The organism is Sphingomonas sp. AOB5 (assembly GCF_029433115.1).
GTDB lineage: Bacteria > Pseudomonadota > Alphaproteobacteria > Sphingomonadales > Sphingomonadaceae > Sphingomonas.
In genome coordinates this window covers 115,020-160,040 of record NZ_JARNTV010000003.1, presented here as the reverse complement: position 1 = coordinate 160,040, position 45,021 = coordinate 115,020, and the positions used below count along the sequence as shown (strand labels likewise).

Sequence of the window (45,021 nt, the reverse complement as noted above, 5' to 3'; positions counted from 1 at the left end):
CAGGGCGGCATGGCCGGCCACGCCCGCGAGCGCGAGCCGGGCTGGGGTGAGCGGCTCGCCCGCTTCGATCAGCGTGTCGCCTTCGGTAAAATCGAGACCGCGGCGGCGGATGTTGCGACCCTGATGGGGCGGTCCTTCGCCGGTAAGGTGGAGCGCGCCGCCGTAGCGGGTGGCTTCCTCCTGGACGAGGACGGTGTCCGCGCCCGCGGGGACATGGGCGCCGGTGAAGATGCGGACGGCCTGTCCGCGCGCAACCCGCCCCGCGAAGCTGCGTCCGGCGGCACTCTCACCGATCACCTGCCACGGCCCGGGCATGTCGGCGAAGCGGATCGCATAGCCGTCCATCGCCGAGAGATCGGCGGCAGGCTGGGTGCGCAGCGCGGCGATGGGGTCAGCGGCGTAGCGGTTTGCGGCTCGCGCCAGCGGCACGGTTTCGACCGGCAGTGGTTCGGTGAGCGCGAGCAGGCGCGACTGGGCTTCGGCTACGGGGAGGAGGGTGGCCATCGCGAAAGCGGTGGCACAGATCAGGTGGGTTGGAACAGGGGAATATTCGGCGACGCGGACCTAGAGATCCCGCGCTGCGATCCGGTCCAGTTCGTGCTGGCGCAGGGGGATGCGGAATTCGGCGAGGTAGCGGCCCTGATCGGCCTCGATCACCGTGCCGGGCCAGCCGGTGGTGCCGGGCAGGGTGATCCACAGCGCGGCGCCCTTTTCGATGGAGGCATCGGCTTCGAACTCGACCAGCCCCGAGGTGAGGCTGCGGACGCGGACATTCCACCAGCGGGCGCCTTCGCGGACGCTGCCGGGGGCATCGAGATGGAGCGCGGCCTTGTCCGCCTTCAGGCCGAAGCCCTTTTCCTCCTCATGGATGCCGAGATTGCGGATCGCGTGGATGCGCGACGGGCGGCCCTGGACCTGACGCAGCCATGGCATGAGGATCTGCCAGCCAAGCTCGCTTTCGAATGCGATGCCGGCGTGGCGGCCCTGCGACCAGCGGACCTGACCCTCGATCGGGCGGAGGCCGTCAAAGGCGATCTGGACGTCCTCGTCCGTTTCCAGCGCGAATTCGATATCGATGCCGACGCCCGCCTGAGAGACGTCGCGGGTACGGGCGAACTGGACCTTGTTGCCACGGCGGATCGAGACGGTCTGGTGCAACTCGACGCGGGGCACGCGGCGGCGTTCGGCGGGCAGATGGGCGAGGTTGCGAGCGAGCGCGCCGACCACGTCGATCGGCGTGTCGAACAGGAAACCGGCTTCGTCCTCGTCGGTCCAGCTGATCTCGCCTTCGATCGCTTGGCCATTGTCGAGCAGCAGGGTGAACCGGCTGCCCTCCTCGATCGGGGCGAGCGTGCGCAGCGTGGCGCCGGCGGCGCTGAGCTTGCGGACATGGCAGGCCTCGCGGCTGGTTTCGCCGACAAGCGTTGCGGGATCGAACTGATCGGCCGTTGCGGATGATGGAATCGATGCCGGAAGATCTGCGCTCAAGCAGAAAATCGTCGCAGACCTAAGCCCCTGCGTCATACACAAACCCCACCGAATCCCGCGGCGAGGGTGGGTCTCCGGGCCTGAAGAAAGTCTTAATCCTACAGCCCGTTAACCTCCTAATTTCGGTTAATCCCTAGTGGGTGCCCCAAGGGGGAAATAGTGGTGGTACGGGCGTCCGCCATCGACTGCGCGGGCGAAGGAGGGACGGGCGAGCAGGCGCGCGCGATAGGCCTTGAGATGGACGTGCGAGGCCGGGATCTCATAGGCCCAGTCGGCATAGAAGAGCGACGGCGCGGCGGCGCAATCGGCCAGGCCGAAGCTGTCGCCCGCGGCCCATTCTCGCCCGGCCATATGGGTGTCGAGCCAAGCATAGGCGCGGTCGAGCGCGCGGTGGACATAGGTTGCGATATGCGGATCGCGATGCTCCGTGGGGCGGAGCATGTTGTTCACCAGCGGCTGCATCGCATCCATAATGTAATTGTCGAACACGCGATCGAAGATGCGGGCGTCGAGCGCGGCATCGGGATCGGCGGGGATCAGCGCGACCGGGCCGGGATGGTGAATCGCGAGATATTCGATGATACCGGTCGATTCGATGATCGTGCGGCCGCGATCGAGCAGCACCGGGAATTTGCCCATCGGCGCAAGTGCTGCGAACTCGCGGCAATTGGCTTCCTCTTGCGGCTCGATCAGGCGGAAATCGAAGTCCACCGCATTCTCGTAAAGGGCGATCAGCGCCTTTTGTGTGTAGGAGGAGAAGGGGTGACCGAAGAGCTGGAGCTTCATGGGACGACTCATATTAGTTAGCCTAAGAGCTAAGTAATACGCTTTCCGATGGTGCGCAAGCGCGGTAGGTCATTGCGGGACGTGGATCGCATCATGGGAGGTTCTGAGTGACGGTTCGGTGCGCATGGGCTGAAGGCGATCCGGTGATGGCGGCCTATCACGACGCGGAATGGGGCGTGCCGGTTCGCGACGGGCGGATGCTGTGGGAAATGCTGATGCTCGAAGGCTTTCAGGCGGGGCTTTCGTGGCGGACGATCCTGTACCGGCGTGAAGGTTTCCGGCGCGCGTTCGCGGGGTTCGATCCGGCGAAGGTCGCGGCGTTCGATGACGCCGATGTCGAGCGGCTGATGGCGGACGAGGGCATCATCCGCGCGCGGGCGAAGATCGAGGCGACGATCGCTGCGGCGAAGATTTACCAGCAGATGCAGTCGGATGGCGAGAATTTCTCGGACTGGGTCTGGGGTCTGGCCGGGGGCGAGACGGTGATCCATGACGGGCTGCACATCCTGGCGAAGACTCCGGAATCCGAAGCAATGTCCAAGGCGCTGAAGGCCCGCGGGTTCAAGTTTGTGGGGCCGGTGATCGTCTATGCATGGATGCAGGCGGTGGGGATGGTGAACGACCATGCACCGGATTGCTTCCGGCGGAACGCGGTGTGACTTACCAGCGGTAGCAGGCCTCGATATTGTTGCCGTCGGGATCGAGGACGAACGCGCCATAATAGTTCCCGGCGCCTTCGCGAGGCCCCGGCGGGCCATTGTCCTCGCCGCCGGCCTCCAGCGCAGCCTTGTGGAAGGCATCGACCGCTGCCTTGCTGGCGGCCGAGAAGGCGAAGTGCATCTGGTTGATCCCTGCGCGCGACCCTTCGACCCAGTAGGACGGGCGGAGGATGCCGATCCACAGATAGGGATATTCCTCCGGGCCGCGGCCGAGCAGGAAGGCGCTGTCGCCATTGTCGACGGTGGCCAAGCCAAGCGGCCGGGCAATCGCGTCGTAGAAGGCGCGGGCCTTGGCGAGGTCGGTGACGACGAATCCGCTGTGATCGAGCATGGGGATTCAACCCGCCCGGGCTGGATCGGTTTCACCGTCCGGCAACGCGATGCGGCGTTCGACCGCAATTGCTTCGAGGAACGCGGTATCGTGGCTGACCACCAGCAGCGCCCCGTCATAGGCGATCAGGCCGGCCTCCACCGCTTCGATCGACTCGATATCGAGATGGTTGGTCGGTTCGTCGAGGATCAGGAGCCAGGGCGGGGTTTCGCCCCCCAGCGTGCAGGCGAGCGCGGCGCGGAGGCGCTGGCCGCCGGATAATGTGCCCGCGATCTGCAGCGCGGCGTCGGCGCGGAAGGCGAAGCGGGCGAGGGCGGCGCGGCAGGCATTTTCGGTCGCGCCGGGATTGAGACGGGTGAAATTGTCGCGGATCGACGCGGACGGATCGAGGATGTTTGCGTGCTGGTCGAGCATCGCCACGCGATCGGTGACGCGCACCGTACCGGACCATGGCTGGAGGCGGCCGGTGATCAGGGCCAGCAGCGTCGATTTGCCGCTGCCGTTCGGGCCGGTTACCGCGACGCGCTCCGGGCCGGTCAGGTCAAGCGAGAAGCCGGAGAGGATGGCGCGATCATAGCCGGTGGTGGCGTCACGGATTTCGAGCACGTTGCGGTTCGCGGGAAGGCCGCTGGGCGGCAGTGAGACGGTCAGCGGTTGCAGGATTTCGATCTTTTCGCGAGCGGTGCTGGCGGCATCGCGGGCTTCGCTGCGCTGACGTTCGGCGAGGCGAGCCGCTTCACCGCTACTGTTCTCGGCGCGGTTCTTCATCATGCCGAGGACGATCTTGGGGATGTCGCCCTTTGCGGCCTTGCGCTTGCCCGCGCCATCCTTGCGCGCCTTGCGTTCGGCCTGTTGCTGCGCGGTGCGCGCCGCTTCGGCCACCCGGCGTTCGGCATCGGCGAGATCGTGGCGGGCGGCGGCGAGTTCGAGCGCCTTGCGTTCGCGATAGGCCGACCAGTTGCCGCCATAGCGCGTTGCGCCGAGGCTGTTGAGCTCGACGATGGCGTCCATCGTATCGAGCAGTTCGCGGTCGTGGCTGACCACGATCGCGCCGGCACGCCAGCCGGCGAGCAGCGACAGCACCGCATCGCGGCCGTCACGGTCGAGATTGTTGGTCGGTTCGTCGAGCAGCAGGAAATCGGGATCGGCGAAGATCGCAGCGGCTAGCGCGGCGCGGGTACGCTGGCCGCCGGACAATGAAGCGAGCGGCGTATCGAGTGGCGTGTCGAGGCGAAGCTGGGCGAGCGCGGATTCGATGCGCGATTCGAGCGTCCAGTCCGCCTCGGCGAGTTCGTCCATTGTGGCTTCGCCGGATTCGGCACGGCGGAGCAGCGCGAGCGCATCCGCGACGCCGAACAGCGTCGCGACGGTCTCGCCCGATTGCGGGGCGAGCGACTGGCGCAGGGTTGCGATGGTGCCGGCGACGGTGACGCTGCCCGATTGCGGCTGAAGGTCGCCGGAAAGCAGGCGCAGCAGGCTGGTCTTGCCGGCGCCGTTGCGGCCGACAAGTCCGGTGCGCTCGGCAGCGAAGCCGAGGTTCAGATCGGAAAGAACCGGGACGCCATCGGGCGTGGACCAGCTGAGATTGGAAAGGGTGACGGCAGACAAGAGATTCCTCCCCGAGAGGCAAAGCGGCTGGGCGATGCTGTCGGGACGGGGATCACATTGTCGGTCGGGTCCAATCGGAACGAGGTGCGCTGCAGATAGGCGCGGGGGCCGTCGCGATCAAGTTCAGCTCAGGCACCCATCTGGCTGATATAGCCGAGCTTGCCCCAGAAGGAGCCGGGGCGGCGTAGTTTGGATGGCAGGCCGATGATCTCTTCGGCCTCGTCCTGTGTCGCTTCGTGCAAGGCGTCGAGCGGTGCGGACATCGTCAGTTCGTCGGTATAATGATCAACATAATCAAACATTTAAGTCACCAGAAAGCGTGTTAACCTTTTGTGACTGTTGCGATGACGAAACGGCGAAAGCAAGTCGCCGCTTTACCCGAAATGGCGAGTTCAGACGAAGGGTGCCGGGTCGGGACGGCCGCGGACATAGGCGCTTGCGGGATCGCCGAACGGGAAGCTGCGGCCCTGCAGCACGTTCAGGATACGGCGGATATTGCCATAGCTGGTGCGGCTGATCGCGACCGCGGCGGGGGTGTTCAGCCAGTCCTTGTCGACCAGCAGGCCGCCGCGCACGCGCCGCACCGATCCATATTGCAGCAGCGTGGCGACATGGCGCCGCAAGGTGCTGTCGGGCAGGCCCAGCGTGCGCGCGACGACACTGGCGCGGACCGCGCTGCGGATCGAATCGGGCGGCACCTGGGTCTGGTCGGAATAGCGCATCGCGAGGACCGGATCGTCCGAATAGGGGCGGGCATTGGCGCACAGGATCGTGGAGAAGATTACCAGATTGAGCCACTCGCGATGCGCCTGCATGTTCGAATCGACCACCGCGAGCATCATGTCCGCCGCGGCCTGAAGCCCGAATGCGGGGTCGTAGGGTGTGGCAGTGACGCGCGGCTCGGGAAGCTCGATGCCGAAGCGGGCCATCTCCTCGATCAGCCGGACCAGGCTGTCATGCGCGACGACCAGCAGTTCGCGGATATCGGTGCGGTCGAGTGCGCCTTCGGTGAGGACCACGCCGCCGGTGACGCGGCGGCACAATCCGGCCTCGATCAGCGCCTGCACATGGCGGCGCACCGTCTCGAACGGGCGGGAGAGCGAAGCGGCGAGCGAATGGGCGGAGATTGCGCCGGCGACCGCGGTGCCGCTTTCCCACTCCAGCGTGCCCTGGCGGACGATCAGCGTGTAGATGACGAACCGGTCGAGATCGCCCTTGAACGCCCGAATCCCGGCGGCCACGATCGATGTCTGCATTTCGGCGAGGCAGCGGGTCATCAGGCGGATCGGCGGGTGCGCTTCGGCACGAGCGTCGGTCATCGGCGGGCCTTGGTGGTTGGGGAGCGACCCTAGCAGTACCCCAAAGGGGGGGCGACTGCGGGCGGCGAAAAAATCGCCATTTTGGGTAATCGGCGAGATATTGAGGGGAGGCTCGGGCTGAGATACGACAGGGTCATGACCCGGAATCTCGCTATCTGGATGATCTGCGGCGGCTTTGCCGGCGGGTTCGTGGGCAAGGCGCTGGCCAACGGGCTGGATTCGCCGGGCGATGTGTTAGACGGCGTCTGCATGGGGCTGGCGATTGCCGCCGGAATGGCGATTGCAGCGGGGCTGCGCAGCCAACGGGTTCGACGCGGACGGGGCTAGACCCTAAGCCTTCCAGTCGCCCGACTTGCCGCCAGTCTTCGAGATCAGGCGGATCTCGCCGATGGTCATGCCCTTATCGATCGCTTTGGCCATGTCGTAGATGGTGAGCAGGGCGGTGCTGACTGCGGTCAGCGCTTCCATTTCGACGCCGGTCTTGCCGTCAGTCGCGGCGGTGGCGGTGGCGGTGACGCCGGTGGCGTCGGGGGCCAGATCGATCAAGACTTTGGTGAGCGGCAGCGGGTGGCACAGCGGGATCAGATCGCTGGTTTTCTTCGCGGCCATGATCCCGGCGATACGGGCGACGGCAAGGACGTCGCCTTTCTTGACCAGGCCCTGCGCGATTGCGGTGGCGGCCTCGGCAGACATGGTGATGCGGCCGGTGGCCACGGCTTCGCGGGCGGTGATAGCCTTACCGCCGACATCGACCATGCGCGCGGCACCGGTCTCGTCGAGGTGGGTGAGCTCGGTCACCCGATCAGTTCCCGCGTGGCGGCTTCGACGTCGCCTTGGCGCATCAGCGCTTCGCCGATCAGGAAGCAGCGCACGCCATGTTCGGCCATCGCGTCGAGATCGGCGCGGGTGGTGAGGCCCGATTCGGCGACGAAGGTACAGCCTTCGGGTGCGCGGCCGACCAGTTCGTAGGTGCGATCAAAAGAGACGGTGAAGTCTTTGAGATTACGGTTATTCACGCCGATCAGCCGCGACTTGAGCGCCAGCGCGCGATCCAGTTCGGACTCGTCATGGACCTCGACCAGCACGTCCATGCCCAGCTCGAACGCGGTCGCTTCGATCTCGGCCATCTGGCCGTCCTCGAGCGCGGCGACGATGATCAGGATCGCGTCGGCGCCGATGCTGCGCGCTTCGATCACTTGCCATGGATCGACCATGAAATCCTTGCGGATCACCGGGATCGATACGGCGGCGCGGGCGGCGATGAGGTAATCCTCATGCCCCTGAAAATAGGGCCCGTCGGTCAGGACCGAGAGGCAGGCGGCGCCGCCAGCTTCATAGGCGCGGGCATGGGCGGGCGGATCGAAATCGGCGCGGATCAGACCCTTGGACGGGCTGGCCTTCTTGACCTCGGCGATCAGGCCGTAACCCGTTGCCGCTTTCGCATCGAGCGCAGCGCGGAAGCCGCGTGGGGGCGTCTGGGCCAGCGCCAGCGCGCCGAGCTGGGCGACGGTGGTCGCGCGCTTGCGGGCGGCGACTTCCTCGCGCTTGGTGTCCAGAATCTTGTCGAGCATGTCGGCCATCAGAAGGCGATCCAGCAGTCGAGCAGCGTATTGGCAAGCCCGTTGTCAAGAAACTCGGCTGCTTCCTCGGCGCCTTCGCGTAGGTCATCGGCGCGGCCGGCGACCATAAGCGCGGCCGCTGCGTTGAGGATCACCGCATCGCGATAGGCGGATTTCTCGCCTTGCAGCAGGCGGCGTAGCGCCAGCGCGTTCTCCATCGGATCGCCGCCGCGGATCGCGCTGAGCGGATGGCGGGGCAGGCCGGCGTCCTCGGGCACGATGCGCGTGGGCAGGCTGGCGGTGCCGACATTGACCGCGACGCTGGCGCCTTCGGTGGAGAGTTCGTCCAGCCCTTCGTCGCCGGAGATCACTGCGGCGCTGTGCGTGCCGAGCTGGGCGAGTGCCTCGGCATAGACCGGGGCATAGTCGGGGCGGGCGATGCCGATCAGCTGGCGGGTGACATGGGCGGGGTTCGCCAGCGGACCCATCAGGTTGAAGATGGTGCGGCGGCCGATGCGGCGGCGGATCGGGCCGATCCGCGCCATCGCCGGGTGGTGATGCTGGGCGAAGAGGAAGGCGATGCCGAGATCGTGGAGCGATTCCTCGGCACGCGCGGCGGCGCGATCAAGGTTCAGGCCCAGCGCTTCGAGCGTGTCGGCGGCGCCCGCCTTGGACGAGGCGGCGCGGTTGCCATGCTTGGCGACCGGCACGCCGGCAGCCGCCACGACCAGGCTGACGGCGGTGGAGACGTTGAGTGTGTGATGCCCGTCGCCACCGGTGCCGCAGACGTCGATGGCGCCTTCGGGGGCGGTGATCGGGATCAGCCGGGCGCGCATGGCGCGGGCAGCCTCGGCGATTTCGATGCTGGTCTCGCCACGGTCGCTGAGGGCGATCAGGAACGCCTCGATCTCGGCTTCGGCGACGCCGCCATCGAGCAGATCGGCAAAGGCCTGCGCCGCGGTTTCGCGGGCGAGCGGCGAGGATGGATCGGGAAGGATCGAGAAACGGGTCACGCGGCCTCTATCCCGTTCCCGGCGGGATGAGTCGAGAAAGGATTGCTTGGCCGTTCGGGTCGCTCCGGTTCCAAAGGCGGAGCGACCCGGCGGGGCGATCAGTTCGTGTTCGAGACCGGCGCGGCCGCGGGGGCCGGTGCCGGAGCAGCAGGTGCCGGAGCGGCGGGCGCCGGCTGAGCTTCAGGCGGCGGCGCGCCGCGGCCCCAGTCGTCCGGTCCGCCATGGCCATGGCGATGACCACCCGGTCCGCGGCGCGGCGCCGCCGGGATCTCACCGACCACCAGCTTGCCATCCTTGTTCGCGTCGAGCGCGTCGAAGCGCGTGCCGGCAGTCTGGAGCCATTCGGCGCGGGTGATCAGACCGTCATTATCGGCATCGATACCGCGGAACGGGCCAAGGCCCTTGTCCATGCTGACAGAGGCGATGCAGCCCACCACAAGGGTGACGACGACGCCACCCAGCGCGGCGCCTGCCAGCTTCAGTTTCGGATTCATTGCAATCTCCACAGGGCGCCCGGGATCGGGCGATGGGAGACGAATGGGCGTCGAACGTCGCCGGGGGATTGCAACGAACCGGCAATATTGTCGCAAAATGTGCGAAATCACCCATGTGGGCGATGGCGCGCGGCAGGCGGGCTGCGTTAGCCAGCGGGCATCACAAGGGAGTGAATGCAATGAAGCTGGGTGAGGCAGTGCCGGTGGTGTTCGTCAATGTTGCCGAGCGTGAGCGGGCTTTGACTTTCTATCGCGACGTGCTGGGCTTTCCGCTCAAGAGCAGCGATGCCTATGGCGACTTCCTCGACATGGGGAGCGCGCTGATCCGCATGACGGCGCTGCCTGACTATACCGCGCGGCCGCACCCGATGCTGGGATGGAACGTCCCGGACATGGGCGAGGCTGTGAAGGCATTGGTCGCGAAGGGCGTCACCTTCACCATCTATGAGGGTCTGGGTCAGGGCGCGGACGGGGTGTGGACCTCGCCCGATGGGACCAAGGTGGCCTTTTTCGCCGATCCGGACGGCAATGTGCTGAGTCTCGCGCAGACCGCTTGACCGGGGCAAGGCGGTCGCGGACGATGTGCCGATGACGATACTGACGCTCTTTACTGCCCTGCTTGCTGTGCAGACCCCGCCGCCGATGCTGAAACCCGCTGGTTCATGGGAGCTGGAGGAGCATGAGGCGGGATGCCGGGCAGTGCGCCGCGATGCGGGCGGCACCGCCGTCACGGTCGGGTTCGAGACATGGCTCACCGGCAGCAACACGACGATGTTCGTGACCGCGCCGAAGGCATTGCTGCCCGATGGGCGCGGCAAGATCGCCCTGCGCTGGTCTCCGGCGGGCAGCGCCGAGACGGGTTATGGCGCGTTCGAGGTTGCGGACCCGAAGTTGCGGCTGGTGAAGCTGTTTCCGACGCGGGAGCTGATCTGGAATCTGGCGTCGGCGGAAACGGTGAAGATCGGTCCGTCGCTCGACCTGTCGACCGAGGGCTTCGGTGCGGCGCAGACTGCGCTGGAGGGGTGCACGAGCGATCTGCTGACGGGCTGGGGCGCAGACCCTGCATTGTGGCGCGATGGCAAGCTGGCCGGACTGGCGGGATCGCCGCAGAACTGGTTCCGGCCCGAGGACGGGCGCGCGATCCTGCCGCGTGGGGTGGCCAGCGGGAAGGCGGTGCTGCTCGTCACGACCACACCGGAGGGTGCGCCGGGCACCTGCAAGGCAGTGAACACGACCGATCCGCGGATCGGCGATCCGGCCTGTGCGATCGCGATGAAGCGCGCGACATTCCGGGCGCCGCTGGGCGCGGACGGCAAGCCGATGGCGAGCTATGCGGTGGTGCCGGTCAGCCTGACCCGCTGACCGGATCAGGCCAGCGTCTTCGCCTCGATCCCAGCAACGCGCATGAAGTTCGCCAGCATGGCATGACCATGTTCGGTGGCGATGCTTTCCGGGTGGAACTGGACGCCGTGGATCGGCAGTTCGCGGTGGCGGAACCCCATCACCGATGCGTCGCTGGCGGTGGCGTTGACCACCAGGTCCTCGGGGATGTCGGTGACGATCAGCGAGTGATAGCGGGTCGCGGTGAAGGGCGAGGGGAGGCCGGCGAACAGGCCGGTGCCGTCATGCTCGACCGGGCAGGTCTTGCCGTGCATCAGCCCGCCGCGGACCACGTTGCCGCCGAAATGCTGGCCGATCGACTGATGGCCGAGACAGACGCCGAGCAACGGCTTCTTCAGTTCGGCGCAGGCGGCGACCAGATCGAGGCTGATCCCGGCTTCGTTGGGCGTGCAGGGGCCGGGCGAGATCAGGAAGGCCTGCGCATTGCTGGCGATCGCATCCTGCGCCGTGAGCGCGTCGTTGCGCACCACCTTCACCTCGGCGCCCAGCTCCATCAGGTAATGGACCAGGTTCCAGGTGAAGCTGTCGTAATTGTCGATGACGAGGATCATGGGCGATGCCCTTAGCTTGTGCGTCATCCCAGCGAAAGCTGGGATCTCGTGCCCCGGAACGCGCGCTTGCCGCCTGAGACCCCAGCTTTCGCTGGGGTGACGATGGGGGTCAGGGGTTGGTCGCCAGAAGCTCGGCCAGTTCGGCCTTCCAGAACTTCGCCCAGGTGTGGGTGCCGTGGCCCTTGGTCTCGGCGCTGGCGGGGATCAGGATGAAGCGGGCGCGGGGCATGCGCTTCACTTCGCGTTCGGCGATGCCGAGTTCGGGCGGGTTGATGAAATCGTCCGCCGAGTTGATCCACAGCACCGGGACGGTGATCCGCTCGAGGCCGGGCGAGGGATCGTAGGTGCGCGAGGCGTCGTAATAATAGAGGGCATTGTTGGCATCGACGCCCGCGCCGCGGCTGGCGAATGCGGCGGCGAGCGCTTCCTCGGCCTTGGCGCGGGTCGGGAAATTGGCTTGCAGCGCGACCGGATTGCCGCCTGCGATCACCGACAGATAGGCAGCGGTGCGCAGGCCGTTCGGCGGCTGGGCAGTGTAATTGCCGCCGTTCCACACGGGATCTGCCTGGATCGCGTCGAGGATCATCTTGCGCCACATGCGGTTGCGGCCAGCGATCTCGACCGGCTGGCAGGCGAAGGGGGCGAGCCGCTTTGCGAAGCCGGGATGCTCGGTGCCCCACATGAAGGCGTGCATGCAGCCCATCGAGGTGCCGAGGATCAGCTGGAGGCTGTCCACTCCCAGCCCGTCGACGAGGAGGCGGCGCTGGGCCTCGACCATGTCGTCATAGTCGTATTTCGGGAAGCCCATGCGCAGGCCATCACTCGGCCGGGACGACATGCCGTGGCCGATATTGTCGGGCAGGATGACGTAGTATTTGGTGATGTCGAGCGGCGCGCCGGGGCCATAGAGTTCGTCGGCGAATTGCGGGACGAGGAACTGCTTTCCGGTGCCGCCGGTGCCGTGAAGCACCATCACCGCATTGTCGATCTTGCCATCCTTGCCCCGATGCGGTGTGCCGAGCGTGGTGTAGTGGATGCGCAGCTCGGGCAGGGTCTCGCCGGTGCGGAAGCGGAAATCGCGGATGACGAAATCGCCTTCCTTCGTGGGCCAGGGCTGGGCCGCGGCGGGCAGGGCGGCGAACAGGAGGGCGAGCAGCGCGAGGAGGCGGGTCATGCCGCCAGCCTATTTCCTTTGCAGCGCTACCACAATCGGGCCGATCTCCGGCCCGCCGTCCTTGCGCTGCGCTACGGGATCCCACAGTCGCGAGACCGCGCCGTCGAGATAGAGCGCGTCGGGCGCCTTCAGCCTATCGCGGAACAGGCGGGCGAAGCGGCCGAACGAGACCGGCTCGTCGCTGATCGCGAACCATGCGCTGCCGTCCGCGGACACGCCGACGCCGTTGCGGATCTGGAGCGAAACGCCATTTTCCGAAATCTGCGGATGGAGCTTGCCGCCGATCAGCAGCATCGGGCCGGACTGGGTGGCGAAGCGGACATGATCGGGCTTGCCCGCGGCGAACTGTTCGGTGGTGGCAACGTGCCAGCCGCTCGCATCGCCATAGAAGACGCCATTGGGTTTCAGGTGGAAATTGCCGGGGCCTTCGCGGCGATTGAGCGGGGCCTGTTCGGCGCCATCCTCGACATAATAGCCGATCGGGTGGCCCTTGGGATCATACATGCCGGCATTCATCGCGAAGGCGACGCGCGCGAAGCGGTCGCCCAGCCGCTTGTCGAGCGAATCGAAGTTGCGCATCGGCTTGCCGTTCTCGCCATTGTTGACGAGCAGCAGGTCGTGCTTGCCGGGCTGGGCATGACAGACGGTGAACTCGCTGCTTTCGAATTCGATCTTCTCGCACGCCGCATCGATGCCGTTCCGGCTGGTCGGTGCACCGCAGGCGGCGAGGGTAAGAAGGGCGGCGGCAAGGGCCAGCCGGGCGAACATCGTCATCCGCCCGACTTAATCAGTGTGATCCCCGAAACAAGCCGCATTGCGGCCATAGTACCACGGCAACCGTGCCGGCGCAGGGGCGTTGTTACGGGGCCGGTACTGGAGGTTACATGTTCGCCAAGTTTCTTTTCGCCGCCCCGCTGATCCTGATCGCGATGCCCGCAATGGCGCAGGATGCGCAGGAGGGGCCGCCCAAGCGCGTCCGCAGCGTCATCACCTTCGGGGACGAGAAATGCCCGCCCGCGACCGATCCGGACGAGATCGTGGTGTGCGCGAGCGGCGGCGATTCGCCCTATCGCATCCCCAAGCGTTTCCGGAACCAGCCGGCCGAGGGCCCGGCGGCGCAGAGCTGGTCGCGGCGCATGGAAGTGGTCGAGGAAGTCAATCGCGCTGGCCTGCCCAACAGCTGCTCGCCGATCGGAACGGGCGGCCAGAGCGGCTGTACCCGCCAGATGATCCGCGCCTGGTATCAGGACCGGCTGGAAGCAGAGACCAAGCGCAATCGCGAGATGGCGCCCGAGAATTGATGTTCTAGCTACCGCTTCCGTTTCAGCAACTTCCCTTCCCCAGCGAAGGCTGGGGCCCAGTTGCGAGACGTTGGTTGGAGAGCGTTGCCCTTCGTTGCAACTACCTGTGCAACTGGACCCCAGCCTTCGCTGGGGAGGGCAATATTATTGAGTGAAAGGCGGCTACTGCCCGAACCCGGCTTCGCTTGCCCGCGCGACGGCTTCGCGCGCGGCGGCGAAGAGGGCGCCGGCCTTGGCTTCGCATTCGCGCTGTTCATAGGCCGGGTCCGAATCCGCGACGATGCCCGCGCCTGCCTGCACATGCATCACGGCGTCCTTCACCAGCGCAGTGCGCAGGACGATGCACGAATCCATCGATCCGTCGGGCGAGAAATAGCCGACGCCGCCCGCATAGGGGCCGCGCGTTTCGGATTCGAGCTCGGCAATGATCTCGCACGCGCGGACCTTGGGTGCGCCGCTGACGGTGCCCGCGGGGAAGCCCGCGAACAGCGCATCGATGGCGTCTTTGCCCGGTGCGAGCTGGCCGACCACGTTCGACACGATGTGCATGACGTGGCTGTAGAATTCGACGGTGTAGCTGTCGGTCACCCGCACGCTGCCCGCCTCGGCCACGCGGCCGACATCGTTGCGGCCGAGATCGAGCAGCATCAGATGCTCGGCGCACTCCTTGGGATCGGCGAGCAGGCTGGCGCGATTGGCTTCGTCCTCGGCGGCGGTCTTGCCGCGTGGGCGGGTGCCGGCGATCGGGCGGATCGTGACTTCGCCGTCGCGCGCACGGACCAGGATTTCGGGCGAGGAGCCGGTCAGCGAAAAGCCGGGCAGATCGAGATGGTAGAGGAAGGGCGACGGATTGATCCGGCGCAGCGAGCGGTAGAGCTCGAACGGCGGCAGCGCGAAGGGCGTGGTGAAGCGCTGCGCCAGCACCACCTGAAAGATGTCGCCCGCCGCGATGTAATCCTTTGCCGCGTCGACCATTGCGCCATAGCGGCCCTCGGGCAGCACCGGCGTGAGCGCGACCTCGCCGGGATCGGCGCGGACCGGAGCCGGTAGCGGCGCGGTGGCGAGGCGGGCGGCGGTGGCGTCGATCCGTTCGGCAGCGGTGGTCAGCGCGGCTTCGCTGTTGTCGCCGGGCCAGACCGGGGCGACGAGGAACAGCGTATCGGCCAGCCGGTCGAAGATCAGGATCACGGTAGGGCGCACGAAGATCATGTCCGGTACGCCGACCGGATTCGCGGGCGGGCGCGGCAGTTTCTCGACCAGCCCGATCGTCTCGTAGCTGAAATAGCCGACGAGGCAGGCGAGCGCGCGCGGCAGTTCCGCGGGCACGTCCATGCGGCAGCCTGCGACCAGATCGCGCAGCGCATCGATCGTCGGCGCGGCGCTGGGCGCGAAGGCTTCGCGGTCGGTCAGCCAGTGCGGGTTGATCGCGGCTTCGTTGCCGGTGGCGCGGAAGACGAGATCGGGGGCGAGGCCGATCAGGCTGTGGCGTCCGCGGACCGATCCACCCTCGACCGATTCGAGCAGGAAATCGCCGCGGCCCGGCTCGATCAGCTTGAGCGCGGCGGCAACCGGCGTCTCGGTATCGGCGACCATGCGCCGCCAGAGCAGGGCTGGCCGCCCGGCACCGAGTGCGGCCCGGGCGGCTTCGATCCCTTCGGTCACCGGCTTACTGGCCCGACGTGCCCTGGCCCGAGAGCTGGGCGCGGAAACGGGTGATCGCGGCTTCGTCGCGGGTCACCTTCACATGCTTCTGCATCGCCTGGATGAACTGCATCGCCTGTTCGCCATAGCTGGACTGGCCCAGTTCGGTGCGGCGGCCGTTCATCAGCGCGGCATTGCCCGACGCGTCATGCTGCTCGACCGAGCTGACATAGACGACGAAGAAGCCATTGCCCTCCGGGCTTTCGATCAGGCGTGCGGACTTGGGCGCGATCGAGAAGGCCAGACGCACCTGACGCGGCGTATCCTTGTTCAGATCGGCATAGGCCAGGTTGAAGTCGCGCGGCGGCAGGGCCTTGATCCCGGCCTTGCGGATCGCCTCGGGCATCGGCGTGCCCTTCTTCAGCTCGGCGATCAGCTTCTGCGCCGCGTTGCGGGCCTGCTTCATCGCCACATCGTGCTGATAGTCGCGGCGGACATCGTCGCGGATGCTGGCGAAGGGACGCGGGGTCGGCTGGGTCACCTTGCCGACGACCAGCACGGCGAAGCTGCCTTCCTGATCCAGCGGAACCAGTTGCGGCTCCTGGCTGTCGGCATCGGCGGCGAAACCGGCCTGCACGATCGGCAGGAGCGCGGCATCGGGCTTCGAATTGGCGTCGTCGGGATTGATGCCGGCGATGGTGAGCGCAGGGGTGGACTGAGCCTGTACCTTCGCCTTGGCGGCCATTTCGTCGAACGTGTCTTCGTTGCCGATCGAATCCTCAATCGCCTGACGCTGGGCGACCAGCGCGGCCACGGTCTTGCGCGCCTCGATCTCCTTGGCGAGATCCGGGCGGGCCTGCTCCAGCGTCTTGGCCGGGATCACGTCGACCTTCTCGACCTTGAGCACCGCCCAGCCGAACGGCGAGCGGACCGGGCCGACCACGGCGCCCTGTGCCGCGCCGAAGGCGGCGTTGGCGACGGCGGCATTGCTCTGGGTGGTGAGCGCGGTCTTTTCGATGGCGTCGAACTTGGTCGGCTGAAGGCCGCGAGCGGCGGCGATGTCGGCAATCGTCTTGCCGGCCTTCACTTCGGCGGCGACGGCGTTCGCGGTCGCCTGATCGGTCAGCACGATCTGGCTGATCGTGCGCTTCTCGGTCGCGGCGAAGCGCGGGCCGGACTTGGCGAAGGCATCGGCGATCTCGGCATCGGTCGCTGCGGCGCTGGCCTTGAACTGATCCGGGCGGACGATCGCGTAACGGATCACGCGGCGTTCCGGCACCATATAGCTGGCGCGATGCTGGTTGTAGAAGGCGGTGAGCGTCTTCTCGTCCGGCGCGGGGCCGACGTCCATGTCAACGAGGCGGATCAGCGTGGCCTGGCCTTGACGGCGCTCGAGACCGCGCGATGCATAGGGCGCCACGATGCCGTTGGGCACATAGGACGGGCGGCCCGGACGATCGAGCAGCCAGCGGCCATAGGTGTTCTGCGAAATCTCGGCATGGAGGCGGGCCGGCGACATGCGGCGCTGGCTCAGCAGCGCTTCGTACTTCTGCTGATCGAAGCGGCCGTCGATGCCGTGGAAGGCGGGATCGTTGGCGATTTCAGAATCGATCGTCTTGCGATCGACGAACATGCCGGCATCGATGCCATATTCCTGAACGGCACGGGCCACGATCATCTCGTTGAGAATGGCGTTGACGCCATCGCGCGCGAGGAAATCCTCCATCGTGATCACGGCGCCGCGATTGCGCTGCTCGGTCATCCAGCGATCGATCGTCTCACGCAGATCGGCTTCGGTGATCGTCTGCTTGCCGACCTTGACCAGCACGGCGTTGGGACCGCCGGCCGAGCGCAGGCCGGTGACGTCGCCCAGCGCGAAGGCGACGGCGATGACGCCGAGCACCAGGAACACGACAATGATGCCGACGCGCGACTTGGTGAAGTTACGAAAGAAACTGAGCATTGGGGGCCGATCGTTCGATAGTGTTGGGGGTGCTTTAGGGGTGTGTGGCGCGCCCTTCAAGCTTGCGTGCGCGCGCTTGCTCGCTATCGGATTGTCCGAACTGGACAGACATCGGAATCTGGGGAGACGAGAATGCGCCGCAAGCTGGTAGCCGGCAACTGGAAGATGCACGGGATGAAGGGCGATCTGCCCCAGGTTGCGGAGATCGCCGCGGCGGCGCGGGCGAATCCGGACGTTGATGTGGCGCTGTGCGTGCCGTTCACGCTGATCGAGGCTGCGGCGGGCGTCGGCGCCGGGCTGCCGATCGGCGCGCAGGACCTGCACGAGAACGACAAGGGCGCGCATACCGGCTGTATCTCGGCGGCGATGCTGACCGAGATCGGCGCGACGCTGACCATTGTCGGCCATAGCGAGCGGCGCGGCGACCAGCATGAGACCAGCCATGACGCCTGGGCCAAATCGGCGGCGGCGCATCGTGGTGGGCTGAAGGTGATCCTGTGCTGCGGCGAGACCGATGCCGAACGTGATGCGGGCCGCGCCGAGCGGATCGTGCAGTCGCAGATTGAGAAGTCGCTGCCCGATGGCGCCTCGGGCGACTGGCTGACCATCGCCTATGAACCGCGCTGGGCAATCGGTACGGGCAAGACCCCGACGCTGGAGGATATCGCGGCGATCCACGCAATCGCGCGGGCCAAGCTGCGCCAGATGGTCGGCGATGCGGCCGACGGGATCCGTATCCTCTATGGCGGATCGGTGACCGGCGCGAATGCGGCTGCGATCCTGGCGGTGGACAATGTCGATGGCGCGCTGGTCGGCGGCGCGAGCCTGACCGCCGAGAAGTTCGTGCCGATCATCGAGGCGGCGGCTTCACTTCGCCAAGGGTGAGGAACGCCGCTGCGCCGGACAAGGCGGCGAGCGTGGCACCGACCAATGCGGCGGCGTGGAACGCAGCGATCAGCGCTGCGCCCGCCGCCGCGATCACTGCGCCTGCGATGGCCGTGGCGATCAGCCCGCCGGTGCGCGCCACCGCGCTGTTGAAGCCCGAGGCGGTACCGGTGTGGCGATCGTCGACCGAGGCCAGCACTGCGGTGGTGAGCGGTGCAGCGACGCACGACATGCCGATGGCGATCACCAGCGTGCCGGGGAACACCGCCGCCCAGTAATTCGCATCCGCCTCGACCAGCATCAGCAGCGCGAAGCCCGCCGCGACGATCAGCGAGCCGAAACCGAGCGGCAGGCGCGGGCCGAGCCGGGTGGTGAGGCCGCCGGTGATGCGCGAGGCGATGGCCATGCCGAGCGGCAAGGGCAGCAGGGCGAGGCCGGCGTCGAGCGCCGAATAGCCGCTTGCCTCGATCAGCACATAGGGCAGGAGGAGGAGTACCCCGCCCAGCGCACCGTAGAGCAGGAAGGTGAGGATCGTCAGCCCGGCAAAGGCGCGCGATCCGAACAGTTCGAGCGGCATCATCGCCCGGTCGCCGCGCCGATGCTCGATCCGGACGAACAGCAAAGCGAGCAGCAGGCCGATGGCGATGGCGGCGATGCTTTCCATGTCGGCGGTGCCATGGCTCGACCAGATCGTCAGGCCCCAGGTGACGGCGCCCAGCGATACGGTGGCGGTGGCCGCGCCGGGCCAGTCGAGCGGCAGTTCGCCCGCGATGCTTTCCTCGGCATAGCGCCACGCGATCCCCATCGCGAGCAGGGCGACGGGAATGTTGACGAAGAAGATCGAGCGCCAGCCGACACTGTCGACCAGCCAGCCGCCGAGCGGCGGGCCGACTGCGCCTGCCACGGCACCGGCCGCTGCCCAGGTGCCGATGGCTTTGCCGCGGGCTTCACCGGTGAAGGCGTGGCCGAGGGTCGCGAGGCTGTTCGGCAGCAGGATCGCTGCGCCGATCCCTTGCAAGGCGCGGGCAGCGAGCAGCAGGGTCAGGTCCGAGGCGATGGCGCACAGCACCGATGCGAGTGCGAACAGGCCGATCCCGGCGATCAGCAGCCTGCGCCGCCCGAAATGATCCCCCGCCGCGCCGCCGAGCAGCAGCAGGGCGGAGAGCGGGAGCAGATAGGCGTTGATCGTCCATTGCAGTTCGGCAGGCGTCGCGCCGAGATCCTTGCCGATCGCGGGCAGGGCGACGTTGGTCACCGATCCATCGATGAACGCCAGGCTGGAAGCGAGGATACAGGCGATCAGCGTGAGGGTGGGGTGCTTCGCGCCGGACATGGACCCTCTACGCGCGGCGGCGGCCATAGGTCCCGAGGCGCCACAGCCATTCCATCGGTCCCTGATCGAACCGCTTGAGCCATAGGGTCGAGAACAGGATCTGGAACGCGAAGATGGCGACCGCGATCAGATAGATCGCCCATGGCTCGAACTTGCCGACCAGCCCGAAGCCGAAGCCGAAGAAGATCAGCGATCCGAGCAGCGAGTGCATCAGATAGTTGGTCAGCGCCATCCGTCCCGGTGCGGCGAAGATGCGGAGCCATGGTGCGCGGGGCCAGAGCAGCACGAAGCCCACGGCATAAGCGAAGCCCAGCGGCGCGGTACCGAGTACCGGAAGCGGGTTGTCCTGGCCGGTATGCGCAATCGCATAGGCCAGGCTGAAGGGCAGGCCGATGGCGAGGCCCCAGATCAGCACGCGGCGCATCAGTTCGCGGTCCTCGATCAATCGCCCCTCGACGAGGCGCCGGCCGAGCATCGCGCCGATCATCATGATCCCCAGCACCTTGGGCAGCCGCCAGCTTTCGAGCAGATAGCCGATACGGAAATGCACACCGGTCTCGCACCAGATCAGCCGCGATTGCCAGTCGGTGCGCAGCAGCCAGTCGACCTCGCCGCCCATTGCCAGCCCGCCCCGCGTCGCGGCATCGATGCCTCGGCCGTAGAACCAATCATGCGGCGCGAAGCCGATCGCCTTGAACAATGGCACGCCGATCAGCGGGGACAGGAGCAGCAGCACCGCGACGATCAGCGTCCGCCGTTCGCTCCAGTGGCGCACGAATGGCAGCAGCAGGCCGAGCAGTGCGTAGAGCGTCAGGATATCGCCGTCCCAGATCAGGCAGAGATGGACCAGACCGATCGCCAGCAGCACCAGCAGTCGGCGGCGGAAGATGCGGATGCCGTCCGCCCCGCGCGCCTCGAGCCGCGAGAGCTGGAGCGCGAAGCCGAGACCGAACAGCAGCGAGAAGATCGTGTAGAACTTGCCGTCGATCAGCGTCATGTGAAGCAGATGCTCGATATCGACCTGTGCCTTCCCGGCCAGCGCGATCCGCCGGGCCTCGTCGAGGAAGCTCCAGCCCGACCAGTATCCGATATTGGCGAGCAATATGCCGAACAGCGCGAACCCACGCAGTGCGTCCAGCAGGACCACACGTTCCCCGGCAGCGGCAGGCGCCGCTTCAGTCCCCTTTTGCCCCATCTGCACTGCATTGCATGAAAGGCGAGGGCGCGCCAGCGCATGCCGGGGGGCGAGGCATCGCGCCGCGCCGCGCGGCTATCGATCAAGATTCTGGCGAAACGCGACATGAAACCGTTACGATACGGGGCGAGGCGATTTCGCGTGAATTGGAGGGAGAAGTTCGGATGGCGAGCAAGACAGCGACGTGCCGGTGCGGCGCGGTGAGCGTCACATGCGAAGGCGAGCCGGTTCGTGTGTCGGTTTGCCATTGCCTCAACTGCCAGCGGCGCAGCGGCAGCGCTTTCGCGGCGCAGGCGCGCTTTCCGGTGGAGCGCGTGAAGACCAGCGGCGAGACGCGCGTCTGGACCATCAGCGGCGACAGCGGCGGGCGATCGTTCCACCATTTCTGCCCTGAATGCGGATCGACCGGCTGGTTCGTCAACGAACCCTATCCGGAGACGATCGCGGTGCCGCTGGGCAATTTCGCCGAGCCGGGATGCTATACGCCGACCTTCTCGGTGTATGAGAGCCGCAAGCATCCGTGGGTCGAAATCACCGGCGACGGGGTGGAGCACGACTAGCGGTAAAGCTGATATTCCGCGTTGGTCCAATCGGCGACGCGGATGGCTGCGTCTGCAAGCCAGCGGCGCGGCCTCGCGGCGAGATCGGCGTGGATCGCAGCCTGCAAGATGTCGCTTTCGGCATGGATGCCGGCCAGATCGGCGCCCATCGCGTGGATCAGCCGCTTGCGCAGCGTCACGCCGACATCGGTGAAGTTCAGCTTGCGGCTGTTGGGCGCGAGGCGGCGCAGGACATAGGTGTCGTGATAATGGAAGGCCGGATCGGGCGAGCGGAAGCGGCCGGCGACGATGCGGGCGGCAAGCCCTTCCTCGCGCCCGTCGATCCAGCAGGAGGGCAGCACGCCTTTGACCTCGATCGCCAGCGGACCGCCGCGATGCTCGCACGACGCGACATAGCGCGGGCGGCCCAGGCTGCCGGCCCCGGCTTCGCGCGCGGCGATATGGGGGATCAGGCCGGGTTCGGGGAGGGCATCGATCAGCGCCTGACGATAGGGTTCGGGGACGTGGCGCGCGGGTTTCGCCGTCTCGATTTCGGTCCAGAATTCGGCGCGCTGGACGTCGCTGGCGGCGAAGGCGTCACGCAGCCAGAGATGGTCGCGCTCAAGCACGAACGGGCGTGGTGCGGCCAATGCTTCGGCATATCCGGCGAGGATGGCATCGGCCACGGCACGCGGGCCGGGTTTCGGCACGGCGAGAATGACGCTGGCGCACAGCCGCACCAGATCGAGGCACCAGGGCAGCCGCGCAGCTTCGTCGAAATCGTTGACGCCCCACACGAGCCGCGCCCCGGCATCGCGCCACAGCCCGAAATTGCCGGCATGCGCATCGCCCACCGATGGCGCGACGGGCGCATCCATCAGTTCGGGGCAAAGCGAAGGCGCGGCTTCGGCCCAGCGCCAGCAGGTCGCGCGCAGGAACAGGAAGGGATGCGACCGCATCCGCTCATGCTTGCGCTTCAGCTCTTTCGCGACGAGCGTGTCGCCCAGTTGCTCGCGCATCCAGGCTTCATAGGCCGCGATCGATGCCGCGAACCCGGGCAGCCCGGATGCGACGCGGGTCACCCGGCGTAGCGGTCCTTCAGCACCTTCCACACCGCGCGCAGGCCCGCCGCATCGGCGCCCTTGGGACGGCCCGGCTTGGGCGAACCCTGCCAGCAGAAGATGTCGAGATGCGCCCATTCGGCCTTGTCCGGCACGAACTCTTTCAGGAACAACGCCGCGGTCAGCGCGCCGCCCCAGGGAGCCTCGGCGGCGTTGACCATGTCGGCCACGTCGGACTTCAGCATGTCCTTGTACGGATCATAGAGCGGCAGGCGCCAGATCGGATCGGCTTCGGTCTCGCCCGCCGCGAGGATCTCGCTGGCCAGCGTGTCGTTGTTCGAGAACAGGGCCTGCAGATCGGTGCCCAGCGCTACACGCGCAGCACCTGTCAGCGTGGCGAAGTTGATCATCAGCTCGGGGCTGTTCTCGCCCGCCTTGGTGAAGGCGTCGCCCAGGATCAGGCGGCCCTCGGCGTCGGTGTTGCTGTTCTCGACCGTAGTGCCCTTGCGCGAGCGCATCACGTCGCCGGGACGCGTCGCCTCGCCGTTGATCGAATTCTCGACCGCGGGAACCAGCATGTGCAGGCGGATCGGCAGGCGCGCGCTCATCACCAGCTCGGCAATGGCGAGCGCGTGCGCCGCGCCGCCCATATCCTTTTTCATCAGGCGCATGCCCGAGGCCGGTTTGATGTCGAGGCCGCCCGAATCGAAGCACACGCCCTTGCCGACAATGGCTACGCGCGGGTGATCGGGATTACCCCATTCGATTTCGATCAGGCGCGGGTCGCGGCCCTTGCCGGCAGCCTTGCCGACCGCCCAGATCATCCCATAGCCCTTCTCGATCTCCGCACCCTTGGTGACGGTGAGCGTGGCGCCATAGGTCTTGGCGATCTCGGCCGCGGCGGCTTCGACATCGGCGGGGCCGAAATCGTTCGCGCCGGTGTTGATCCAGTCGCGCAGCTTGTAGGTGACCTTGGCGAGGCGCACCGCTTCGTCGATCCGCGCGGGATCGCCGGTCAGCAGCACGCGCGGACCCTGAGCCTTGTCGTCCTTCTTCTTGTAGCGGTCGAACTTGTACTGGGCGCACAGCCAGCCATAGAGCGCCGGGCCGGGCTCGCCGCCTTCGACGCGGTAGCTGCCCTCGGGCAGCGTTTCCGAAAGGCGGGCGAGGCACCAGGGCGACAGCTTGTCGACATTGGCGACCACCGAGACGACCGACCAGTCCTCCGGACCATCGCCGGGCAGGGTAGCGCTGGTATAGGGGGTGGGCGCAAGCTTCTGCGCGGCAACCGCGGTGCGCACGCGCGGCGGCTGGGCATTGAGCCAAGCGTCCCAGCCCTTTGCGTCGATAAGGTGGATGGTGCGCGCGGCTTGGCCGCGATCGGGCTGGATCAGCGAGTTGAGATCGGACATTGAGGTGATTTAGGAGCGCAGGCGGCCCGCGCCTAGCCCCTCAATCGGGAAAGGCGCAGGTTTGAGCGACGCACTGGAACGCCGGAAGACGCTGGACCCCGATATCGAGATCGGTCCGCTCGCGATCTGGGTGGGCAGCGGCAAGGGGCATAGCTGGCCGTGGATCGATCTCGCGATACGGGTGGGCACCGGCTACGAGAAGCTGCTCGACGCCAATGGCCCGATGGTGAAGCGGCCCGACCTGATCGCCTTCTTCCGCGCGTTTCGCGATTTCGTGCGCAAGCTGCGGCACGATGTTGTGCTTTCGTCGAGCGGCAGCAGCATGCGGCTGACGCTGCAACGATCGGACGAAGGATCGCTGCGCGGGGAATTGTGGTTCGAACGCTGGCGGGTGAACCAGACGCTCAGTTTCGCGCTGTGGGATGGCGCGTTCGAGCACGCGATTGCGCAGGTCGACGCGGTGCATGCCCGGTTGCTCGATGCCGAGCGAAGCTGGGTACCGCAGCCGGCACGGCTGGATATCCGGGACAGCGCCATTCCCGACGAGGTGCAACCTGCGCGGAAGTGGGAGCCGTGGGACTCCGGGCTTGGCGACGGCCAGCCGGTGCGGCTGCGCTACGAGATCGACGGCTATGGCTGGTACGGCATCACCGTGTGGGTCGGCGAGAAGCAGGGCGAGTTCGGCGGCGGTTACATGACCGATCCGATGGGCGACCTGCTGCGTTGTGCGCTGTTGCTGGTGGCGGGTCAGCGCAAGGCCGAGATGTTCTGCAATGCCGAACCGGACCTGACCTTTGTCGAGTTCGAGGAGATCGTGGTCCGGATGGACGTGGATGCGGCGGGTGATCCGGTCCACCATCATGGCTGCGCGATCCGCATCCGCCCTGACGACCATCGCGGCGAACCGATGGACCCCGAGTTCGAGGGCGTCGCGACGTCGCCCCGCGCGGTGGCCGAGGCGATCTACCTGATGGCGCTGGAGCATTTCCGCGACGGCGCCGGGCCATGGTCGCGGCCGATGGCAGCGCTGGAAGGCGCGCTGGCTACCGTGCCGCGCTGAACGAAGCTGCCGGGCGGATCGCACAGCCGCGTTTGCACGCGGCTGGCCCGTTGATAGGATCGCCCTGCGTCAGGGGCGGCGCAAAGGGGCGATACAATGCGGCAAACGATCCTGATTTTGATGATGATGCTCATCGGGTTGAGCGCCTGCTCCAAGGAAGACTGGATCGAGAAGCTGAGCACGCCGGAGGAGCGCGCATTGTCCCTCCGCAGCCTGAAGGCCCTTCAATCCGGTAATTTCGGTGCTGTAGACGCGATGTCGCGGTCCGAGTTGCGTGAGGAAGTGACCCCTGAGATATACGATCAGGTGCGTGGCATGATTCCGCCGGGTGAACCGCGGTTGCAAACTGTCGCCGCCAATTCTCACACCGCTGATGGTGTTACCACGACGCTCAAGAGCTTCAATTACGAGATGGGCAGTGGTGATCGCTGGGCGATCGTGCAGATCACCCTGCAGACGTCACCGGGCCGGACGACCGTCGCGGGGTTCCGCGCCTATCCGATGGAGCAGTCGCCCATCGCCGCGCAGAGTTTCAGTTTCGAGGGGAAGGGCGCGCTGCATTATTTCTGGCTGCTGACGATGGTGGCGGCGGTCGTAACGACGATCGCGGGAATCGTGATGGTGATCCGCACCCCGGACGTTCGCCGGAAATGGCTGTGGGTGATCGGGTGCCTGTTTTCGTTCGTGACGTTCTCGCTCAACTGGAACACCGGCGAGATGGGCGTGGCACCCTTCTATTTCCTGATCTTCGGCGCGGGCGGCGGGCAGGCGGGGCCGCTCTCGCCATGGATTTTCCAGTTCGCGATCCCTGTCGTGGCGATCACGTTCCTGATCCGCAAGGCGATGGGCGTCTATCGCATCGACCTTGAGAAGGTGGTCGAGCCTTTCTAACCGACCGGAGCCGGCCGGCCTCACGGGCGATAGTTTACGGCGCGGACAAATTTCTCCTGCTCGTAAATTGCACTGGTGCTGGCTGCCCCGCTTTCCTCAAAGGAAATGCCTGGACCATCCAGTTTTCCATTCTTGTACCTGCCTTTGAAGAATTCGTTCCCAATGGAGTTGTAGCACGATCCATTCGCCAGATTGTTCTGGCGAAGACAGTGGAATTTGTTGCCGTCCCTTGAATAGACAATGCCGTACCCGGAGAATTTATCGTCGACGATATTTCCTTCGTATCGCTCTCCGTCCGGAAACGTAATGGTGGCGTATCCGTCGATCTTGCCGTCTTTGAACGTTCCCCTCACGACCTCTCCCTTGGTCCAGGTTCGTACGCCATAGCCGTTCAGTTTTCCGTTCGTCATGCGGCCATATTCTTCATATTTCGAATTATCGGTGGTCGATCCGGCTTGGTGGCCATATCCCGCCTGACCTGCCTTCGCTCGTGTCGCCGCCTGATCGGCTTGCTCGGCTGCCAGCCGTCCTTCGGCGGCTGCGGCAATGCTCTTCGTTTTCGTTTCATCCGCTTCACGGATCATTTGCAGCAGGCTGGTCTCATCGGCTGTTCTTGGGGCGCCATCATCCCCGGCCTTCTGCACGGCCGTGTCGTTGCCGGTGGAGGGTGCGCCGGACGGGAGGCACCCCCGCAAGGTGGCGACGAGAACGAATATCACGAGGAAGCCAACCACGACCTGCATCAGGCACGACATCGGCTTGTCGGGTTCCGGCGCCGCTTTCGCCGGAGTGGGATTATCCTTGGCAGGGGCAGGGGCAGGAGGCGAGGGGGGTGGCCAGATCGCTTCGCAGGCGGGTGTAATCGCCTTTCCGCTCGCACCAGCCTTAGCCCGAGGACGCGATGATCCGCCCGGGGACAAATCGGGGGCAGCGATCGGCTGTGCCGGCTTGGTCAGTATCTTGCTGACCGGGGCTGGCCGGGTATCGGGAACGGTCTTCAGCGGCACCGGCTGTTTGACCGAGTTCGGGTACCATCTGGCGCGCAGTTCCGCCAAGTGCTCGTCCCGCTCAGCAGCGGCTTTCGCCTTTGCGGCCGCCTCGGCTTCCGCGCGTAGCTTTGCCGCCGCTTCCGTCTTGGCTTTCTCGGCAGCTGCCAAGCGCGCTTTCGTTTCGGCTAGCGCCTTGGCCTCCGCTTCTGCGCGCGCCTTCGCTTCTGCGGCGGCACGAGCCTTGGCCTCCTCGGCCGCCTTTGCCCTGGCTTCTGCCTTTGCGCGCGCCTTTGCTTCTTCTTCGGCGAGAGCCTTGGCCCTGGCGCGTTCCCGCGCAGCTTCGGCCGCCTTCGCTTCTGCTGCCAGACGCACCTTTTCCTGAGCTTCGGCTTTCGCCTTGGCCTCGGTTTTCAGGCGTTCGAGTTCGCGCGCGACGGTCTCGGCGCGCTTGCGGTTCGCCTCCTTGCGGTCGCGTTCGGCGACTTCCTCCGGGGGCGGCACCCTCACTTGCAACAGCTTGCAGATGCTCTCCGCGAATTCGAAGATGGAGAGCCGGACCTGCTCGCCGTCGTCCGGCTTGAAACGAAGCCGGGTGAAATCCATCCACTGCACCCGGCCCAGTTCAGCGGCAATTCTGGGGTCGAACGCATCGATCTGGTCGACGCTGACGTAGAGGATCGGGAAGATCCGCCGTCGCCCATTCAGTTCGGGATATTGCGCGTTCAGCCGGGCCTCGCGCTCAAGGAAGAGCGCGACCTCCTCGCAGCAATGTTCGCTTTCGAGGAAGGACGGCGTGAGAATCGGGATCAGGAAAGTGGCGTTTTCCAGCGCTGCGACGATCTGCTGTTTCCAGTCGTCTCCGGCTGAGATCGCGGCAAGATCCTGGAAAACATTGACTTTCTGGCGGCCATATTGCTGCTGCAGCTCGTACATGACGAGCGAGCGCAAGTGGTTCAGCTTGCTACCCCAGGCTTCATCGGCCTGACGCGCATAGCTCCAGAATCCGATCGGTGGCAGTTTGACCGACAGTGCGCTTCCCCCTCAGCGCGGGAAACTGTCTCCGCTGTGCGGGCAGGTCAATCCTGCTTGCCCCGGAAGACTTCGCTATTTTGGCGCTATCGGCGTGATCGCGGGCGCACACAGCGCCATCGCGCGGTCGATCATCGTCGTCAGGCGGTTGCGCTGATCCTCCAGCGCGGCCGGCGTCAGCCCGCTGTCGAGGGTCTCGAAGTTGAGATAGTGCAGCCCGTGCAGCGCGGCATAGTTTGAGGCCGAGCGATCGGTGACCACCACACGTTCCTGCACCACGTTGAAGTCGTTCCGGGTCAGCGCCCAGCAGAATGCCTGTGCCGGATCGCGGCCGGTCAGGTGGGTGACGAAGGCGACGCTGTCGTCATCGTCGAAGGGGAAGGTCTTCGTGGTCGAGGGATGCGGCGTGTAGAAATCGTCGCAATAGCGGATCGAGATGATGCCGTTGCCCGGCGGATCGGACTTGTTGCAGTTCGATTCCGCGGTGTTGAACCCCTTCTGGTTGGTGTGCAGCGCGATGATCGGGAAATCCGCTGGGCGGTGCGATGCCAGGATGATCCGGGCATAGCCGGGCAGGGCGCTGTCGAAATTGCGGTTGGGATCGACCGGGCGGCCATAATCCACCGCATAGTTGAACCGCTGGCCGTCATGATCGGCATGTACCCCGGCATCGACCGCGACGATGGTGCCGCCATAGCGTTTCACCGCGACCAAAGCCGCCTCGAACCCGCCATTCTCGTTATCGTGCGGCACGAACCAGAGCGGCCCGCGCGGGCGGGCGGTGTTGGTGATCCGCCACAACCGCCACTGGGCGCGCTCCTCGCGAAATTCGATCCGCTCGACCTTCAGGCCCTTCCACTCCGCGGGATCGCGGTGCCGCGCGAAATCGTCGTCCTGAACGGTCAGCGGATCGACGGGGGTCACGACCGTTGCCGGATCGGCAGCGGCGGAAAGCGACAGGAAAGCGGCTGCGAGAAGCAGGGTGCGACGGATCATGCGACCTCCGTTGTTCGGGGGCAGCATAGGGAGGTGAGGCGCGGAGGGGCTATACCGAACCGATGGCGACCTAGGCCTCGGGGTTATGCGATTGTTTCCGCCGCTGCCGTGTGCGGGTCGCGCTTTCGGTTTCGCGATAGTCTTTCGCGAGCGTGAATTTCGTCTTGCGGTCATAGAGGCGATCCGATCGGAGCGCGCTCGCTTTGACCATCCGAATTCCCCGCCAGCCGACAAAGCCAAACCAGAAAATTACCCACGGCAGGATTGCCCATGCGAGCCATAGCGGTGGGTCACCCAGCAGGGCGAGTGGTACTATCGGGGCAATGGCCGGAAGTAGCGTCGTGGTGCTGCGATTTCCTCGCGCCGAAAATTGGGCATCCACCCATCGTTCGGCCGAGCGCCAACGAGGTATCCCTGCTTTCAGAGCGGCACGCCGTACAGGTCGTGATCGTCGGCATCCTCGATCTCGACCTTCACGATATCGCCCTGCTTGAGATGGCCGGCATCGCGCAGGAACACTTCGCCGTCGATCTCAGGTGCATCGGACTGGGAACGCCCTGTGGCGCCCTCATCGCCGACTTCGTCGATGATGACTTCCAGCGTGCGGCCGATCTTGGCCTGCAGCTTGGCGGCGGAGATCGCTGCGGTCTTCTCCATCACCCGGGCGTAGCGCTCTTCCTTGACCTCTTCCGGCACGGCGCCGGGCAGGTCATTGGCGGCGGCACCTTCGACCGGTTCGAACCGGAACGCGCCGACACGGTCGAGCTGGGCTTCATCCAGCCAGTCGAGCAGATACTGGAAATCCTCCTCGGTCTCGCCGGGGAAGCCGACGACGAACGAGCTGCGGATGGTGATATCCGGACAGATCTCGCGCCAGTTCTTCAGCCGTTCCAGAACCTTCGCCTCGTTGGCGGGGCGGCGCATCGTGCGCAGGACCTTGGGCGAGGCATGCTGGAACGGGATGTCGAGATAGGGGAGCATCAGCCCTTCGGCCATCAGCGGGATGACCTGATCGACATGGGGGTAAGGGTAGACATAGTGGAGCCGCACCCACGGCGCGATCTTGCCGAGTTCGCGGGCGAGATCGGTCATGTGAGGGACGACTTCATGCCCCTTCCACATGCGCGGTTCCTTGCGGATATCCACGCCATAAGCCGAGGTGTCCTGGCTGATGACCAGCAGTTCCTTGGTGCCGCTTTCCACCAGCTTCTCGGCTTCGCGCAGGATCGCGTCGGGGCGGCGGGACACGAGGTCGCCGCGGATCGACGGGATGATGCAGAAGGCGCAGCGATGGTTGCAGCCCTCCGAGATCTTCAGATAGCTGTAATGGCGCGGGGTGAGCTTCAGCCCGCTTTCCGGAACCAGGTTCAGAAAGGCGTTGGGCGGCATCGGCGAATGCTCGCGCACCGCATCGACCACCTGCTCATACTGATGCGCGCCGGTGACGGCTAGGACATTGGGGAAGCGGGCGCGGATCACTTCCGCTTCCTGCCCCATGCACCCCGTCACGATGACGCGGCCATTCTCGGAGATCGCCTCGCCGATCGCCTCGAGCGACTCTTCCTTTGCGCTGTCGAGAAAGCCGCAGGTATTGACCAGCACCACGTCCGCGCCGGCATAGTCGGCGGACATGGCATAGCCGTCCGAACGGAGTTTGGTCAGGATACGCTCGCTGTCGACCAGATTCTTGGGACAGCCGAGCGACACCATGCCCACCTTGGGGGCTTCGGGAAGTCGCGTTGCCATGATTGGCCGCGCACATAGGCCTTTTTCGGGAAAAAGCTAGCTGAGGGGATTCTGCAGGCCTATCGTGCCGCCATCGTAACAACAGGAGGGGTGTTGTCATGCATCAGGCAATCAACTGGCTGGCGGTGTTCGTCGCCGGGTTCGCGGGCTTTGCGGTGGGCGGCGTGTGGTACGGGCCGCTGTTCGCCAAGGCGTGGATGAAGGAGCGCGGCATCACCATGGATGCCGCGAAGAAGGTCAACATGCCACTGATCTACGGCACCGCCTTCGTGCTGAACCTCGTCATGGCGCTGATGCTCGATCATTTGTTCAGCGCGTTCAAGCTGCCCGACGTGACCCATGCGGTGATCGCTGCAGTGGTGATCGCGCTGGGCTTCGTCGTGCCGGCGATGGGCGTGAACTATCTGTTCAGCGGCCTGTCGCGGAAATTGTTCGCGATCGATGCGGGTTACTGGATCGTCAATTTCGCCGCCATGGGCCTGATCCTGGGCCTGCTGCGCTGACCGGTCAGGCCGGCGAGCGGAAGATGAACCACGCGCCGGCCGCGATCAGGGTGAAGCCGATGATGTGATTATAGGTGATCTTCTGGCCCAGATAGAGGACCGAGAAGATCGCGAAGACGCTCAGCGTAATGACCTCCTGGATCGCCTTGAGCTGGGCCACCGTATAGGTGGCGCTGCCGATGCGATTGGCGGGTACCGCGAGCATATATTCGGGCAGCGCGATCAGCCAGCTGACCAGGATCGCCCAGAACAGCGGGGTCTGCTTGTCCTTCAAATGGCCGTACCAGGCGAAGGTCATGAAGACGTTCGAGGCGACCAGCATGGCGACCGGAACGATGCGGGCGGTGATGGGAGTCAGCATGGCGCGACCATCGCCAGCCGGTGCGCCGCGTCAATCGCCTATTTGTCGAGTATCTCGACGATCGTATCCCCGGCCTTGAGCGCCGCTGCTTCGGGCGACTTGCGGTCGTAATGTTCGCCGCCGCGATAGACGCGCAGGCCTAGGCCTGTAGCGATACCAGACAGCGGTTTACCGATCTCCTCGGGAAAGACCGGCCGCTCGGCGAGCTGGACGTCGCCATGGATCGAGGCGAGATCGGTGAGATAGTCCGCCAGATGCGGTCCAGTGCACGAACTGGCGAGCAACAGACCCGCGAAGCTCACCGGATTGACCACGGTGGTCGCCCCGGCAGCGCGGGCGGGCAGTTCATTGTCTTCGTTCTTCACGATCACGCTGATCGGCAGATGCGGCGCGAGGTGGCGGGCAGTCAGGATGATCAGGATCGAAGTATCGTCGCGCCCCGCGGCGATGATCAGCGATTGCGCCTGCGCGATCCGCGCATCCTCCAGCACCCGATCGCGGGTGGCGTCGGCATGCATCACGATGCAGCCGCATGCTTCGGCGATCTCCAGCGCTTCGGGATCCTGATCGATCACGACGAAGCGGCTGGTCTTCTCGCCGCGGGCGATCAGTTCGTCGATCGCTTCGGAGCCGGTCTTGCCATAGCCGGCAACGACGATGTGGCCGGAGAGGTTTTGCTGGATCAGCGCCATGCGCCACTTCTCCCAGGTTCGCTTGAGGACGAAATTATAGGCGGTGCCGAGAAAGAGCAGCACCACGAAGATGCGGATCGGCGTGACGATCAGCGCATCGAACATCCGTGCGCTGTCGCTGACCGGAACGATGTCGCCATAGCCGGTGGTGGTGATCGAGATCGACGTGAAATAGATGATGTCGAGGAACGACACATGGCCGTCCGAATTGTCACGCAGCCCCTCGCGCTCGATCCAGTGGACCCCGATCGCCAGCGCAAGCAGTGCCAGCACGGCGAGCACGCGCCAGCCGATCGAGACCCATACGGGCAGGCTCGACTTGCGCTTCAGCGTGCCGGGAGGACGCATCAGCGGCGGGTGGGGAGGCGCGGAACGGGATCGACCGGCGTGCGGCCCTGACGGATCTCGAAATGGAGTTCGGGGCGGTCGGCATGGCCCGAATTGCCGGAGAGCGCGATCATCTGCCCCTTCTTCACCGATTGGCCGCGCTGGACAAGTAGCTGGCCGGCATGGCCGTATACCGTGGTCCAGGCATCGCCATGGCGCAGGATGACGAGACCGCCGAGCGCGGGAATGTCGCTGCCGACATAGGCCACCACGCCATCCGCCGCGGCGACGATGGGCGTGTCGAGCGGCACCGCGATCTTGATGCCGTCATTGCGCTCGCCGCTCTGGCCGGGGCCGAAGCGCTTGACGATCGATCCGCCATTGACCGGCCATTGGAAGGCGGTGGTCAGCCGTTCGGGGGCCGTCACCGGCGTGGTCGAGGGCAGGACGCGGGCGGAGGACGCGGTGGGGCGGGCGGGCTTGGCCTTGTCGGCCAGCGCAGGCTGTCCGCCCGTCACGATATCGTCGATATTGATGCGGAAGCGCGAGGCGCGCTCCTCCAGCGTCTCCGGGCCGGTTGCGGGGATCAGGATGCGCATACCGGTGCGCAGGATATAGGGTTCCTGCAGGTCGTTGACGGTGACGATCCGGCTCCAGCTGACGCCATAGGCCTGGGCGATGGCGATGCCGGTCTCGCCGTCGCGCACCGTGTGATAGCGGCCCGCCGGGATCGTCAGGCGCTGGCCCGGCTGGATCGTATAGGGCGGGGCTAGGTTGTTCGCCCGGGCGATGGCTTCGGAGCCGGCGCCGGTCTTCACCGCGATCAGGCGCAGCGAATCTCCGCTGCGTACGGTGTAGGTGCTGGCCACGACGTCGCGCGCATCGGCGGTGACGGGGCGCATCTGCCAAGCGGGTGGCGGGGCGGGGAGGCTCTCCACATCGGGATCGACCCGCGGGGCATCCTGACGGGGTGGCGGATCATATTGCTGCTGGCGTCGCGGCGGTGCCGCCTCGCCATAGCCTGGCGCGGGCGGCACGAGCGGGCCGCACGCGGCGACCAGCGCGAACGCGACCAGCGCCAGCCCCTGCTTCCACATAAACGTCCCTCCCAGAGTTCGCGACTATAGCGCGAACATCCCCCGATCAGGAAGATGCGGCGGGTTCGAGCCGGTTGAGACCGCGCAGATAGGGCTGGAGCACCTCCGGCACCGCGACCGAGCCGTCTTCCTGCTGGTAGTTTTCAACCACCGCGACGAGCGTGCGGCCGACCGCGAGACCCGATCCGTTGAGGGTGTGGACGAAGCGGGTATTCTTCTCGCCTTCGGGCCGATAGCGCGCGTTCATGCGGCGTGCCTGGAAGTCGGTGCAGGTCGAAACGCTGCTGATCTCGCGATAGCGCGCCTGGCCGGGCAGCCACACTTCGAGATCGTAGGTGCGTGCGGCGGAGAAGCCCATGTCGCCGGTGCACAGTTTCATCCGGCGGAAGGGCAGGTCGAGCTTCGTCAGGATATCCTCGGCACAGGCAGTCATCCGCTCATGCTCTTCGTCCGAAGTCTCGGGCGTGACGATCGAGACCATCTCGACCTTCTCGAACTGGTGCTGGCGGATATAGCCGCGGGTGTCGCGGCCCGCCGAACCGGCCTCGGAGCGGAAGCAGGGCGTCAGTGCGGTGAAGCGCAGCGGCAGGGCATGCTCGGGCAGGATCTGCTCGCGGATCGCGTTGGTGAGGCTCACTTCGCTGGTCGGGATCAGCCAGCGGCCATCGGTGGTCTGGAAGCTGTCCTCGGCGAACTTGGGCAGCTGGCCGGTGCCGAACATCACTTCGTCGCGGACCATCAGCGGCACCACGCATTCCTCGAAGCCATGCTCGCGGGTCAGCGTATCCAGCATGAACTGGCCGAGCGCGCGGTGCAGCTTCGCGGCGGAACCGCGTAGGAAGGTGAAGCGCGATCCGGCGAGCAGCGCGCCGGTCTCGAAATCGAGGCCGAGCGCCGGGCCGATCGAGTCATGCTCCTTCGCGTCGAAGGAAAATTCGGTGCGCGCGCCGCGTTCGTGCATCAGCGCATTGTCGTCCTCGCCGCCGCCCACCGGTACGTCGGCCAGCGGCAGATTGGGGATTGCGGCCAGGCGCGCGGTCAGGTCGTCGCCCAGCGTCTTCTCGTCGATTTCCAGCGCGGGCAAGCGCTCCTTCAGCGTCGCGACTTCGGCCATCAGCGATGCGGCGGTGGCTTCGTCCTTCTGCGCCTTGGCTGCGCCGATCGCCTTCGACGCTTCGTTGCGGCGGGCCTGGCCGAGCTGGATCTCGTGGATCAGCGCACGGCGCTTTTCGTCGAGCGCGACCAGGTCCCCGGCCATCGGTTCGAGACCGCGGCGGGCGAGGCCAGCGTCGAAATCTGCGGGTTTTTCCCGAATTGAGCGAATGTCATGCATCGGCTTGGCGTATTAGCGGGGGCGGCGGTGGGCGCAACCCGGCTTTGCGGTCGGTAGATGCGCGGCGGTATGGGGTAGCCTGGGGGAGCCGCAACCGTCGTCGTCCCCACCCGTTATAGTGGCAGAACCGAATAGGAGATCTGTCATGCGGGTACCCCATAACGCCTTTGTCGTCGTCGCCGATGGCCGGAAGATGCTGTTCTTCCGCAACGAAGGCGATGCCGAATATCCCAATCTTCAGATCGAGAAGAAGCGGGTCGATCAGAACCCGTCGCATTCCGAACAGGCGACCGATCTGGCCGGCGGGGCGATGGGTACGCGCACCTCGGGCGGCGCATGGGGCGGCGGCAATATGGAGGAGGTCGATTTCCACCAGCTGGAGGAAGACCGCTTCGCCGCCGAGACCGCGGAACTGCTGAAGGAGCGCGCGCTGCGCAACGATTTCGAATCGCTGATCATCGTTGCACCGCCCAAGACGCTGGGCGAGCTGCGCAAGCATTATCACAAGGAAGTGAGCGACCGGATCGCGGGCGAGATCGACAAGGACCTGACCAAGCATCCGGTCTCCGAGATCGAAGCGGCGCTGGCGAAGGCCGGCTGACCAACGAAAGACCCCATCCGTGCCCAGGGCGCGGATGGGGTTTTCGCTTGGCCTCGAGGCGGGCTTATTCGCCGTCGGTCTTTTCGGCCTTCTTCTTCGCCAGGCGCTTGCGGGCGACCAGCGCCGCGGCAGCGCCGCCGAAGAGCAGGATCATCGGCGGTGCGGGCACCGGCGAGGGACCGCCCGAGGAACCACCCGACGAACCGCCGCGGCTCGACGAGCCATGGCCGTTGCTGCTCCAGCCGCTCGAACCGTGCCAGCCCGAGGAATTGCTCCAGCCGCTCGAACCCTTGCTGCTCGATCCGTAGCTCGACGAGCCGTTGGACGAGCTGGAGGTCGAAGACGAGTTGGACGAGCTGGTCGAACCCGAAGTCGAGGAGGAGTTGGACGAGGAAGTCGAAACGCCGCTCGAGTTGGACGACGAGGTCGACACGCCCGACGAGGTCGAGGTGGATGAGCCGCCGGTCGACGAGCTGTTGGACGAGCTGGACCCGCCCGTGGACGTCGAAGTCGACGAACCGCCGGTGGAGGTGCTGGTCGAGGAACCGCCGGTCGAGGTGGACGAACCACCGGTCGACGAGGTGCTGCTGACGCTGCCGCTCGACGTGGACGACGAAACGCCGCTCGAGGTCGAGACGTTACCCGACGAGGTCGAGACACCCGACGAAGTGGAAACGCCGCCGGTCGAGGTCGAGACGCCACCGGTCGAAGTCGACACCTGGCCGCTCGACGTGCTGGTCGATGAAATATCGATGTTGATGCCGCTGCTGCCCGAACCGGACGAGCCGCTGCCGCCCGAGCTGCCGAAGAAGCCGCCGGCGAAGAACCCGCCGATGAAGCCGCCGCCGCTCGAACCGCCGACCACACCCGACGAGCTGCTGGAGCCGCTCGAGCTGGACGACACGATCGGGATCTCGCCGCTCGAACCGTACAAGGGCGGGGGCAGCGGAATCGGCGCGCCCTGGCTGGTGACGGTCACGACTGCGGGTGGGCACTGCGCCTGGGTCTGCGTAACGGTACGACGAACGACGCGCTTGACCGGGCGACGGACGACGGTGCGGCGCACGGTCGTCTTCTTCTTCGCACCGGTGGTCTGCTGCGTGTACACGCGCTGCGTCCGGGAGGTTTCGGCGACATGCACCGCGCCGCCGCCCACCAGGGCGCCGCCGCAAGCGCAAGCGCAGAGTTTTGCCAAGGCCATGCGAACCGACATGATGTCCCACTCTTCCCGTTGCCAGCGTGCAGGTTTCGACGATACCGCCAGCAGCTTGCACGCCGCTCATGCAGCAAAAGTGCAGAACAAAATATTAAGTGCAACTCGATTAACCGCCGTTTACCATCAACTTGACAGAAATTGACGGGCCGGAAACCAGAACCAGTGGTTAATGTCCGAGTTCGGTACAAATCTCGCCGCTATTCATTAGCGATTTATTAACAGGGCTGGTTAATTTCTTCAGCGAAACATGGCCGGCCATGGTTCAGCAACGCGTAATTTCCCCCGAGATATGGGACGTTTGCGCATGATTTTAGGTGATTCCACGCCTTGTGGATGGCTTCGCGCGTAAGTATAGGGCCTGCGGGCAGAAGGCGGTCTCCAGCGGCGTGCCACTGGGGAACCGGTGTTGGAGAGTTAGGGGTATGGCTTCGGTTTTGGAACGGTCCGAAGATCCTGAGAAAGGTCCGCCTCCGGCGGCAAATGACGGCGACGGTTATCGTCCGAGCGCCGACGAACCTTTCATGAATCCTAGGCAGCTTGAATATTTCCGCGACAAGCTTCTCGGCTGGAAGGACGCGATCCATCGCGAATCCGCCGGCACGCTGTCGCAGCTTCAGAGCGAGCCGCTGCGCGAGGCGGATCTGACCGACCGCGCATCGAGCGAGACCGACTGGTCGATCGAACTGCGCACCCGCGATCGCCAGCGCAAGCTGATCTCGAAGATCGACGCAGCGCTGCGCCGGATCGAGGATGGCGAGTACGGCTATTGCGAAGTCACCGGCGAGCCGATCTCGCTGGGGCGTCTCGAAGCCCGTCCGATCGCGACGATGACCGTCGAGGCGCAGGAGCGTCACGAGCGCAACGAGAAGGTCTCGCGCGAGGAATAGCCGCTGGGGAGACGGGCCGATGCTTGCGGTTTCCGGCCTGTCGATCCTTCTGGCGATTTCGTCCGTCACGGCACGTCCTGCGGACGATATCATCTTCGCATGCGATGTCGGTGCGAACCGCGTCGAAGTGATCCGCGAAGGGCGTGAGCTGGTCTATCGCTTCGGCGCGCCCGGTGGGCCGGCGCTGCGCGTAGTCGGTGATCCTGCCGCGGGCACGCTTTCCAACGCTTCGATGCCCATGCCCATTGGCGAGGCGCGGATCCTGCGCTTTCGTGCGGGCGTGCGCAGCTACATCGTCTATCATGTCTTCGATCTCGAACCGGGCGGCGATGCTCGTATGCGGCTGGACCAAGGCGGCGTGCTGGTGCTTGAGGGTGACCGCGAGGTCGAACGGCTGGCGTGCCGGATGGGCGACTGGCGCAATCTCGATGACGATCCGCTGGACGGGCAGTTCAGCGATGTCACCATGCTGGAGACATTCCCGCGCGATCCGCAGCCGCTTTATGAGCGGGTGTTGCGGGTTGCAGCTTCGGGCGGAAAGTAGGGCGTCTGGCGCCGTATCGACCAAAACCGCTCCAAATCTGTGTCTTTACGGAGGCGGATTAACGCTTTGGAGAAGGATTGCTGCTCTATTCCTGCGCGATGGTAACCCGCGATCGAGCAGTCTGAATGGACCAGTTTTCGTTTGATCCCCAGAATGCAGTCCCGTCCGACGATGTCACGGGGCAGCGGAATGGTGCGCGCGACAGCCTGATGCTGACCGCGCAGTTCCGCATCCCCGGCAAGCCGGACGCGACGGTGCGCGTGCGCAATCTTTCCTCGGGCGGCATGATGGCGGAATATGCCGAGCCGATTGCCGGCGGCACGCCGATCGAGGTCGAGGTTCGCGGTGTGGGCTGGCTGACCGGCCGGATCGCCTGGGCGGCCGAGGGCCGGGTGGGCGTGGCGTTCGATCGCGAGATCGATCCGATGGCTGCGCGTAAGCCGGTGGGCAAGGGCGGCCATACGCCGAGCTATATCAAGCCGATCCTACCGCGCCGCTGAGGCGGACACTTCATTCGTCTGTGGAAATGATGCCGGGCCTTAACCCGGCATTTTTCGTTTGCTGGTCCGGTTTTACCGGGTTTGAGCGATCACGGGCCCCGGCGCGAGGCCGGGGTCTGCGATCTTCGCACAGGAAAAAGCCGCGCTTTGTTTAGCGGCCCATTTCTTCCTTCACGCGCAGCTTCTGGCGCTTCAGTTCGCGCAGCAGGACATCATCCGGCCTGGGGCGTTGCGACTCGGCGGTAATTCGCTGGTCGAGCACTGCATGCTTGGCGTTGAGTGCCGAGAGATGCGCGGTGTGCATGGATGCGTCCTCCTTCATGTTTTCAAGGCCGGAGAATCAGTAGAACACCTTTCCGAAGGCTTGTCTCGCATGGTTTCCGCAAGTTTCGCCGAATCGGCGAAAACGCGAGACGGGCCGTTGCGGAGCAGGGTGGCTTTCGGGCAGGAAGAGGGGATGGATGAAAGCGAGATTCTGCGCCGGCTCGAGCCATTGAAGTCGGAGCATCGCGATCTCGATGCCGCGATCAACGCGCTGCTGACGATGAGCGGCGACCAGCTCCAGATCGCCCGGATGAAGAAGCGCAAGCTGATGCTGAAGGACGAGATCGCCCAGCTCGAAGACCAGCTGATCCCCGACATCATCGCGTGATTTTCTCGGCTTACGCCGAGCGCGGCGCCGGCCCGCGCCCCCACCCGGCCGCCCATAGAATGTACTTCCGTTGGGCGGCCGGGTGGGCGCGCGGACCGGCGCCGCGACAAAAACAAAGCACGGTGCCGTAACGGGACGGAAACACCGCGATATTAATCATTCAGTTACCATGAGCCCTGTGGCAGCAAGACTCCCATGACGGGGGAAATCGCAACTTCACGGATTCACCGGCGGCTTGCCGACTCGCTTTATGTCGAGGCGATGCTGCTGGCGGATGAGGCACGCGCCTATTTCGACGAGATCGGGCGGCAGGATCGCGATTCGATGGAAGCGGTCAGCCGCGTCGCATTTTCGTGCGAGTCGCTGAAGGTGACGACCCGGCTGATGCACATCATCGCCTGGCTGCTGACCCAGCGCGCGGTGGATTCGGGCGAACTGGCCCCGCGTGAGGCCTTGTCGCCCTCGCGCCGGCTGGGAACCGCGCCGGAGACCGAGGATGCAGTGCTGCATATGATGCCCGAACAGGCGCAGGAGATCATGCTGACCAGCATCGACCTATATCGCCGCGTGGCGCGACTCGATTCGGCGCTGGACGACGAACCGGTGGTGGTGACCAGCCCGGCCAAGTCGATGATGGACCGGCTGGCACTGGCGTTCTGACAGAGCTGTGCTCCGGCGAAGGCAGGAGCGCTGGCCGCACAGACAGCCCACAAGCCTCCAACGCTCCGGCCTTCGCCGGAGCACAGGAAGGTTAGGCTAGCGCTGCCTTCGCCGCCTCATATTCCGCCTTCAGCCGCTCGATCAGCACTGCGGCCGGTTCGACGCTGTTGATCGCGCCGATGCCCTGGCCCGAACCCCAGATTTCCTTCCACGCCTTCGCGCCGCCGAAGTTCATCGTGCTCAGGTCGCCTTCGGGCAGATTGTCGGGATCCATACCCGCCGCGACGATCGAACTGCGCAGATAATTGCCGTGCACCCCGGTGAAGAGGTTCGAATAGACGATATCGGCCGCCCGCCCGTCGCAGATGCCCTGCTTGTAGGGATCGACTGCATTGGCTTCCTTCGTGGCGATGAAGGCCGAGCCGATATAGGCGAGATCGGCGCCCAGCACCTGCGAGGCGAGGATCGAACGGCCGGTCGAGATCGCACCGGACAGGATCACCGGCCCGTCGAACCATTCGCGAACTTCCTGGACGAACGGGAAGGGGTTGAGCCGGCCTGCATGGCCGCCGGCGCCCGTGGCGACCAGGATCAGACCGTCGGCGCCCTTCTCGATCGCCTTGTGCGCGAACTTGTCGTCGATCACGTCGTGCAGGGTGATGCCGCCCCAGCTGTGCACCGCGTCGTTCAGTTCGGGCCGTGCGCCGAGCGAGGTGATGACGATCGGTACCTTCCACTTGGCACAGGTGGCGACGTCTTCCTCGAGCCGGACGTTCGACTTGTGGACGATCTGGTTGACCGCATAGGGCGCGGCGGGCGTGTCGGGATTGGCGGCGTCCCACGCTGCCAGCTCTTCGGTGATCTGGTGCAGCCATTCGTCGAGCTGGCTTTGCGGCCGTGCGTTCAGCGCGGGAAAGGATCCGACGATCCCCGCCTTGCACTGGGCGATGACCAGCTCGGGCACCGAGATGATGAAAAGCGGCGAGCCGATGACGGGAAGCCGCAGGTTGTCGAAGATCGCGGGAAGAGCCATGCCGGTTTCATAGCGCAACCGGAATGGCTGTCCAGTTGACGTAAGGGAAGGCAATCCGCGTGTCTCGATGGCACAGCGGATATGGGATTTCCCCTAGGTGCCCGGACGGATTATGTCTGATTTGTTTCAGTCAGAACATAATCCGGGGGGATCTGATGCGGGCGATTCGAACATTCTCGAACGAAGCGGCAATCATGTGCGCCAGCGCGTTCGTGCTGCTGCTGGCGACGGCAATCTCGAACTTCGTGCGAGTCGATGTGGATACGGGGGACGCGACCTTCGGCCAGTATCTTGGCCAGTTCACGCTTCCGGCGATGCCGCTTGTACTCGTGCTCGTGCTGGTCGCGCTGCGCAGCCGGGTTGCGACGACGATCGTCGCGGCGTTCTCGACGCTCTACTATCTCGCCGATTGGGTGATGCTGACGCTATAGGGCCGTCAGTCGACGCGCTTCAGGCCCTTGGCGAACTCTTCCGCTTTGTGGACATAGCTTGCGGCCGAGACCTTCAGGAACGCCTTGGTCGTATCGTCCAGCGGGCGGATCGCCTTGGCCGGGCTGCCGACGATCAGATAGCCGGCGGGGAATTCCTTGCCTTCGGTCACCAGCGCGCCTGCGCCGACGATGCAATCCGCGCCGATCACCGCGCGATTGAGGATCGTCGCGCCCATACCGATCAGCGTGCGGTCGCCCACGGTGCAGCCGTGCAGGATCGCATGGTGACCCACGGTCACGTCGTCGCCAACGGTACAGGGCGTGCCGGGATCCGAGTGGAGCATTGCCCCTTCCTGGATATTGCTGCGCGCGCCGACCTTGATCGCGGTATTGTCCGCGCGGATCACGGCTCCGAACCAGACGCTTGCCTGGTCGGCCAGATGGACGTCGCCGATCAGGTCCGCGCTGGGGGCTGCCCAGGCGGTGTCGGCCATGGTCGGGCGTTGCCCGGCGATTTCGTAAAGCGGCATAATGCCGGGTTTTAGAGCAGCGCCTCGAAATTGCCGAGAGGGATCTGCATCCCCATCGCAATCGCCAGCGCGACTCCGCCCAGCAGCACCGCCAATGTCGATGAAAGCGAGAAAAGGCCCCATCCGGCCATGGTCAGCATCTGCGACGAAGGCCGCTGCAGCTTCTGGTTGCGACGCATCGTCATGACGACAAACATCGCCAGCACGCCGTAAATAAACACAAAGAACTCGGTCATTTGACCCACCCCGGCAAATTCCGAGGCAAGAATAGGATCGAATGGTTAATGCTTTCAATGCCGCGCCGCACCATTGGCCGCGCGGCGGGCGCCGCTCGTCGCGTCAGTGGTCGCCGGGGGGCTTGGGCGCGGTCGCGCCGTCGGCCTTGGGCGTGTGCTTGGTGATGTAGCCGCCTGCCAGCTTGTCGAGCTTGCCCGCGCTCTCCTTCACCTTCGCGCGCAGTTCGAGCAGATGCTCCAGCTCGGCGCGATACTGGCGCAGCAGATAGGTCTCGCGCTGGGTGTCGATATCCGATCCGGCATAGCTGGTGTCGGCATAGAAATGATCGATCGCTTCGCTCAGCGACCGCACCGCGCCGGCCCAGCTGCCGAACGCGCTGCTGATCTCGGGCTCGCCGAAGCCGGTGACGGGCACGTTCGCCATGCGCGCCAGATAGGCCATCGGCTCGCTCATCTCGTTGCGCAGGTTGCGCAGCAGCGCGCGGAGCGACTCCAGGCTGGCGGGCGCGGTGCTGACCTTGGCCAGCACGCGTTCGTCGATCCGCCGCGAATGTTCCTTCACGTCGCCGCGCAGCGCCTTGATGAAGGCGAGTTCCTGCTTGCCCGGCCCCTGGGTCAGGAACGCCTTGAGCCGGATCGCCAGCACCACCGCCGCAATCGACAGGAAGAAGGCGGCCATCGCCGAGAACAACCCGGTCACGCCCGCCACGCCGATCCATACCGGCAGGGCAGGAGCGGGAGCCACGGCGTTGCCCGCCGCATTCGCCAGCAGAGTGGTGATGACCGTCATACTGCCCGCGAATCGCCCCCTTCTTCGCAATGGTTAACAGAGTTGGCGACGCGTCCAATCCCCACGCTTTGGGGAGGCTATCGTGCAGCGCGTTTTCACCATGCCGCGCGCGATTGTCCCCAAGCCATTCATTAGCGTAAGGATTGGCCCGAAGAGTTTGGAAGGGACAGCGCGTGGCGGATATCGAGGACGAGGAAGGCGAGGGCGGTCGCCGCTATCGCGCGCCGGCGCTGGAAAAGGGCATCGACATCCTCGAATTGCTGGCGGCGGAGAGTGAGCCGGTGACGCTGACCGGCATCGTCACGCGGCTGGGTCGCTCGCATGGTGAGCTGTTCCGCATGGTCCAGGTGCTCGAATTCCGCGGCTATATCGAGCAGGAGGCGGGCAGCGACGGCTATCGGCTGACCGACCGGCTCTTTTCGCTGGGCATGCAGCAGCCGCGGACGCGCAACCTGATCGAAGTGGCGCTGCCGGTGATGCGCCAGCTGACCCTGACGGTCGGTCAGGCATGCCATCTGGCGCTGCACACGCTGGGCGAGATGGTGGTGGTGGCGCGGATGGAATCGAGCGAGCAACTCGGCTTCTCGGTCCGCGTCGGATATCGCCGCCCGCTGTATCAGGCGGCATCGGGCATCGTACTCTATGCCTTTCAGCCCGCCGATGTGCGCCAGCGCTGGGAAGCGATGTTCGATCCGCCGCTGTCCGACAAGGAACTGGCCGAATTCCGCGCCCATGCCGACGAAGTGCGCGAGCGCAGCGTGGAGCTGACCCCGAGCCGCTTCGTCGCGGGGGTGACCGATATATCGGCCCCGGTGATGCGTGGCGGTGCGGCGGCGGCGGCGCTGACCGTGCCCTATCTGAAGAAGCTCCAGCCTTCGGTTTCGCGCAGCGATACGGCGAAGGAAGTCCAGGCCGCGGCCGAGCGGATCGCCGCACAGCTGGTCGAGGGGGACAGCAGGCTCTAGGTCGTCCAGCCGCCGTCGACGATGTGGATCTGGCCGGTGGTGAAGCTGGATTCGTCCGAGGCGAGATAGAGGGCGAGCGCGGCGATCTCGTCCGCCTTGCCCAATCGCCCCATCGGCTGTCGCGCGTTGAAATCGGCGCGGGCCTTTTCATAGTCGCCGGTATCGCGCAACCGTTGTTGCAGCGACGGCGTATCGACCGTGCCCGGGCAGATCGCGTTGCAGCGTATGCCCTGCGCGACGAAATCGACCGCGACATGCTTGGTCAGCCCGATCACCGCCGCCTTGGACGCGCCATAGGCGAAGCGATTGGGCACGCCGGTGACCGAACTGGATACCGAAGCCATGTTGACGATCGATCCGCTGCCCCTGGCGAGCATCGCGGGCAGCGCCGCACGGATCGTGTGGAACATCGCGGTGACGTTGATGTCGAAACTGCGCGACCAGTCGGCCTCGCTGCAATCGAGGATCGTGCCGCCCGCGACGATCCCGGCGCAGTTGAACAGCACGTTCAGCGGCCCTGCTTCGGCGAAGACGGCCTCGATCTGTGCGGGATCGGTGACATCGAGCTGGCGCGAGATGCAGCCGGGCAGATCGATCGCCTCGCGGTCGGTGGCCCAGACGGTCGCGCCTTCGCGGGCGAACAGTTCGGTGGCGGCGCGGCCGATGCCTTGCCCGGCGCCGGTCACCAACGCGGTCTTGCCCGCCAGCCTCACGCTGCCACTGCCTGCGGGATGGGTGCATGGGGATGGAGCAGGCCCTGGGCCTTGAGGTCCTCCCACAAGGCGGGCGGGATCGGCGTCGAATAGCGGGTCACGGTTTCCTGGACTTCCTTGGGGCTGGCGAGGCCGGGGATGACGCTGGCGACCAGAGGGTGCGCGAGCGGGAATTGCAGCGCGGCGGCGGCGAGCGATACGCCGTGGCGCACGCAGGCGGCTTCGAGGCGACGCGCGCGCTCGAGGATATCGGCCGGGGCCGCGGCATAGTCATAGGTCGCGCCGCCGGTGAGCAGGCCCGAATTATACGGCCCGCCGATGACGATCGAGGTGCCGGTCTCGGCGCATCGCGGGAACAGCGCGTCGAGCGCACCTTGCTCCAGCAGGGTGTAGCGGCCCGCGAGCAGGATCGCGTCGAGTTCGATCCGGTCGATCAGGTCGAGCGCGATCTCCGTCTCGTTGACGC

At 65.7% G+C, this 45,021-nt stretch carries 53 protein-coding genes and 1 pseudogene (1 of these 54 cut by a window edge); 20 read left to right on the top strand and 34 right to left on the bottom strand.

The features are described 5' to 3' along the window. The 3 genes and pseudogenes from P1X14_RS02715 to P1X14_RS02705 form a co-directional block, all read right to left on the bottom strand. Positions 1-504, bottom strand: a pseudogene (locus P1X14_RS02715) (molybdopterin molybdenumtransferase MoeA); the annotation flags it as partial. Positions 505-564: 60 nt separating this feature from the next. Next, on the bottom strand, positions 565-1,488 hold the full coding sequence (locus P1X14_RS02710) for a PilZ domain-containing protein (protein ID WP_277313772.1): 924 nt from the start codon (positions 1,486-1,488) through the stop codon (positions 565-567). 126 nt (positions 1,489-1,614) lie between these two features. Further along, a complete protein-coding gene (locus P1X14_RS02705; RefSeq protein WP_277313771.1) occupies positions 1,615-2,274 on the bottom strand; it encodes a glutathione S-transferase family protein in 660 nt (219 codons plus the stop codon). Positions 2,275-2,381: 107 nt separating this feature from the next. On the opposite strand from P1X14_RS02705, the gene P1X14_RS02700 reads away from it, so the two are divergent. After that, the gene (locus tag P1X14_RS02700) at positions 2,382-2,933 is read left to right on the top strand and encodes a DNA-3-methyladenine glycosylase I (protein WP_277313770.1); all 552 of its coding nucleotides are present in this window, start codon (positions 2,382-2,384) and stop codon (positions 2,931-2,933) included. A gap of 1 nt (position 2,934) precedes the next feature. Here P1X14_RS02700 and P1X14_RS02695 read toward each other — a convergent pair whose 3' ends face one another. The 4 genes from P1X14_RS02695 to P1X14_RS02680 all read right to left on the bottom strand — a co-directional run bounded on the left by P1X14_RS02695 (position 2,935) and on the right by P1X14_RS02680 (position 6,251). Continuing rightward, positions 2,935-3,324 carry a VOC family protein gene (locus P1X14_RS02695; RefSeq protein ID WP_277313769.1) on the bottom strand — a complete coding sequence of 130 codons (390 nt, stop codon included), beginning with the start codon at positions 3,322-3,324 and terminating at the stop codon, positions 2,935-2,937. 6 nt (positions 3,325-3,330) lie between these two features. Next, a complete protein-coding gene (locus P1X14_RS02690; RefSeq protein WP_277313768.1) occupies positions 3,331-4,932 on the bottom strand; it encodes an ABC-F family ATP-binding cassette domain-containing protein in 1,602 nt (533 codons plus the stop codon). Positions 4,933-5,060: 128 nt separating this feature from the next. Continuing rightward, entirely contained in the window at positions 5,061-5,234 is a 174-nt protein-coding gene (locus P1X14_RS02685; RefSeq protein ID WP_277313767.1) for a hypothetical protein, read from the bottom strand. A gap of 90 nt (positions 5,235-5,324) precedes the next feature. Then, on the bottom strand, positions 5,325-6,251 hold the full coding sequence (locus tag P1X14_RS02680) for a hypothetical protein (protein ID WP_277313766.1): 927 nt from the start codon (positions 6,249-6,251) through the stop codon (positions 5,325-5,327). Between the two features lie 135 nt (positions 6,252-6,386). On the opposite strand from P1X14_RS02680, the gene P1X14_RS02675 reads away from it, so the two are divergent. Then, entirely contained in the window at positions 6,387-6,578 is a 192-nt protein-coding gene (locus tag P1X14_RS02675) for a hypothetical protein (protein WP_277313765.1), read from the top strand. 3 nt (positions 6,579-6,581) lie between these two features. Here P1X14_RS02675 and moaC read toward each other — a convergent pair whose 3' ends face one another. The 4 genes from moaC to P1X14_RS02655 form a co-directional block, all read right to left on the bottom strand. Continuing rightward, entirely contained in the window at positions 6,582-7,049 is a 468-nt protein-coding gene (gene moaC, locus P1X14_RS02670) for a cyclic pyranopterin monophosphate synthase MoaC (protein WP_277313764.1), read from the bottom strand. Further along, positions 7,046-7,831, bottom strand: a complete 786-nt coding sequence (gene trpC / locus P1X14_RS02665) for an indole-3-glycerol phosphate synthase TrpC (RefSeq protein WP_277313763.1) — start codon at positions 7,829-7,831, stop codon at positions 7,046-7,048. The genes moaC and trpC overlap by 4 nt, the downstream gene beginning before the upstream one ends. Continuing rightward, positions 7,831-8,823: an anthranilate phosphoribosyltransferase gene (gene trpD / locus P1X14_RS02660; protein WP_277313762.1), complete on the bottom strand. Its 993-nt coding sequence runs from the start codon at positions 8,821-8,823 to the stop codon at positions 7,831-7,833. The genes trpC and trpD overlap by 1 nt, the downstream gene beginning before the upstream one ends. Positions 8,824-8,921: 98 nt before the next feature. Beyond that, entirely contained in the window at positions 8,922-9,317 is a 396-nt protein-coding gene (locus tag P1X14_RS02655; protein WP_277313761.1) for a hypothetical protein, read from the bottom strand. Positions 9,318-9,496: 179 nt separating this feature from the next. On the opposite strand from P1X14_RS02655, the gene P1X14_RS02650 reads away from it, so the two are divergent. Beyond that, complete coding sequence (locus tag P1X14_RS02650) at positions 9,497-9,874, top strand: VOC family protein (RefSeq protein ID WP_277313760.1); 378 nt, start codon at positions 9,497-9,499, stop codon at positions 9,872-9,874. Positions 9,875-9,905: 31 nt separating this feature from the next. Next, the gene (locus P1X14_RS02645) at positions 9,906-10,679 is read left to right on the top strand and encodes a hypothetical protein (RefSeq protein WP_277313759.1); all 774 of its coding nucleotides are present in this window, start codon (positions 9,906-9,908) and stop codon (positions 10,677-10,679) included. Positions 10,680-10,684: 5 nt separating this feature from the next. On the opposite strand, the gene P1X14_RS02640 is transcribed toward P1X14_RS02645, so the two are convergent. From P1X14_RS02640 to P1X14_RS02630, 3 genes are all read right to left on the bottom strand, one after another. After that, positions 10,685-11,269 carry an aminodeoxychorismate/anthranilate synthase component II gene (locus P1X14_RS02640; protein WP_277313758.1) on the bottom strand — a complete coding sequence of 195 codons (585 nt, stop codon included), beginning with the start codon at positions 11,267-11,269 and terminating at the stop codon, positions 10,685-10,687. A 109-nt stretch (positions 11,270-11,378) separates the two neighbouring features. Beyond that, the gene (locus tag P1X14_RS02635; protein ID WP_277313757.1) at positions 11,379-12,443 is read right to left on the bottom strand and encodes an alpha/beta fold hydrolase; all 1,065 of its coding nucleotides are present in this window, start codon (positions 12,441-12,443) and stop codon (positions 11,379-11,381) included. 9 nt (positions 12,444-12,452) lie between these two features. Next, positions 12,453-13,217, bottom strand: coding sequence for a phosphodiester glycosidase family protein (locus P1X14_RS02630; RefSeq protein WP_277313756.1), 765 nt, complete (start codon positions 13,215-13,217; stop codon positions 12,453-12,455). 110 nt (positions 13,218-13,327) lie between these two features. Between P1X14_RS02630 and P1X14_RS02625 the strand changes: the two genes are divergently transcribed. Further along, positions 13,328-13,744: a hypothetical protein gene (locus P1X14_RS02625; RefSeq protein ID WP_277313755.1), complete on the top strand. Its 417-nt coding sequence runs from the start codon at positions 13,328-13,330 to the stop codon at positions 13,742-13,744. Positions 13,745-13,906: 162 nt separating this feature from the next. Here the strand turns inward: P1X14_RS02625 and trpE are convergent, their stop codons facing one another. Both trpE and P1X14_RS02615 read right to left on the bottom strand, forming a co-directional pair. After that, entirely contained in the window at positions 13,907-15,406 is a 1,500-nt protein-coding gene (trpE, locus tag P1X14_RS02620; protein ID WP_277313754.1) for an anthranilate synthase component I, read from the bottom strand. A 4-nt stretch (positions 15,407-15,410) separates the two neighbouring features. Next, entirely contained in the window at positions 15,411-17,348 is a 1,938-nt protein-coding gene (locus tag P1X14_RS02615; RefSeq protein WP_277313753.1) for a peptidylprolyl isomerase, read from the bottom strand. Positions 17,349-17,480: 132 nt separating this feature from the next. Here P1X14_RS02615 and tpiA point away from each other — a divergent pair, with 132 nt between their 5' ends. Then, a complete protein-coding gene (gene tpiA / locus P1X14_RS02610) occupies positions 17,481-18,233 on the top strand; it encodes a triose-phosphate isomerase (protein WP_277313752.1) in 753 nt (250 codons plus the stop codon). Here the strand turns inward: tpiA and P1X14_RS02605 are convergent. Together P1X14_RS02605 and P1X14_RS02600 are read right to left on the bottom strand one after the other, a co-directional pair. Next, positions 18,199-19,566: an MFS transporter gene (locus P1X14_RS02605; RefSeq protein WP_277313751.1), complete on the bottom strand. Its 1,368-nt coding sequence runs from the start codon at positions 19,564-19,566 to the stop codon at positions 18,199-18,201. The two genes, tpiA and P1X14_RS02605, sit on opposite strands and share 35 nt — an antisense overlap. A 7-nt stretch (positions 19,567-19,573) precedes the next feature. Next, the gene (locus tag P1X14_RS02600) at positions 19,574-20,761 is read right to left on the bottom strand and encodes a DUF418 domain-containing protein (RefSeq protein ID WP_277313776.1); all 1,188 of its coding nucleotides are present in this window, start codon (positions 20,759-20,761) and stop codon (positions 19,574-19,576) included. A gap of 164 nt (positions 20,762-20,925) precedes the next feature. On the opposite strand from P1X14_RS02600, the gene P1X14_RS02595 reads away from it, so the two are divergent. Next, positions 20,926-21,321 carry a GFA family protein gene (locus tag P1X14_RS02595; RefSeq protein ID WP_277313750.1) on the top strand — a complete coding sequence of 132 codons (396 nt, stop codon included), beginning with the start codon at positions 20,926-20,928 and terminating at the stop codon, positions 21,319-21,321. Here the strand turns inward: P1X14_RS02595 and P1X14_RS02590 are convergent. Together P1X14_RS02590 and P1X14_RS02585 are read right to left on the bottom strand one after the other, a co-directional pair. Next, positions 21,318-22,382, bottom strand: a complete 1,065-nt coding sequence (locus P1X14_RS02590) for a DUF2252 family protein (protein WP_277313749.1) — start codon at positions 22,380-22,382, stop codon at positions 21,318-21,320. The two genes, P1X14_RS02595 and P1X14_RS02590, sit on opposite strands and share 4 nt — an antisense overlap. Further along, positions 22,379-23,773, bottom strand: coding sequence for a leucyl aminopeptidase family protein (locus P1X14_RS02585; protein WP_277313748.1), 1,395 nt, complete (start codon positions 23,771-23,773; stop codon positions 22,379-22,381). Before P1X14_RS02585 ends, P1X14_RS02590 begins: the two co-directional genes overlap by 4 nt. A gap of 61 nt (positions 23,774-23,834) precedes the next feature. Between P1X14_RS02585 and P1X14_RS02580 the strand changes: the two genes are divergently transcribed. Both P1X14_RS02580 and P1X14_RS02575 read left to right on the top strand, forming a co-directional pair. Next, the gene (locus P1X14_RS02580; RefSeq protein WP_277313747.1) at positions 23,835-24,833 is read left to right on the top strand and encodes a hypothetical protein; all 999 of its coding nucleotides are present in this window, start codon (positions 23,835-23,837) and stop codon (positions 24,831-24,833) included. 96 nt (positions 24,834-24,929) lie between these two features. After that, positions 24,930-25,724, top strand: coding sequence for a hypothetical protein (locus tag P1X14_RS02575; protein ID WP_277313746.1), 795 nt, complete (start codon positions 24,930-24,932; stop codon positions 25,722-25,724). Between the two features lie 20 nt (positions 25,725-25,744). On the opposite strand, the gene P1X14_RS02570 is transcribed toward P1X14_RS02575, so the two are convergent. From P1X14_RS02570 to rimO, 3 genes are all read right to left on the bottom strand, one after another. Next, a complete protein-coding gene (locus P1X14_RS02570; protein WP_277313745.1) occupies positions 25,745-27,646 on the bottom strand; it encodes a TIR domain-containing protein in 1,902 nt (633 codons plus the stop codon). 171 nt (positions 27,647-27,817) lie between these two features. Further along, the gene (locus tag P1X14_RS02565) at positions 27,818-28,738 is read right to left on the bottom strand and encodes a hypothetical protein (protein ID WP_277313744.1); all 921 of its coding nucleotides are present in this window, start codon (positions 28,736-28,738) and stop codon (positions 27,818-27,820) included. Between the two features lie 420 nt (positions 28,739-29,158). Beyond that, on the bottom strand, positions 29,159-30,484 hold the full coding sequence (gene rimO / locus P1X14_RS02560; RefSeq protein WP_277313743.1) for a 30S ribosomal protein S12 methylthiotransferase RimO: 1,326 nt from the start codon (positions 30,482-30,484) through the stop codon (positions 29,159-29,161). A 98-nt stretch (positions 30,485-30,582) separates the two neighbouring features. Here rimO and P1X14_RS02555 point away from each other — a divergent pair, with 98 nt between their 5' ends. After that, positions 30,583-30,987, top strand: a complete 405-nt coding sequence (locus P1X14_RS02555; protein WP_277313742.1) for a DUF1761 domain-containing protein — start codon at positions 30,583-30,585, stop codon at positions 30,985-30,987. A 4-nt stretch (positions 30,988-30,991) separates the two neighbouring features. On the opposite strand, the gene P1X14_RS02550 is transcribed toward P1X14_RS02555, so the two are convergent. From P1X14_RS02550 to serS, 4 genes are read right to left on the bottom strand one after another with little or no spacing between them, the layout of a single operon-like run. Then, positions 30,992-31,348: a DMT family protein gene (locus tag P1X14_RS02550; RefSeq protein ID WP_277313741.1), complete on the bottom strand. Its 357-nt coding sequence runs from the start codon at positions 31,346-31,348 to the stop codon at positions 30,992-30,994. 38 nt (positions 31,349-31,386) lie between these two features. Further along, positions 31,387-32,388, bottom strand: a complete 1,002-nt coding sequence (locus P1X14_RS02545) for a potassium channel family protein (protein WP_277313740.1) — start codon at positions 32,386-32,388, stop codon at positions 31,387-31,389. Next, positions 32,388-33,464 (bottom strand): peptidoglycan DD-metalloendopeptidase family protein, encoded by a 1,077-nt coding sequence (locus P1X14_RS02540; RefSeq protein WP_277313739.1) that lies wholly within the window; start codon positions 33,462-33,464, stop codon positions 32,388-32,390. Before P1X14_RS02540 ends, P1X14_RS02545 begins: the two co-directional genes overlap by 1 nt. Positions 33,465-33,510: 46 nt before the next feature. Then, positions 33,511-34,797, bottom strand: a complete 1,287-nt coding sequence (serS, locus tag P1X14_RS02535; RefSeq protein ID WP_277313738.1) for a serine--tRNA ligase — start codon at positions 34,795-34,797, stop codon at positions 33,511-33,513. Between the two features lie 145 nt (positions 34,798-34,942). Here serS and P1X14_RS02530 point away from each other — a divergent pair, with 145 nt between their 5' ends. The 6 genes from P1X14_RS02530 to P1X14_RS02505 all read left to right on the top strand — a co-directional run bounded on the left by P1X14_RS02530 (position 34,943) and on the right by P1X14_RS02505 (position 38,545). Further along, entirely contained in the window at positions 34,943-35,398 is a 456-nt protein-coding gene (locus P1X14_RS02530) for a host attachment family protein (RefSeq protein ID WP_277313737.1), read from the top strand. Positions 35,399-35,505: 107 nt separating this feature from the next. Next, the gene (locus P1X14_RS02525; protein WP_277313736.1) at positions 35,506-35,706 is read left to right on the top strand and encodes a hypothetical protein; all 201 of its coding nucleotides are present in this window, start codon (positions 35,506-35,508) and stop codon (positions 35,704-35,706) included. A 12-nt stretch (positions 35,707-35,718) separates the two neighbouring features. Then, complete coding sequence (locus tag P1X14_RS02520) at positions 35,719-36,756, top strand: hypothetical protein (RefSeq protein ID WP_277313735.1); 1,038 nt, start codon at positions 35,719-35,721, stop codon at positions 36,754-36,756. Between the two features lie 379 nt (positions 36,757-37,135). Continuing rightward, entirely contained in the window at positions 37,136-37,501 is a 366-nt protein-coding gene (dksA, locus tag P1X14_RS02515; RefSeq protein ID WP_277313734.1) for an RNA polymerase-binding protein DksA, read from the top strand. A 19-nt stretch (positions 37,502-37,520) separates the two neighbouring features. Continuing rightward, positions 37,521-38,045: a hypothetical protein gene (locus P1X14_RS02510; RefSeq protein WP_277313733.1), complete on the top strand. Its 525-nt coding sequence runs from the start codon at positions 37,521-37,523 to the stop codon at positions 38,043-38,045. 125 nt (positions 38,046-38,170) lie between these two features. Beyond that, complete coding sequence (locus tag P1X14_RS02505) at positions 38,171-38,545, top strand: PilZ domain-containing protein (protein WP_277313732.1); 375 nt, start codon at positions 38,171-38,173, stop codon at positions 38,543-38,545. Positions 38,546-38,696: 151 nt separating this feature from the next. Here the strand turns inward: P1X14_RS02505 and P1X14_RS02500 are convergent, their stop codons facing one another. After that, on the bottom strand, positions 38,697-38,849 hold the full coding sequence (locus tag P1X14_RS02500; protein ID WP_277313731.1) for a DUF465 domain-containing protein: 153 nt from the start codon (positions 38,847-38,849) through the stop codon (positions 38,697-38,699). Positions 38,850-39,002: 153 nt separating this feature from the next. Here P1X14_RS02500 and P1X14_RS02495 point away from each other — a divergent pair, with 153 nt between their 5' ends. Beyond that, entirely contained in the window at positions 39,003-39,197 is a 195-nt protein-coding gene (locus tag P1X14_RS02495) for a DUF465 domain-containing protein (protein ID WP_277313730.1), read from the top strand. A gap of 195 nt (positions 39,198-39,392) precedes the next feature. Beyond that, positions 39,393-39,857, top strand: a complete 465-nt coding sequence (locus P1X14_RS02490) for a DUF1465 family protein (RefSeq protein WP_277313729.1) — start codon at positions 39,393-39,395, stop codon at positions 39,855-39,857. Positions 39,858-39,948: 91 nt separating this feature from the next. On the opposite strand, the gene P1X14_RS02485 is transcribed toward P1X14_RS02490, so the two are convergent. Continuing rightward, positions 39,949-40,890 carry a nitronate monooxygenase family protein gene (locus P1X14_RS02485; protein WP_277313728.1) on the bottom strand — a complete coding sequence of 314 codons (942 nt, stop codon included), beginning with the start codon at positions 40,888-40,890 and terminating at the stop codon, positions 39,949-39,951. A gap of 155 nt (positions 40,891-41,045) precedes the next feature. Between P1X14_RS02485 and P1X14_RS02480 the strand changes: the two genes are divergently transcribed. After that, entirely contained in the window at positions 41,046-41,321 is a 276-nt protein-coding gene (locus tag P1X14_RS02480) for a hypothetical protein (protein WP_277313727.1), read from the top strand. 5 nt (positions 41,322-41,326) lie between these two features. Here P1X14_RS02480 and P1X14_RS02475 read toward each other — a convergent pair whose 3' ends face one another. The 3 genes from P1X14_RS02475 to P1X14_RS02465 form a co-directional block, all read right to left on the bottom strand. Further along, positions 41,327-41,851, bottom strand: a complete 525-nt coding sequence (locus tag P1X14_RS02475) for a gamma carbonic anhydrase family protein (protein WP_277313726.1) — start codon at positions 41,849-41,851, stop codon at positions 41,327-41,329. Positions 41,852-41,862: 11 nt separating this feature from the next. Beyond that, a complete protein-coding gene (locus P1X14_RS02470) occupies positions 41,863-42,087 on the bottom strand; it encodes a hypothetical protein (protein WP_277313725.1) in 225 nt (74 codons plus the stop codon). 103 nt (positions 42,088-42,190) lie between these two features. Continuing rightward, positions 42,191-42,877 carry a hypothetical protein gene (locus tag P1X14_RS02465; RefSeq protein WP_277313724.1) on the bottom strand — a complete coding sequence of 229 codons (687 nt, stop codon included), beginning with the start codon at positions 42,875-42,877 and terminating at the stop codon, positions 42,191-42,193. 173 nt (positions 42,878-43,050) lie between these two features. On the opposite strand from P1X14_RS02465, the gene P1X14_RS02460 reads away from it, so the two are divergent. Further along, a complete protein-coding gene (locus tag P1X14_RS02460) occupies positions 43,051-43,842 on the top strand; it encodes an IclR family transcriptional regulator (protein WP_277313723.1) in 792 nt (263 codons plus the stop codon). Here the strand turns inward: P1X14_RS02460 and P1X14_RS02455 are convergent. Continuing rightward, a complete protein-coding gene (locus tag P1X14_RS02455) occupies positions 43,839-44,555 on the bottom strand; it encodes an SDR family oxidoreductase (protein WP_277313722.1) in 717 nt (238 codons plus the stop codon). The two genes, P1X14_RS02460 and P1X14_RS02455, sit on opposite strands and share 4 nt — an antisense overlap. Further along, positions 44,552-45,021, bottom strand: the end of a protein-coding gene (locus tag P1X14_RS02450) for an aldo/keto reductase (RefSeq protein ID WP_277313721.1). It continues 532 nt past the right edge of the window; only the last 470 of its 1,002 coding nucleotides appear in the window; the start codon falls outside the window, past its right edge; it ends in the stop codon at positions 44,552-44,554. Before P1X14_RS02450 ends, P1X14_RS02455 begins: the two co-directional genes overlap by 4 nt.

Excerpts from the sequence above, each read along its gene's own strand:
- P1X14_RS02485 (WP_277313728.1), bottom strand. The coding sequence starts at position 40,890 with ATGGCTCTTCCCGCGATCTTCGACAACCTGCGGCTTCCCGTCATCGGC.
- P1X14_RS02555 (WP_277313742.1), top strand. The coding sequence starts at position 30,583 with ATGCATCAGGCAATCAACTGGCTGGCGGTGTTCGTCGCCGGGTTCGCG.
- P1X14_RS02685 (WP_277313767.1), bottom strand. The coding sequence starts at position 5,234 with ATGTTTGATTATGTTGATCATTATACCGACGAACTGACGATGTCCGCA.
- P1X14_RS02655 (WP_277313761.1), bottom strand. The coding sequence starts at position 9,317 with ATGAATCCGAAACTGAAGCTGGCAGGCGCCGCGCTGGGTGGCGTCGTC.
- P1X14_RS02565 (WP_277313744.1), bottom strand. The coding sequence starts at position 28,738 with ATGATCCGTCGCACCCTGCTTCTCGCAGCCGCTTTCCTGTCGCTTTCC.
- P1X14_RS02475 (WP_277313726.1), bottom strand. The coding sequence starts at position 41,851 with ATGCCGCTTTACGAAATCGCCGGGCAACGCCCGACCATGGCCGACACC.
- P1X14_RS02640 (WP_277313758.1), bottom strand. The coding sequence starts at position 11,269 with ATGATCCTCGTCATCGACAATTACGACAGCTTCACCTGGAACCTGGTC.
- tpiA (WP_277313752.1), top strand. The coding sequence starts at position 17,481 with ATGCGCCGCAAGCTGGTAGCCGGCAACTGGAAGATGCACGGGATGAAG.
- P1X14_RS02465 (WP_277313724.1), bottom strand. The coding sequence starts at position 42,877 with ATGACGGTCATCACCACTCTGCTGGCGAATGCGGCGGGCAACGCCGTG.
- P1X14_RS02575 (WP_277313746.1), top strand. The coding sequence starts at position 24,930 with ATGCGGCAAACGATCCTGATTTTGATGATGATGCTCATCGGGTTGAGC.
- P1X14_RS02585 (WP_277313748.1), bottom strand. The coding sequence starts at position 23,773 with ATGTCCGATCTCAACTCGCTGATCCAGCCCGATCGCGGCCAAGCCGCG.
- P1X14_RS02600 (WP_277313776.1), bottom strand. The coding sequence starts at position 20,761 with ATGGGGCAAAAGGGGACTGAAGCGGCGCCTGCCGCTGCCGGGGAACGT.
- P1X14_RS02605 (WP_277313751.1), bottom strand. The coding sequence starts at position 19,566 with ATGTCCGGCGCGAAGCACCCCACCCTCACGCTGATCGCCTGTATCCTC.
- P1X14_RS02705 (WP_277313771.1), bottom strand. The coding sequence starts at position 2,274 with ATGAAGCTCCAGCTCTTCGGTCACCCCTTCTCCTCCTACACACAAAAG.
- P1X14_RS02505 (WP_277313732.1), top strand. The coding sequence starts at position 38,171 with ATGGACCAGTTTTCGTTTGATCCCCAGAATGCAGTCCCGTCCGACGAT.
- P1X14_RS02530 (WP_277313737.1), top strand. The coding sequence starts at position 34,943 with ATGCGGGTACCCCATAACGCCTTTGTCGTCGTCGCCGATGGCCGGAAG.
- P1X14_RS02500 (WP_277313731.1), bottom strand. The coding sequence starts at position 38,849 with ATGCACACCGCGCATCTCTCGGCACTCAACGCCAAGCATGCAGTGCTC.
- P1X14_RS02595 (WP_277313750.1), top strand. The coding sequence starts at position 20,926 with ATGGCGAGCAAGACAGCGACGTGCCGGTGCGGCGCGGTGAGCGTCACA.
- P1X14_RS02650 (WP_277313760.1), top strand. The coding sequence starts at position 9,497 with ATGAAGCTGGGTGAGGCAGTGCCGGTGGTGTTCGTCAATGTTGCCGAG.
- serS (WP_277313738.1), bottom strand. The coding sequence starts at position 34,797 with ATGCATGACATTCGCTCAATTCGGGAAAAACCCGCAGATTTCGACGCT.
- P1X14_RS02625 (WP_277313755.1), top strand. The coding sequence starts at position 13,328 with ATGTTCGCCAAGTTTCTTTTCGCCGCCCCGCTGATCCTGATCGCGATG.
- P1X14_RS02695 (WP_277313769.1), bottom strand. The coding sequence starts at position 3,324 with ATGCTCGATCACAGCGGATTCGTCGTCACCGACCTCGCCAAGGCCCGC.
- P1X14_RS02540 (WP_277313739.1), bottom strand. The coding sequence starts at position 33,464 with ATGTGGAAGCAGGGGCTGGCGCTGGTCGCGTTCGCGCTGGTCGCCGCG.
- P1X14_RS02635 (WP_277313757.1), bottom strand. The coding sequence starts at position 12,443 with ATGACCCGCCTCCTCGCGCTGCTCGCCCTCCTGTTCGCCGCCCTGCCC.
- P1X14_RS02550 (WP_277313741.1), bottom strand. The coding sequence starts at position 31,348 with ATGCTGACTCCCATCACCGCCCGCATCGTTCCGGTCGCCATGCTGGTC.
- rimO (WP_277313743.1), bottom strand. The coding sequence starts at position 30,484 with ATGGCAACGCGACTTCCCGAAGCCCCCAAGGTGGGCATGGTGTCGCTC.
- P1X14_RS02495 (WP_277313730.1), top strand. The coding sequence starts at position 39,003 with ATGGATGAAAGCGAGATTCTGCGCCGGCTCGAGCCATTGAAGTCGGAG.
- P1X14_RS02630 (WP_277313756.1), bottom strand. The coding sequence starts at position 13,217 with ATGACGATGTTCGCCCGGCTGGCCCTTGCCGCCGCCCTTCTTACCCTC.
- P1X14_RS02645 (WP_277313759.1), top strand. The coding sequence starts at position 9,906 with ATGACGATACTGACGCTCTTTACTGCCCTGCTTGCTGTGCAGACCCCG.
- P1X14_RS02615 (WP_277313753.1), bottom strand. The coding sequence starts at position 17,348 with ATGCTCAGTTTCTTTCGTAACTTCACCAAGTCGCGCGTCGGCATCATT.
- P1X14_RS02545 (WP_277313740.1), bottom strand. The coding sequence starts at position 32,388 with ATGCGTCCTCCCGGCACGCTGAAGCGCAAGTCGAGCCTGCCCGTATGG.
- P1X14_RS02480 (WP_277313727.1), top strand. The coding sequence starts at position 41,046 with ATGCGGGCGATTCGAACATTCTCGAACGAAGCGGCAATCATGTGCGCC.
- P1X14_RS02680 (WP_277313766.1), bottom strand. The coding sequence starts at position 6,251 with ATGACCGACGCTCGTGCCGAAGCGCACCCGCCGATCCGCCTGATGACC.
- P1X14_RS02570 (WP_277313745.1), bottom strand. The coding sequence starts at position 27,646 with ATGTACGAGCTGCAGCAGCAATATGGCCGCCAGAAAGTCAATGTTTTC.
- P1X14_RS02510 (WP_277313733.1), top strand. The coding sequence starts at position 37,521 with ATGCTTGCGGTTTCCGGCCTGTCGATCCTTCTGGCGATTTCGTCCGTC.
- P1X14_RS02470 (WP_277313725.1), bottom strand. The coding sequence starts at position 42,087 with ATGACCGAGTTCTTTGTGTTTATTTACGGCGTGCTGGCGATGTTTGTC.
- trpC (WP_277313763.1), bottom strand. The coding sequence starts at position 7,831 with ATGGCCGACATGCTCGACAAGATTCTGGACACCAAGCGCGAGGAAGTC.
- P1X14_RS02490 (WP_277313729.1), top strand. The coding sequence starts at position 39,393 with ATGACGGGGGAAATCGCAACTTCACGGATTCACCGGCGGCTTGCCGAC.
- dksA (WP_277313734.1), top strand. The coding sequence starts at position 37,136 with ATGAATCCTAGGCAGCTTGAATATTTCCGCGACAAGCTTCTCGGCTGG.
- P1X14_RS02675 (WP_277313765.1), top strand. The coding sequence starts at position 6,387 with ATGACCCGGAATCTCGCTATCTGGATGATCTGCGGCGGCTTTGCCGGC.